The following is a 57,671-nucleotide window of genomic DNA, read 5'->3' on the forward strand; positions in this document are numbered from 1 at the left end:
GCCTTGGTGAGCCGTTACCTCACCAACTAGCTAATACGGCGCGGGTCCATCTATAAGTGACAGCAAGACCGTCTTTCACTATCGAACCATGCGGTTCGATATGTTATCCGGCATTAGCCCCGGTTTCCCGGAGTTATTCCAGTCTTATAGGTAGGTTACCCACGTGTTACTCACCCGTCCGCCGCTAACGTCAAAGGAGCAAGCTCCTCGTCAGTTCGCTCGACTTGCATGTATTAGGCACGCCGCCAGCGTTCATCCTGAGCCAGGATCAAACTCTCCATAAAAGAAGTAAGCTTGATATAGCTCGTTGATTGGTTCAGCCAATCACTCTAGAAAGTACGTTACGTACTCAAAATTATTGGAATTAACGTTGACATATTGTCATTCAGTTTTCAATGTTCGTAGTGTTTCTTTTTTAAACCGTTACAATAATCAATTATACTTGTTATGTTTTTTCATGTCAAGAAAAATTTTAAAGTTTTTAAATTAATTTGTGCTCGGTTCGTTGTTTCAACATTATATATTTTATAATGTTATTCAGAAACTTACAAGCGTTAATTTTACACTTTTAATATTTTGTTCAAAAATTTAAAGGTGTTTTAACGTTGTTAACGCGTCGTAACTTGACGACTTTTATATCTTACCAATCGTCCATTAAAACGTCAATAAAAAATCTAAAGAAATTTCGCTAAAAATCACTCTAGAGTGGAAATGTCACACTAAAAGTGGAATAGCGATTTAAGATTATCGATATTAACGTGCTTAATGCAATATTAAAAAAGCACCTAGTCGTTATTTTAAACGTTAACTAGATGCTTTAGCTATGATTAAGTTTTATCTTCTGCTTCTTTACATTCCCGACATATTCCATATATTTCCATACGATGATGCGTAATATTAAAATCTGTCACGTGTTGCGCAAGCTGTTCAATTTCATGTAAGGAAGGATAATGGAAATCTACAATTTTACCGCACTTTTCGCAGATCACATGATAATGGTTTTGCGTGTCAAAATCAAAACGACTAGAAGCATCCCCATACGTCAGCTCTTTTACAATACCCGTTTTCTTAAAAACTTTGAGGTTATTATAAATTGTTGCCACACTTATGTTAGGAAAATCAGGTGATAATGATTGATAAATTTCATCAGCAGTTGGATGTGATTTTGAACGAATCAAAAAGTTTAAAATTGCTTGTCTTTGAGGTGTAATACGAACCCCGGCTTCTCTTAATGAAGCGATAGAATCATTCAACTGATGTTCATAAGTTTCCATTTCTGCAGCCATTTGTCTCACCCGTCTTTCTACTTAATAATAATTCTTACTTAATATTAATATAATGCGAGTGATTTGTTAATGTCAATTATTTCGTTAATATCCTTTATTTAAGTCTACAACATTCTCAATTAGCCCTTCGTTATTGAGAACACTCTGTAAATTATTGATAAAGATATCTGTGGCTTTAGTTTTATTATATTGCGCATTTCCGGTAATGTGACTCGTCATCACTACATTGTCTAGTTCATACAAACCTGACTCATCTGTGAGTGGCTCATTTTCATAAACGTCTAAATAGGCTTTACGAATATTTTTTTCTTTTAAAGCTTGCACAAGGACATTTTCCTTTACAACTGTTCCCCTTCCTATATTGATAAAAAGTGTTCGTGTATTCATTTTGTCAAAATCACTTTTTTGTAAGAGGAATGTTGTCTCTTCAGTTTCGGGTAATACATTAACCACAATATTTGCTTTAGCATAAATTCCTGTTCTTTCACTTAATGGATACGTTTCATCAAAGCCTTCAACTGCGTGTCCATTTGTGTTTAAACCAAGTGTTTTCATACCAAACACTTGTGCAATTTGAGCGGCGCGTTTTGGAATGACGCCTGTTCCTAAAAATAAAATGGTTTCCCCAGCTATCGATGCTGTGGTTCTTTTATGATTATAGATTTTGGATAATTGCTCTTCATAAGTTTCCTTCATTTCTTTATAGTCATCTAAGATATATGCAAATAGAAATTCAGTCAGTTGCTGTGCATGAACGCCTTTCGCATTTGTAACTTGAATATTTCTTTTACGCAATGCATCAAAAGGTAATGTATTAACACCTGTCGCAAACCACATTAACCATTTTAAATTTTTCGCTTTATCAATAAATGACGCATCCACTTCTTTATGATAAGTCATTAATATGTCCATCTCTTTTAAGGAACTCTCTGGTAAATATGATGGATGTTTATAAAATTCAAAATCAACATTAGGAAAAGTTTCTTGCAAGCGTTGTTCTTGATCTCCTAAACGCATTAAACTTACAACACGCATTCTCATCACCCCTGAAGAATTGATTTTAGTTGATCCATTTGCGACTTCACTTTGACTTTTTCAATGACATCCATCACTTTACCTTCTTCATCAATAATGAATGTTGTGCGTACGATGCCCATTGTTTCTTTACCAAATGTCTTTTTCAGCTGATATACCCCTGTCGCTTTCGAAAGTTGATAATCTTCATCTACAAGTAAATCAAAATTGAGTTGATGTTTTTCGATAAAATTTTGATGTTTACGTTTTGAATCTCCGCTAATGCCATAGACTTTTACATCCAAATCATTAAAATACGAAAGATGATCTCTAAAATCGCAAGCTTCAGTTGTACAAGTCGGTGTGTTATCTCTAGGATAAAAATAAAGAATGGCCTTTTGACCTTTTAATGAAGATTTAGTGATGACTTCACCATTTTGATTTTCTAATTTAAAATCCGGAAATTGATCGCCATTTGTTAACATTTGACTCCCTCTTTCTTCATTTCTTTTATTTTATGATACGATATGAGATGAAAATATTAAATAAAAGAGGCTGATATTAGATGAATTTTTCTAAAAGCGAAAACTTGCAAAATCAATCTAACGAATATATTTTAGGCGGCGTGAATTCTCCATCACGTTCTTACAAAGCAGTGGGTGGCGGTGCACCTGTTGTTATGAAAAAAGGGCAAGGAGCCTATTTATATGATGTAGATGGGAATAAATATATCGACTATTTACAAGCTTATGGCCCTATTATTACTGGGCACGCACATCCTCATATCACTCAAGCCATTCAAGAACAAGCCGCATTAGGCGTATTATTTGGAACACCAACTGAACTTGAAATTGAATTCGCACGAAAACTGCGAGCAGCTATTCCATCTCTTGAAAAAATGCGTTTTGTTAATTCTGGAACAGAAGCTGTCATGACAACAATTCGTGTGGCACGTGCTTATACGAACAGAAATAAAATCATCAAATTTGCAGGCTGTTATCACGGGCATTCAGATTTAGTCCTTGTCGCTGCAGGTAGTGGCCCTTCACAACTTGGCTCACCAGATTCTGCAGGAGTTCCAAAAAGTGTAGCACAAGAAGTCATCACTGTACCTTTTAATAATATTGATGCGTTTAAAGAAGCGATGGCTCACTGGGGTGACCAAGTTGCAGGTGTGCTTGTTGAACCTATAGTAGGTAACTTTGGTATGGTTGAACCGCAACCTGGTTTTCTAGAAGCAGTCAATGAAATTACACATGAATACGGTGGCTTAGTGATTTATGATGAAGTCATTACTGCTTTCCGCTTCCATTATGGTGCAGCTCAAGATTTGCTAGGCGTATATCCTGATTTAACTGCCTTTGGTAAAATTGTGGGTGGCGGATTACCTATTGGTGGTTATGGCGGACGCCAGGATATTATGGAACAAGTTGCCCCGTTAGGCCCTGCCTATCAAGCCGGAACAATGGCAGGTAACCCCCTCTCTATGAAAGCAGGTATTGCTTTATTAGAAGTTTTAGAAAAAGAGGGTGTATATGAAAAATTAGATCAATTAGGTGCACGTCTTGAAGAAGGTCTCCAAGCTTCTATTGATAAATATCAAATTAAAGCTACAATTAATCGCGTGCGTGGCGCTTTAACGGTCTATTTTACCGACGAAAAAGTGACGCATTACGACCAAGCTGACCAATCAGACGGAGAACAATTTGCGAAATTCTTTAAATTGATGTTACAACAAGGCATTAACCTTGCTCCTTCAAAATATGAAGCGTGGTTCTTAACAACTGAACATACAGAAGAAGATATCGACCAAACATTGAAAGCTGCAGATTATGCATTTCAGCAATTAGCTAGCAAATAAAGCAAAAATATTATAATATCTATATATCAGAACGAGAGCAATTAAAAAAAGCTTACGTTTCAAAGGGCTGAGGCAAAGTAATGCCTTGGCCCTAAAATTTAAATGTAAGCTAAGTGAAAGACACTTTTTTAAAAAGACACTGCGGTGTTAGAATAAATATAACTCTCTCTCAAACTCTCAAGGTTCAACTATATATTTTATGAAGGAGTGCTTTATTTGAAATTAGGTGCGAGAATATTAAAAACAGGAATCGCCATTATACTTGCGATTTCTATCGCTTCCTTATTACCTTCTGATGCAGGGATGATTACTGTTGCCGGAATTGCTGCTGTAGTCGCCATGCAGCCGAGTGTATATCGTACTTTAAAAACCATCGTCGATCAATTTCAAGGCAATGTTATAGGTGCTATTTTAGCTATCGTTATGGTCTCCATCTTTGGTAAGAATATTATCATCATGGGGGCGACGGTGATATTACTCATTGCGATTTTATTTAAATTGAAAATTGAGCATGTGGCTACATTAGCGACTGTTACTGCACTTATTATTATGGGACAGCATAGTGGTTCATTTTATTGGTCTGCGTTTTACCGTTTTATCTTAGTCATGATTGGTGTTTTGAGCTCATTCATAGTGAATATGACATTTTTACCTCCAAAATTTGAAACTAAAATTTACTATAATTCACTCAATATTACAACGGATATTTTTAAATGGTTCAACTTAGTGCTTAATGACGTCACCGAGTTCAATTACGTCAAACAAGATTTAGAGAGTTTGCGCCAACGCGTTGTAAAACTAGAGCAATTGTTTGAGTTTTATAAAGAAGAACGCTCATTAACGAAAAAATATGCCCGTGCACAAACTCGTAAGAAAATTTTATTCAAAGAAATCGTACTCTCAACAAGAGATGCCTACGATGTACTTAAACGCATGAATCGTTATCAAAATGACATGCTTAATTTAAGTGAGTCTCTCTTTCTACAGATAAAATTAGAAGTCGATGAATTATCACAGTTTCATGAGCAGATTCTAATAAGTATCACCAAAAAAGCAAAATTTGATAATCCAGATTTTCAAAGTCGTATCACAAATCCCCTCAAAAAAGATTTATTAACCGCCTATCAAGAAGAATTTAAATCAAATTCTACAAACTCAACGGATATAAATACAAATGTGATACACATAATTGCCGCTTTAGAAGAATATCGATATAATCTTGAACATTTGAATCGTTTACGTATTAGCTACTTTAAATATCATTCAAACGATCCAGATATCGATATTATTAAAGAAGACTTTGATTTATAATTTGAAGATAAAAATACGGTAAGTGCGATGAATAGATATTTTAATCCATTTCTCTTAGCACTCACCGTATTTTTTTATTTATTGAATTAATTTAAGTTGATAATCCTGTATCGTTTGAATATCTCCTCTTTTGTGTTTCAATGTGACATGTTCTGGGCCAATTTCAGTAGGACTTGTGACTCCGACTGCCGCTGCAATATTAAATAACCCTTCATGTAAAGAAGTGACGTAATTGGCGACACGATATTCTTTTTCTTCTATCACGAGGGCCTTTTCCTTTTTAGGGTCTGTTGTTGCCACTCCCACAGGACAAGTGTTTTTATGACATTGGCGGCTCATGATACATCCCACACTAATCATCATTCCACGTGCAACGTTGACTAAATCAGCACCAAGTGCAAGGGCAATAGCAATTTTATCAGGGGTCACGAGTTTACCCGAAGCAAATATTTTAACTCTATCTCGGACACCATTTGCTTTTAAAATTCCATCCACGATAGGCAGTGCCGTAAATAAAGGTAACCCCACACCATCTTTTAGTTCCTGAAAAGTTGCTCCTGTGCCTCCTTCTCCTCCGTCCACTGTAATAAAGTCTGGAAAGAGGTTGAGTTCTACCATTGTTTTAACGAGCGTATTCACTTCATTCCGATTACCCACCACAATTTTAAAGCCAACTGGTTTTTGACTCAATTGTCTTAATTCGTTAACCCATTCTAATAAAGCTTTAGGATGGTCAATAAATTCGAACCGATTAGGTGAATTAATCGTCTCAAACGGTGTGACATTTCTAATTTTCGCGACTTCTTCAGTAACTTTATGCCCTTCAATATGACCCCCACGCGTTTTAGCGCCTTGGGCAAGTTTGATTTCAAACATTTTTATTCTAGGATTTTCTGCTTTTTTCAAAAACTCAGATTTACTAAAGCCCCCTTCTTTATTACGTACACCAAATAATCCAGGGCCAATTTGAAAAATGATATCAGCGTCCCCTTTTAGATGGTACGTACTCAATCCACCTTCACCCGTATTCATCCATGTTCCCGAATGACCCAATCCTTTTGAAAGTGCAGTAATTGCGTGACTCCCTAGTGCACCAAAGCTCATAGCAGATTGACCTACTAAGCGCTTCGCATAATACGGATGTTTTAAATCCGTTCCAAACTTAATATAATGCGACGGATGTAAGAAGTAAGGTTCAATATCTGAAGCTTGGATGCGTTCTTTTCTAGAAAATAGTGATTCTCTTTGAATGTCGTATACAAAAGTCGAAATAAGGTGTTTGTTATCTAGCGCAAGCTCAGAAAGTTGTGTTGGAAACATCGCATTATTGAGAAAAAAACCTTCATCGTAATTCAATTCAGATCCAAAACTTGTTTTGCGATCATTATATTTACCCGCAAGTACAATATGTTGATATTGATCTCTCGAAAAAGGTTGATCTTCATTATCATTTAAAAATAAATATTGTCGAAGTTCAGGTCCAATACTTTCCAAGAAATACCGTACTCTTGCCAATACTGGATAATTTCGCAAAACACTATGTTGTTTCTGTTTTCGGTCAAATATTAAAAACCCAATAATCGCAATGAGTGCAAATATGAGTAGACCCACAATGATGATGTTAACAATCAGTTGCAAAATCGTTAAAAATGTCATACAGATATCCCCTTTTTGAATAACTATACCCTTTGTTCACACTAAATATAAATATTTTCACTCCATTTAATTACTTTTTAAATGACTTTCAGAAATAAACACAAAAACACGATACATCATGAGAAATGGCCTTTCTCAAACGTATCGTGTTTCTTTAGGATTTTATAAGTTTTGGATATTGTAAAGGCGTTGATAAGCACCTTGTTGTGCCATTAATTCTTGATGGGCACCCATTTCAACAATTTCCCCATTTTCGATGACGACAATTTTATCTGCATGCGTTATTGTAGAAAGACGGTGCGCGACGATTAAAGTTGTTCGGTCTTTACTTAGAATATTCAATGCTTCTTGAATGATAGCTTCACTTTCCAAATCAAGTGCACTCGTTGCTTCATCTAAAATTAAAATTGGAGGATCGTTTAGGAAAATACGTGCGATTGAGAGACGTTGTTTTTGTCCACCTGACAATTTGACTCCACGTTCCCCAACTTCCGTATCATAGCCATGGGGTAATGCCATAATAAAATCATGAGCATTAGCCTTTTTAGCCGCTTCAATAACGTCACTATCTGAGGCATCGGGACGTCCTAACAAAATATTTTCCTTTACTGTATCAGAAAATAAAATGTTATCTTGTTGAACTAAACCAATTTGACGACGTAAATTTCCTGTTTCAAAGTCCTTAATATTATGTTGATCAATTAATATTTCACCTTTCGTAACATCATAAAATCGTGGAATCAAGCTAATTAATGTAGATTTACCTCCACCACTCATACCCACAAATGCCACTGTTTCACCGTGATGAATATTTAAGTTGATGTCTTTTAAAATGTCACGCTCATTTTGATTGTATTTAAACGAAACATGACAAATTTCAATATTACCTTGTTGTATCGGTATCGCTTTTGCCTGTTCAGTATTTTTAATATCATAGGGTTCATCAAATAATTGAAATACACGATCCATTGAGGCAAAACTTTGCGTCAACGTAGTGAATGAGGAAACGAGACGACGCAAAGGTCCATAAAGTTGTTCTAAATAGCTGACAAACGCAGCTAACGTTCCGACAGTGACAGAACCTGAAATAGCGAGGTACGCGCCAAATCCAATTACAATTAATGGCCCAATATCAGTCACTGTATTAATTGCTGAAAATGAATAGGCATTCCATCGCGTATGTTTAAATGCTTTTTGTAAAAAATTAGAATTACGTTTATCAAAATTTTTCGCTTCATTCTCTTCAATTGCAAAACTTTTAATCACGGACATCCCATTTACACGTTCATGTAAAAAGCCTTGGGTTTCCGCTAGCTTTTGTGAACGTTGACGGGTTAAGGCACGCAAACGTCCAAAGAAAAAGTAAACAGTTAAAATATAAAACGGTAAAATGACAATGGCTGCTACAGTCAGTTTCACATCTAAGAAAAACATCACGGATAACGCGATAATAATCGTAATACAATCTAGCCAAATATTCATTAAACCGGTCATAATAAAATCTTTTGTTTGCTCGACATCATTAATGACTCGTGAAATCACTTCACCCGCTTTATTATTAGCATAAAACCGTGCACTTAAAGCTTGTAAATGACTATATAACTTTTTACGAATATCATAAAGAATTTTATTACTTGTCCATTGCGCCATGTACTGTCTTAAAAATTCAATAGGCGGACGCACAATGATAAATATAAATGCGGCAATCCCCATAGCAAACAGCAAATGAGAATATTTGTCTGACATACTTAATGCGTCGTTATTAATGACGTCATCAATCACATATTTAATTAATAACGGTATCAATAATGGAATACCAAATTTTAATATTCCAACAATGATTGTCCCAAATATCAACCATTTATATGGCTTTACAAATTCTAAATAACGTCTTATCACGCACATATCCCCTTTCACAAAACATAAGACGAGTGAAATAGAGATAGTGAAGACATTGATATGCCGACTTTTTCTATTTCACTCGTAATATTTAGTGTTTCTATTATGTTGCATTCTAAGGTGAAGATTTTAATTAAATACTGTTTCTCAGCTTTTGAAATCTGTTTCGCCAAACTTTGATAAAATCTGGCGCAAATGGACCTTTTTTATGTTCTATCCATTGTTGTAAAATATCAACGTTTCTTCTTAAAATAACATCAATATCTTTAGGATAATTCATTTGATTCATATGTTGTTCATATTCATCCTCATCCAATAAATGATATTTGCCGTTTGGATACACTTTAATATCTAGATCATAATCGATATATTTTAAGGCTTCTTCATCACAAGCAAATGGTGATGACAAGTTACAATAGTAGTACACACCGTCTTCTCTGAACATACAAATGACATTAAACCAATACTCCGCATGAAAATAGACAATTGCTGGCTCACGCGTAATCCATGTTCGGCCATCACTTTCCGTGACCAATGTGTGATCATTGCCCCCAATAATGACATGATCTGTTCCTTTTAATATTGTTGTTTCAGACCAAACGCGATGGATATTGCCATCGTGCTTATAAGACTGTATTTTTATTGTGTCGCCTTCTTTAGGAATACATGATTTAACCACTTGTCTCACCCACTTCTATCAAACTCACTTTCACATTATATCACAATCTTTAAATGCTACTTACCATTCCGCTTACAATACTTTTCATAAATTTTATTCATCGACGCTGGTAAAGTAAATTGATCACGGTTTTTAGGTGATAACCATGCGGTATCTTCATAGGGCAATTTAAATTTTTCTAGATTTACACTTGCTCTATAGACTTCTAACACCCATGTGACATGTGTAAACTGTTGTTTCATCGTGTCTATTTTTTCATGATTCACTTCAAAAGTATCGCCATAAATTGCTTTTAACTCATCCAAACTTGTTGCTGACGGATGCTTTGGAAATTCCCACATATGAGTTAACAAATTGGCTGTTATTTGCTCAATAACATATTCTTGATGTTCATTTTCTATCAAATAGACATTATAAGTTTCTGTTTTTCTTTTTACCTTTTTTGTTTTCACAGGTAAGTCTAGCACAGTCCCTTTTCCATAACTTTCACAATGGGTTTGTACAGGACAAAATAAGCATAATGGGTTTTTCGGTGTACATATTAATGCCCCTAGCTCCATCATCGCTTGGTTAAAAGTCCCTGCTTCCGTTTCTACGTAGGGTCTTAAGGCCGCTTCAAATTTCGTTCTTGTCGTTTGTAATGCGATATCTGAATCATCATTGTTGAGTCGAGACCACACTCTAAAAACATTGCCATCGACTGTCGGCAAGGGATGGTTAAACGCAATACTCATAACAGCAGCTTGGGTATAAGGTCCCACTCCTTTCAATGTTTTAAACACTTCGGGCTGAACAGGGACTTGTCCCCCATAATTTTGAGCCACTTCTTTTGCGGCTGTGTGAAAATTGCGCGCTCGGCTATAATAGCCTAATCCCTCCCAATATTTTAAAACTTCATCATCGCTCGCATTTGCTAAAGCTTCAATTGTCGGGAAGCGTTCTATAAATTTTAAATAATAACTTCTCACTGTATTCACTTGTGTTTGTTGTAGCATTACTTCGCTCACCCAAATATAGTAAGGATTCGAAGTCTCACGCCAAGGCATTTGGCGCTGATTGATTTCAAACCAATTTATAAGATCACTTTTAAAACGCTCTGGATTATGCATAAAATTCTCCTTCAAGTGGTTGATTATTTTTGTTCAGTGTAAATATAGATTATACTATGTTTAAATAAGTAAGAAATGAGTGACGCTTATGGATACTGCGACGCATATCGCAATCGGTGTTGGGTTAACGGCCATTGCAACAACGGACCCTGCCTTAGGGCAAAACATTGCTGCAACTGCAACGGTTCTAATTGCTGGTTCGTTAATTCCTGATATTGATACAGTTTTAAAATTAAAAGATAATGCAACTTATATTTCTAATCATAGAGGCATTACACATTCTATTCCTTTCACACTATTTTGGCCATTGCTACTCACTTTGCTTGTGTTTAGTGTTTTTACCCATGTCGATCCTTTTCATGTATGGTTATGGGCACAGTTGGCTGTATTTTTACATGTCTTTGTAGATATTTTCAATTCATACGGCACCCAAGCGCTACGGCCTATTTCCAACAAATGGATTCAACTCAGTGTGATTAACACATTTGACCCTATCATCTTTTTTATTTTGATGATTGGTATTGTTATATGGGCTTTAGGCGTACATCCTTACATTGTTTTTGGCCCTATCCTTATTCTACTCATCATGTATTACATTTTACGTTTTATTATGCAGAGTTGGCTGAAAAAACAGGCGTTAAACCAAGTTGAACATCTAGGGACACCAATAAAAGTGTTTGTAGCCCCTACAATTCACTTTTTCCAATGGCGCATCGCTATTCAAACAGAAAAACATGATTATGTAGGTCGAAGTTATGGTCGAAATATTGTATTTAGCGATAAAGTCGAACGACAACCTTACCCAAGTGATGTCGTAATGCAATATGCACAATATGATTCTAACATACGTGCATTTTTGAATTTTTCATCTATTTATCGTTGGCATATTGAACATATTGATAATAAAACTACAGAGTTACGTTTTATTGATTTGCGTTATTTAAAAAATGACCACTATCAATTTGTAGCCATCGCACACCTTGATGAAAATATGAAAGTCATCCACTCCTATACTGGATGGGTCTTCACCGAAGAAAAACTAATGAAAAAACTCTATGCACACTAATGTATTATAAAAAAGCGGGGGTGAGACATAATTAATTTCATTTATTTGATTGTTCCATAAAGCCTTGCTTTTCTTGGAGCATTACAGAAATCTATTTGATTTCGTAGTAATGCCTGCCGGTGCATGAAGACGTTAGGAATGTAATGAGTTACGTCTTCAGTACAACTATGAACTTGCGTGAATAGGTGGTCCTTATTTAAAGTTGGGTAAAGCTTGAAAAGCGCATACGTAATCCAGTCAGCTACTGCCACTATTTTTATTGTAGTCAGCAAAAAATCTTAAAATGGATTTTCGGTTTCGGCTAGATGCCTCAGAAGTCTCGGCTTAGGAAACCATCAAATTTGCTATAATTATTCATCGCTCTAAAGTTATAAAATCTGCTTTACCAACTCAATTTTTATGAACTAAGTTGTATCAAAATAGCCATCAAAATTTATTCTTAGATAAATTTTGATGGCTTTCTAATTATTGGTAATCTTTATGTTCCAGCCCCGTTTTTGCATGCACTTGCGTTTGAATGTGTTCATTTGGTCTCAGTTGTGAAACATAGTCATTAAGCGCAAAATTGAGTACAGTCAATAAACCGATCCAACAAATAAAATAAAAATGATAACCAAGATGATTTAAAGCGTGAGAGCCAACAATTACAGATTGTTGAAACCCATTGACTAAATAGTACACCGGATTAAGCATAAGGAAATGTGATAAGCCACCATGAATCGTTCCTTTTATAAAAATAATAGGTAACAAACAAAAGACAATGAACACCAAAATGTAAAAAATCACATCTAATTTGGCATAAATGATACGAATAAGTCCTAACAAGTAGGATAAAAGTGCTATAAATATAAATGTCATAAATGTATAAAATAATACACCTACAATTAAAGTGTCCGCATTCACGGGCTTGACAATTCCTATAACAGTCATCAATAACAAAAGCACCAAACTATAAATACAACTTGAAATTAATATATGCAACATTGGACTACTATTAAAGTGACGTGTCACATAATAATCCCGAGGGAAATTTTTATAGTTGTTCCAAATCGCAATGAAGATAACTCCAAAAACGAAGAAACCAGCTAAGCGATACAGGATAGTCGCTTGCGTAATTTCAGGAAGTGCCATTGCAGTTAAAAGAACTTTTAACAATAAGATTATTGCGAGAAAAATCGCTACCATGAGCGTTAATTGCTTTTTTTGTTGAAATAAGCGATATTGACTGTGACGAACGTGTCGTGGAACATTTTTAAAGAATATAAACAATTGTTCTAACATAGTTTCACCTACAATTTAATATAAACCCATTGCTCATTTTGGAGATCTGCAATAAAGTAGCCGTCTTCAGATTTACCAATCCAATAGTTTCCATCAGGGTTAAATTTTTTCTTAAACGTTTCTGTTTTTACCATTGGAAATGAAAATCCTACCAATTGATTTCGATCGTTATACAACATGGATATCGGTTGTTGCGTAATTTGTTCAACAAATCGATTTTCTTTTTCTGGAACTAATGTGTTCTTTACTTTTTTATGAGGCAGGTGTATCTGTCCATTAAAATAATCGATTGACTCAACGTAATTCGATTTCATAAAAGGCTTAATCTGATCTCGTGACGTATTTTGATATAATGCGGCAGGATTTAAATATTTAAATTGTGATTTTGAGGCACTATACGTTTCTCCATCTACCACAATTTGATAGTTTGTTTTGTTTTCTCCTGTAATCGTCGCCACAGTATATCGTGGTAAAGTGATAGATTTTTGTTTGTTTTTGGCATTCAGTTTTGCTGAATTCTCCTCAACGATACCATAGGCTAATTTTTCGATATAAGGATCTTGATTATTTTTGGCAATCGTGTCTTCTGTCGTCACTTTTTTAGTTTGTAATTCTCCCATATTTGTAAAAATTAAAACAGCGCCTAATAGAATCCCCACAAAGAAAACAGCCAACCAAGTCCATATGCGTGCCAAAAATGCAGGAGGTTCTGCATGATGATACCGTTCTATTCTTTTAAAATTATAAGTCAGTTCAGGCATTCTTGAACGGTTCCGCTTCCAATCTTCGTCAAAATGTGCACGCTGTTCTTCGGATTTAAGAGAATTTCGGTCTTGTTCATGTGATTTAAATGCTGATAACACACGTTTTACAGGCCCTTCCTGTCTTAATTGACCATGAGAAATCCAAGCTAGATAATTGCTCACAGCTTGTATTTTTGCTAAATCGTTATCGATGGTCACCCAAGTTAATCCTTGTTCGATGTATTCATGCGCCATCTCAACCGCCTTATTCATAAAATCCTCATTCAGATAAGACAGAATGTGACTGAAGACAATAATTTCAGCTCGAGAAGCCCGTGCTAGACTGAATAAAAGCTGTGCATATTCTGCATCCGTTAAACTTTGAATCATTTCTTGAGATTGGGATTCTAAATGTGCAAATTTAATAATCTGCTCCACTTTGTGTACCGGTACTTCATATTCATATAAACGTATGACATCTTCAACGTAGGCTTTGACTGACATCGTTTCGACCGTTTTTTGGTTCATATTTGCATAAAACATTGATGCTGTTCGAACCATTCGACCTTTATCAGGTTTTACTGTTCCTGCTAAAATCTCTCCTACTAATGATTTTGAAGATTTTTCTTCACCAATAATGCCAAGTGATTCACCTTGATAAATATGTAATGTGATATTGTTCAATTCGATGTCTTCGGGTTGATAGCTAAAAGGCTTTAAGATATTTTGTTTTTTCTGATTACGATAATAATGTGTCACATTAATTATCTTTAGGACAATTGCACTCCCCATTGACTTAAAACCCCTTTATAATTGTAATAGTGATAATGGGATGCCTTCTTCTTGGTTGACACCCTCTCGATAGCCCCAAGCAAAAACACCTTTTAAATATTTTATTTTAAAATGCGCATTGGATCCATCGTTTAAAGTATATGTGGCCCCGATTTTGATGTCCTCTCGATTGACCAAATAACTTTCTGCAATAACAACTTTATTAGCATATACATCATATTCATTCATAATGCCATTCATTTCAGCTTTGCGCATTTTTTCTTTGTAGCTTTGTATTTCTTGATATATTTCGTGACGTTCCATCTCACTTAATCGTTTATGACTCATTTAAAATACCACTTTCTTCTAATTTTCTTTGGATTGCATCATATTGATAACCTTTTCGAGCCAATGCTTCTATTGTTTTCATTTTAAGCTGATAGCCCTCATACTTTTTGATATATTTATTATAGACTTTCTCTAAATCCCGTTGCAATAAATTGTCAATCCCCGCTGCATCTTCAGTAAAATCTAATTCCGATAATACCGCTTGGATATTATCAGAGGTGTATCCTTTTTGTAACAATCCTTGATGGACTTTTTGTTGCACTTTTTGCGAAGGACCTTTCTTTTTCTCTTTTAGTTTTGTAGCAACTTTTAATATTGCGTCAAAAGGCTGTTCTTCCTCGTAACGGGCGACATACTTTTGAATTAAAGGCGCTTCAATCCCTGCTTCAATTAATTTTTGTTTGAATATTTCCGACCCTTTATCAGTGGTAAGAATCATTGTATTTTTCAAACTTTCTGCGTAATCTTCATGGTTGATTAGATTCTGTGCTTTACAAAAATGAATCGCGTTAGCAATCACATCTTCAGGAAAATTTTGTTTGGATAGATATCGTTCAATTTCCTTACTACTTCTTTTTCGATAAGACAGATAATTCAAAGCTTGCTGAATCGCTTGTTGTTGATATTCTTGTTGTTTAATTTCTTCTAAAAATTGAGATGAAATGTCATCACCTTTTTTTAAATTTAATTTCACTAATGTATCATCTGATACACCAGTTTCAAATTGGTCATCCACGTAAATATTGAATCTTGTTGCATTATTTTTTTGAACTTCTATTTTCGTAATTTTACGCATATTTTCACCCCGCTCACATAAAAAACTGGAAGGTCTATTCGACTCCTCCCAGTTTCCTTTTTCTATATTATGCCATACTTTGTCCTTATCCACCAAGTTGTTGTAATGCTTCAGTATACTGACCTTCATTAATATAACCTTCTTGCTTCATTTTTTCTAACGTCATTTTAGTTCTGTTGATGAAGGAAGCTGACATGTTGTGAACATCATATACTGAAGGTGCGTTGACTTTACTAGCTAACATGGCACTTTGTAATACGGTAATTTGTGGTAAACTCTGGTTATTTTTGTTTGTTGTTGCCCCGAAATAATAATTAGCCGCAGACTCTATCGTATAGTTATTGTCTCCAAAATATATGTTATTCATATAATAACTTAATATTTTTTCTTTATCATAATCTTGCTCGACGCGTTTTGCAACAAACATTTCTTTTAGTTTTCGAGTAATGGTTTGTTGATTATCGTAATAGTAGTTTTTCACCAGTTGTTGGGTAATCGTACTTCCTCCTTGAAGACGATCACGATCTTTGAGTGAAGCGAATATCGCTCTTAAACTCCCTCTATAATCTACACCATTGTGACTATAAAACCTTCGATCCTCTAAAGCAATGAATGCCCCTTTCGTATAATCTGGCATCTGTGAAGCATCCACATACGTTGCTTTTTGTTCAATACTCGATAAATCTGAGACATTCGCTCTTTGCGATAAGATATACATGCCTCCAATAAACAATGCAAGTATAATAATAGCAATCATAATGACTAGTCGAAATATTTTACGTGACCGTTGTTTTCTTGGCGGATGCCCTACAGGTTGATAATACGTATTATAATAGGGTTCATTAGAAGGAGGTTCAGTATACTGTTTTTTTATTCGGTCGGTTCTTTTCATAAATGGGACCTACTTTCTCAAAATTACTATCTTATTGTGAGTGTATCAAGTCACACAAAATTAATCTATACATTTTGAACAAAATCAGTCCCTAGCATGAGTGCATGAATGTTAGAATATGGGGTATAAACTTTAGGATATTATTTAAAGGAAGGAAGAGTAATAATATGACAAAAATGAAAGCAAATATGGCGCTAATCAAGGCATTAGAAGCCTGGGATATTGATCATGTTTATGGTATTCCTGGTGATTCTATAGATGCTGTTGTAGATGGCTTAAAATCTGCAGAGCAACGTATCAAATTTGTACACGTACGTCATGAAGAAGTAGCCAGCCTTTCAGCTGCAGCATATACAAAATTAACAGGAAAAATTGGTGTAGCTTTAGGAATCGGTGGTCCTGGTGCGATTCATTTATTGAACGGTATGTATGATGCTAAAATGGACAACGTGCCTCAACTGATTTTATCTGGTCAAGCCAATAGTGATAAATTAGGGACTAAAGCCTTTCAAGAAGTCGATTTACCAAAATTATTTGAAGATGTCGCAGTTTACAATTATCAGTTAAAAGACAGTGATGCTTCTCGTATTTTTGATATTGTTGATGAAGCTATCCGTACGGCATATGCCCAAAAAGGGGTTGCTGTGTTAACACTGCCTAACAATATTTTAAACCAAAAAGTTGATGTCCAACTCCCTAGTCAAGTTGCCCCATTCCAACCACAGCTTCCAGACGCCCCTACTTCAGAGATTACAAAAGCTGCTGAGTTACTCAACCAAAGCAAAAAACCCGTTATTTTAGTGGGTGTAGGCGCACAACATGCGCAAGATGAAGTCAAAGCACTGATTGAAAAAGCAAAAATTCCAACAATGGTGACGTTACCAGCTAAAACCGTAGTTCCATATGATCATCCTTATTTATTAGGAAATATCGGAAAAATCGGTACAAAGCCTTCCTATCATGCGATGCAAAATGCAGACTTATTAATATTAGTCGGCACAAATTATCCTTACACAGATTATCTACCTCATAAAGACATACCAGCCATTCAAATCGATGTAGATCAACATGCCATTGGTCATCGTTTTAACATTGATGCACCGGTTATTGGAGACAGTAAAAAGAGCTTACATGCATTAACTGAAGCGATTCATCCTGTCACACAACGTGATTTCCTAGATGACATGTTAAAACGAAAAGAAACATGGGATCAATGGATGGAAGAAGATAAAAGAAATGAATCTGAGCCGATTCGCCCAGAACGTTTAATGGACGCGATTAATAAAGTGATTCATGAGGATACCGTCATTGCTGCTGACGTCGGAACGTCTACTGTTTGGTCAACACGTTATTTAAATTTGGGAATCCATAATAAATTCGTCATTTCTAGTTGGCTCGGTACGATGGGATGTGCATTACCTACAGCTATCGCTTCTAAAATTGCCTACCCAGGCCGACAAGTGATTGCTATTTCTGGTGATGGTGCGTTCGAAATGGTAATGCAAGATTTTGCGACAGCAGTTCAATACAATATGCCTATGGTGATTTTTGTTTTAAATAACCAAGAATTATCCTTTATTAAATACGAACAACAAGCTGCTGGTGAGTTAGAATACGGTATAGATTTCAGTGATATGGATTTTGCGAAATATGCTGAAATTTGTGGTGGTGTAGGCTATACACTAAAAGACGCTAAAGATATTGATGCGATTGTGCAAACAGCTGTTCAACAACATAAACCAACCATCGTTAATGTTTATGTGGATGTTAATGCAGCGCCGCTTCCAGGTCAAATCGTTCCTGAAGAAGCAAAAAATTATGCTAAATTCGCATATCGTAGTTTAACTGAAGAAGGTAAATTTGTTTTTAAAGAAATGCCTTCCCTTTCTACAGCAATTAAACGTTTCTTATAAAAATGAGGTCTGAAATGCATCAAATAGGCATTTCAGACCCTTTTTTTGTTTCGTTATGTATTCGTGGTAAGTTGATACATTTTTATCCTTTATAATTTAGGATTTCTTTCAACTTCATTATCGCTATATTTTTATTTATGCGCAAATTTCTAATAAAACACTACCTTAAAAACAGACAAAAAAGCTGCCAACAAAGGTTTCTACTTTGCTGGCAGCTTAAATCTATTATTGATTTAATAAATTTGTGATTTCTCTATTAAAGTCATCTAAGTCATCTGGAATTCGACTTGTAACGATGTTTTTATCTACAACGACTGATTCATCTTTAACAGTAGCTCCTGCGTTGCTTAAGTCTTTACGTACGTTAAGCACAGCTGTTAAAGTACGACCTTTTAATTCGTCTGTATCGATTAAGATTTGTGGACCATGACAGATTGCAAAAGTTGGTAAGTTTTCTTTTAAGAAATATTTTGCAAATGTTCCGAAGCGGCCTTCTTCATCTCCACGTAAATGGTCAGGAGAGAATCCACCTGGTAAAAGTAAACCATCATAATCTTCTGGTTTAGCATCAGCAATACCTACATCAGCTTTTGCTTTTTCACCATGTTTACCGACGATTTCTGAATTAGCTTCTGCGCCAATAATAACAACTTCATGTCCAGCGTTTTCAAGCGCTTCTTTAGGACTTGTTAATTCAATATCTTCAAATTCGTCAGCTAAAAGTACAGCTATTTTTTTTGCCATGAATATCACCTTTCTTTAATGAATGTCTAATTATTGTATAACCCCAAAAGATAACATTCAAACAAAAAACTTACTGACGCAATTGGTTCACTTTTGTTTCAAGTTGATCTAAAAGTGCAATCCACTCATCCACGTCTTTAATATCCACGTCATCTGGATTCACCTGTTCGATGTCTTCTAAAAATTGGGTTAAACGTTCTTTTACTTGATTCATTGTACGAGGCTCTTCCATAAGTATCCATTCTCCTTTATAATTGCATTTATCACTGTTATCATAACACGATTTTGATATTCCTCAATGATAAATATCAAATCAAACCTAGATATAGAGGAGTCTTATAATGATTCACACGACAAAAAAACCTATTTCTATACACAATGATCCTTGGGAAGCTTACAACGATATAACAGAACATGGGGAATTGACACTGAGTAATATTGAATTTACTACGACGAACTTATGTAATATGCGTTGTAGTCATTGTGCTGTAGGATATACACTTCAAACCACTGATCCTGTGCCTCTACCGATGACATTAATTACGCAACGATTAGATGAAGTTCCTCACCTTAGAACACTCTCTATTACAGGTGGAGAGCCTATGTTTTCGAAAAAATCGATTCGTGAAGTAGTAAAACCTTTACTCAAATATGCTTATGACAGAGGCATATATGTTCAAATGAATTCTAATTTAACACTGCCATTAGATCGTTATTTAGAAATTGCAGAATATATTGATGTCATGCACATCTCTCATAACTGGGGAACAATCGATACCTTTACAGAAGTTGGCTTTGGCGCAATGGATAAAAAACCACCCTTAAAAGCCCGTGAAAGATTATATGAACAAATGATTTCGAATTCACGCACTTTAAGTGAACAAGGGATGTTTGTTTCAGCTGAAACCATGTTAAATAAGAGTACGCAACCGTACCTTGAAAAAATACATCAAGAAGTCGTACATGATATGAAATGTCGCCGTCATGAAATTCATCCGATGTATCCTTCTGATTTTGCGAGTCAGCTCGAAGTTTTACCTTTAGCTGAGATTAAATCAACTATACATCATCTTTTAGATATACGGGATCCTCATACATGGATGCTCTTTGGGACACTACCGATATTTCCATGTATTAAAGATGAAACGGATCAACAACTTCGACAACGTTTAGTATCTACACCCAACGTTTCACTTAGAAATGATCCAGATGGACGAAGCCGTTTAAATGTAAATGTTTTCACTGGTAATGTCATTGTCACCGATTTTGGGGATGAAACGGGCACAATTTCTAATATTCAAACGGACAATCTGAATGAAGTTTTTCAAAAATGGCTAAAAACACCTTTAGCGCAATCTCTTAATTGTCACTGCCCTTCTGTGAAATGCTTAGGTCCCAATTTCTTAGTCAAAAATATGTACTATCCTGATGTTGATTTTAAATCTAAAGAGCAACGGATGCATTCCCTATTTCAATAAATAGAAAAAAACGCTAAGAGGTTAGAAGCAGTCAAAATGTGCGATTTCTAACCCTTAGCGTTATTTTTTATCCTTCTTCACGCTGTGCTTTAATATTTTCTAAAAAAGCAAGCGTATGTTTACTCTCATTTCGACGTTCTTTACGACGCTTCACGCGTACTTCTGCATTTTCATGAAACCATTTTTCAATTTCAGACTCTGGATAGACTTCTGGAACTTCCGTTGGTTTTCCTTCATCGTTTAAAGCGACAAATGTTAAGAAACTTAAAGCAGCTAGATGTTCTTCGTTATTATAGACGTCTTCTATATATATTTGAACACAGATTTCCATTGAAGATTTCCCAGAATACGTGACCATTGCAACATAGTTCATAATATCCCCATTTTTAATTGGGCGAATGAAATCTACGGAATCTGTAGAGGCAGTCACGACTTGTGTATTTGAATGCTTACAAGCACATATCGCAGCAACTTCATCAATATTCGCCATCATAGTACCTCCGAATAGCGTATTTAAATGATTAGTATCCTGCGGAAATACTTGTCGAGACTTAAATGTTTTAGCGTCTTTCATTGCTTTTCTTTTTTTGGTCATTTTAACACTCCTATTCACTTAAGCCCAATTTCCGTTTTCAAATAAAAGTTCTTCTTCGCCATTTTCGGTTACCCCATAAATCGTTAAATCTTCACTACCAATCATAAAATCTACGTGTGTCAGTGAATCATTTAATCCATGATTTTTTAATTCATCTTCTGACATCTGTGTGCCCCCTTTTAAATTAAATGCATAAGCTGCACCTAAGGCAAGATGACAAGAAGCATTTTCATCAAATAATGTATTATAGAAGATAGTTTTTCTATTAGAAATTGGGGAGTCAAATGGTACGAGGGCAACTTCTCCTAAACGTCTTGCCCCAGCGTCGGTTTCTAATAGCGATTTTAAAACAGCTTCCCCTTTCTCTGCATGAAAATCTACAACTTCTCCATTTTTAAAAGTTAATTTAAATCCATCAATAATTGTTCCATTATAACTTAATGGTAATTTATTTGTTACATATCCCTCAACACGGTTGGCTTCAGGTGCAGTAAATACCTCTTCAGTTGGAATATTTGCTACAAACGCTTGGCCATTGGGTGTATAACTTGTCGCATCCTCCCAAATATGACCTTGAGGTAAACCAATATGTAAATCTGTACCTTTCGATTTATAATGTAGGGCTGTGTAAGCTTTTTGATTGAGCATATCCGCTTTTTCTTTAAGTAATGCGGTATGTTTTTTCCAGTTTTCGATAGGGTCATTGCCGTCAACACGTACAATTTCTAAGACATCCTCTAAAAACTTTTCAAATGCAGCTTCAGCCTCTAATTCTGGATAGACACGCTGTGCCCAAGCTTTAGACGGATAGCTTGCAACTAACCATGGAAATTCATTTTTTTGTGACGCAATCATATAAGGTTTAAAAGCTTTACTACGTTGGGTTTGTGCAGCTTTAAGTTTATCATTGTCGATACCATTTAATAAGTCCGGATCTTCAGTGATTAATGCTAAACTACAAGCACCTCGTTCAACGTAGTCCATACGTTCGTCTACCTCATAAGGTTTTATTTCTTGGTTGAAAAATGTGACATCCTCATGTTCATAGCTTAGACGTGTCAATTCTGGATCAGCATATTTGACACGTACATCTGATGCACCAAGGCGATATGCCTCTTTGACAATAAGACGCGTAAATTCAACGGCTTCAACTGTAGAACGAATAAATACTGGTTGGCCTTTTTGAACATTTAAACCTACAGTGACAAGTAATTTCGCATACTGTTGCAGTTTTTCATTTAATGACACTCTCATTCTCCCCTTTAATTGTGAACTCGTTTACTTTGTTTGTCTTAATGCTCCTAAAGCTTCGGTAATACCGTTCATTTCACTTGGAGTGAAATCATTTTTAGACATCACAAATTCATGTATTTCTTGGATTTCTTCAAATTGGTTTTCGCTAAAATGTTCAGAATCAATAAGTCCTGGGTTGACTAAATTAAGTTGGTCTCTAATTTCTGTAATCATTGTTTCTATATTTTTTGACATGTTCTTCATCCTTTCATTTCTTATATTCTAGCAAAGTCATACAAATTTTGAAAAATTTTTGTCAAAAACACTTCAGGGTTGTTTAAAAAAAGGATAAAATGGGCATATAAACTAAGACATGGAGGTTTCAACATGACAACAGTCGCTTTTGTATGTCTCGGCAATATCTGTCGTTCCCCGATGGCTGAAGCAATTATGCGTCAACGCCTTCAAGAACGTGAAATCGACGGTATAGAAGTTTATTCGAGAGGCACAGGTCGCTGGAATTTAGGCGAACCCCCTCACGAAGGGACACAAAATATTTTAAATGAACACCAAATTCCATTCGATAATATGAAGAGTGAGTTGTTTACAGAAAATGACGATTTTGATTATATTATTGCAATGGATCAAAGTAATGTGGATAATATAAGACAAATCAATCCACAACTTAAAGGTCAACTATTTAAGTTGCTTGATTTTAGCGATATGGAGGAGACGGATGTTCCGGACCCATATTATACAAACAATTTCGAAGGGGTTTTTGACATGATACAATCATCATGCGATAACCTTATCGACTACATCTTAAAGGATATAAGAAAGGGGTAACACTATGCAAAACAAATTAATTCCAGGCGTTTTAATCGGAGCAGTCGTTGGAGGTGCTGTGGCACTTATCGACAAAAACACGCGTTCATCTGTAAAGAACCAAGTTCAAAACATTAAATCAGGTCAAACATCTGGACAAGGTTCAAAAGTATCTCAACTCACTGATGAATTTAAATATTGGAAAAACACAATTGAAGAAATTCGTCGTAACAACCCAGAATTAGAACGTTCTTTACGTGATGCTAAAGAAACTTTCCAACAACGTAAAAATAACCGTTAATGAGTCAATAAGAAGTAAGAAATTGAACATTTTAAAGCAATTTCGACGGGAGAAAATGAAAGTAACTTAACTTTCTCCCCTATTGAGATTGCTTTTTTTATACTAAATATTAGGGGAGCTACAATATGGATAATAAACATAAATCATCCGGAATTATTGATAAAGCAAAAGATAATTTCCAAAAAGATGATTCACATCAAAAAGAAAGTGAACCAAATCCAAATCGTCAAGGTGACGCCAAAGGAGATATTCATGAAGAACACCACTTTGTGAAGCCACAACCATTTCAATCTAAAGAAGCAAAAAAAGATAACCAAACTTTCTTTGTTTCGCGTATAAATAAGCCGGTAAAATACACAGACCGACCTAATTTTTTCTCATATTTAATTTATCGCATTGGTAAAGACGATGCCTCTGGCTTAGCGGCACAACTCGCCTATTATTTTATGCTATCACTTTTCCCAATGCTTATCTTTATTTTATCGCTTATACCGCTATTTAATATTGATCAAAAATCGATTATTAACCAAATCGAATCCAATGCACCTGCACAAGCCTCATCTATCATCACAAATATATTGACTGATGTGATGAGTAATGCGAATGGTGGCATCCTATCTTTCGGTTTGATTTTAGCACTTTGGACAGCGTCTAACGGTATGACAGCTTTAATGAACTCATTTAACGTGGCCTATGACGTTGAAGATAGTCGTAATTTCTTTGTATCAAAAGCCATGGCGATTTTCTTTACATTGCTTATCGGTATCACAATGCCTATTACGTTAGTGCTTTTTACGTTCGGCGAACAAATTGGAAATATTTTATTTGGTCCACTAGGATTGGATAGCGCTGTGAGATGGGTGTTTGGTTTACTACGTACTGTTCTACCGGTCCTCGCGATTTTTATTGTCTTTACTCTATTGTATATAATGGCACCTAATGTAAAAATAAAATTAAAATCAGTCATTCCAGGTGCCCTCGTTGCGACAATTGTTTGGATTTTAGGAACACTTGCTTTTGGATTCTATGTTTCAAACTTTGGTAACTACTCTAAAACATATGGTAGTATCGGTGGTGTCATCGTATTAATGCTATGGTTATACATCACTGGATTTATTCTTATTTTAGGGGCTGAAGTTAACGCTATCTTCCATCACCGTAAAGTGTCTAAAGGTAAAACACCTGAAGAAATCACTTATGACGAAATGGATGAACGTGGTGAAGAAGATTTAGCAGATGCCTATAACAATATGGGTAATGAAAAAGCACCTCGCAAAGATGCTAAAAACCAAAATAACACTTTTGATTATCAAAACCATCACCAATATGAAGGTTCTAAAACAGAAAAACGTATAAATGATGGAAAATCTCATCATATCAAAACAAAAAAATAAAGCCGTTCTCTTGAATAGCTTAGATGATGGAGGAACAAAATCATGACATTATTAGAAAATATTCTAGAGTTTAACAAATCCTTCGTTGAAAATAAGGAATATGAAGCTTATGAAACAAGTAAAAAGCCTTCTAAAAAAGCCGTACTCTTGACGTGTATGGATACACGCCTTCAAGATTTATCTACGAAAGCTCTAGGGTTCAATAATGGCGATTTGAAAGTCGTCAAAAATGCTGGTGCTACGATCACACATCCTTATGGTTCGACAATGCGTAGTCTCATTGTAGGTATCTATGCGCTTGGTGCTGAGGAAGTTATTATCATGGGCCATAAAGATTGTGGTATGGGTAACCTAAATGTCGATGATGTCATTGAAACCATGAAATCACGTGGGGTTAACAGTCAAGTCTTTGATATTTTAGGTCATTCTGGAATTGATGTTCCTAATTTCTTAAAAGGCTTTGATGATGTTTATGAAAATGTTCGTCAAAATATTCAAATGATATATGACCATCCGTTATTTGATCGTAAAGTCCCTGTTCACGGACTCGTTATCGATCCTCATACAGGTGAATTAGAACTCGTGCAAGATGGGTATCAACAAATTAAAAAATAATGACAAAACAGAGTTAGGGAAACGATTAAAGTTTCCCTCTCACACTTTAGAAACTATTTTTGTCGTAAGATGAGTGACTAAAGCTGTATCAAAATAGCCATCAAAATTTACTTAAAGATAAATTTTGATGGCTATTGCATTTTGAGGAAACATTATAGTGCCTCATCTATTAATTTGGAACGTAAGTGCTTTTTTGTCGTTCATTATTCTATGAGCCCATGTTGGAAAGCATATATCACTGCTTGTGTACGGTCTTGAACTTCAAGTTTACTTAAAATGTTACTAACATGTGTTTTAACGGTTTTAATCGTTATATGTGAAGCGCTCGCAATTTCTTGATTAGAATAGCCTTTTGAAATTAATAATAAAATTTCCATTTCTCTTTCGGTTAAAAGCTCGTAAAGTTCTGCACGTTGTCGCATACGATTCCTCATTTTAACGAGTACTTCTGCTTCAAAGACAGATTCCCCTTTAGATGTTTTGCGAATGGCTTCGGCAATGTCGCTGGCGCTTGTTGTTTTTAAAATATAACTGTCTACACCTGCATCTAATGCACGGTAGACTTCTTTATCCTCAATATAACTTGTAAGCATCACGACTTTGATTTTAGGTAAATCTTTCTTAATTTGCGTCGTCGCCTCTACTCCGTCCATATCCGTCATCACTAAATCCATTAAAATTAAATCAGGTTTTAATGCATGCGCTTTTTCGATGGCTTCTTTACCCGAAGCCCCTTCCCCAACAACTTCAATATCTGGCTGCGTAGATAAATAACTTGAGATACCAATTCTTACCATTTCGTGGTCATCTACAAATAAAACTTTAATTGTCATTATGCCCCTCCTTATCTAACGGTGCTTTCACTTCAATACGTGTACCTGAATCTGGTAACGATACGATATGGAACGTCGCACCGATTTCCATCGCACGTTCACGCATATTCTTCAAACCATAACTTTGTTCCATCTTATCATCAACGTTAAACCCTATACCGTCATCTTGTATACGTAGGAGTATGTAATCGTCACGCTGAAGTAATTCAACAGTCACCTCTGTGCCTTTAGAATGACGTAGGGTATTTGAAATTGCCTCTTGTGTAATTCTGAAAAGGTGATCTTCCATCCCTTTGGGAACGTCAAATTCCCCAATATCTTGAACTACATTTAATGGCACTTTACGTTGTAAATCTGATACCAAAGACTGTATCCCTTCACCTAAAGAACGATCTTTTAAGCCAATCGGTCTCAGATGCAAAAGTAATGCGCGCATTTCTAATTGCGAATCCTGTACCATTTTCTCTAAAGTGGGTATTTGTTGGCTCAGTGGAGGCTCAAGTGGTGTTTCCTTTATTGCTGATAACATCATACTTGCCGCAAATAGCTGTTGAGAGACACTATCATGCAATTCACGCGCCAACCGGTGCCGCTCATCTTCAATGATTTTCTGAACTTTTGAATCATTCATGTTATACGATTCGTTCGTTAAATTTTGTGTTTTAATGCGCATACGGTGAAGTTCTTGATTAAGCGGCACAAGTGCTTCATATAATTCTAATGTTTCGTGATAAAGTTCAATTTGTTGGTCATTTACGCCTACCGTCTCACCTTCAATTGAGCGTTCAATTTGCGCTTTCAACCAATCATTTTGTTGGTTATTTTTATAAGCGAGCACACTCCCAACGATTATACATAAAAAAATGGCTATTAAATTTAAAAACAAGAAAACAGGAACTCCAAAAATTTGTGTGTAAAACATTCCTTGAAAAAAGATGATATTTGTGAAGACATTATCAATAAAGAAAAAAGCGGTAAAGAGACTATACACTAAAATCAGCATTGAACCGATTGATCGTACATATTGATTCATCGATAAACCACCTCAACATCACCAATAAACGTGGAAACGAAGATATTTACTGTATATCGATCTGATTTTTCTGATGATTCTAATGTGACGTTGTTGTTTTCTAACTTTAAACGTTGCTCCTCAAAATTGATATTCCCATAAAAAGCAGCAACATTTAGCTTTACATTGTAATTTAATGGGACGACGACTTGTACTTTGCCAACAATATGTCTAATCACTATGTTGTTTTGTGATTTTAAGTTAGCTGCTTTCGTCATATCAATATAGACATCGCCCATCCCATGCTGAATTTGCAAATCTTCCCATTTGTAGACATACACAGGTGTTTTCTGTTCTCCGAACCACTTTTGTTTAATAAATGAAGGAGAGGCTTCTACTGCCTCAGATGTTGTCACTTTTAACGGTTTACGTTTATAAACGATGTAACGTACCGCTACGATGATCATAAAAATAAATAAAATCACAAGTGTGTATTTATTAGATAATAAAGTAAATAACACCATTAATGTTCCAATCCAAAAACATAAGAGCCCTCTCACTTTGTGGAAGTAAATGTAACCCACATACATTAAAATACTTCCTAATAACAACACAAACAAAAAACCAATTTTCTCAAAAAAGATGTAATAAAAATTGGCGATAATCATTAGAGCTGTAAAAATGATTAAGAGCTCAGTCGAAATATATTTTTGTGTCATATTTCCACCTTTCTAGTATGCAAGTTTTAATGTTAATAATAAATCACACTCTTGTTGCTTTTCTTTTTTTTCCGCGTTCAATTGAGTTAAATACCGTTCTAATCGTGCATACTCAGACTCGATTTCGTTTAACTTCACTTTCATTTTTGTGATTTCTTTACCATGAATTTTTTCTGGACATCTCATATGTTGTGCGTCTAATAAATCGATATATTTATTTTCTAATGCGACGGTCTCTCTGTCAATTAACAATTGTAATTGTGTCTTTTTTTGTTGAGTATACAATATCGTCTCATCAATATTTCTAATTTTTGTTGATAACATTGCTAAACAATCGCTCATTTCATAAACATATAAGCGATTAAAAAAACGTTCTAGATATTGTTGGACTTGTCTTAACATAGAATCACCTCATATTTCGATTCTATTATAAAATGGTTCCATGCCGTTTATAATAGGCTATGGAACCATCTTTTATTAAGACTTAAGTCCGAACGTTATTCTAATGTGCTTTTTGTCGTTAATAATGGCCCATCTTTAGTCACAATGACCGTGTGTTCTATTTGTGCGACATAACTTTTATCTTTTGTTTCAAATGCCCATTCATTTTTACCTTCTGTCACAAAAGACGCATTTGATGAAATAAATGGTTCTACTGCTAATACCATACCTTCTTTGAGTAATGTTTTATCTTGAGGTTCAAAATAATTCATTATATGTGCGGGTGCTTCATGTAAAGATTGACCTACCCCGTGTCCAGTCAGGTTTTTAATGACTTTCAAATCATTTTTACGCGCAGTCGCATGAACGGCTTTTCCGATTTGACTTAATTTTGCCCCAGGTTTTATTTTTGTCATTGCTGCATCAAAAGCTTCTTGAGCCGCATCACAAACTTTTTGTTTCATGGGTTCATCAGTTTCGCCAACCACAAATGAAATCCCCGTATCTGCATAATAACCATTTTTTAACGCTGAGACATCAATATTAACTAAATCGCCTTCTTTTATTACACGTTTTCCAGGAATACCATGAGCCACTTCCTCATTGACACTAATACATGTTTGACCTGGAAAATTTTCATCATGTATCGGAGCAGAAATTGCGCCCTCAGCTTCAAACATCTCTTTGGCGATATGGTCTAATTCTTTAGTTGTAATCCCTGGTACCGTTGCTTTTACCATTGTGTCCCTCACTTTGGCACAAATGGCTCCAATTTCTTTTAGTGCTTGTAATTCTTCATCTGTTTTTACAATCATGATTAATCCCGTTCCTTTTTAAAAATTCTTATTCTACTTTACTATATCATTAATTTTAATTATTTCCATTGTGATATCCTTAAACATTGCTTTTTCCTATTTTATCATTTTTTTAAGACGTTTCGAAAATGAAAATTTAGTCCATCTATTACACCTATTTCAACGTGACACCTCTCGAGAAATTATTTTAGATATATTATTCACCGTATTTTCTATAAAGACATAGTTATAACGCTTACCTCAATTTCTAATTCCCCTTAAAAAACCCGGTTCTTCAAATCCTGATAATTTGGTATACTTAAACTAACTTTTTAAACGGGAGCATGAAAAGATGAACGCAATACGCCTCAAAAACCTCATCGGTGCAAGAACAATCAAAACAGGCCTTGCTGCTTTTTTAACGGCGTTGTTTTGTTTGTGGTTAGATTTAAATCCAATTTTTGCGATATTATCCGCCGTTGTTACAATTGAACCCACTGTCAAAGCTTCGATTACTAAAGGATACAAACGTTTACCCGCCACTGTGATGGGCGCCTTTATCGCTGTGGTATGTACTTATATTTTCGGCGATAATTCTGCTTTTACATATGGGCTGACAGCTACCCTCACGATTTTATTATGTATACATTTCAATTTACACGTGGGTATTACTGTAGCGACACTGACTGCACTTGCAATGATACCCGATATTCATCAAGATTATGTTTTTAATTTTTTCTCACGCTTACTCACTGCTATTATAGGTTTAGGCACTGCGGGATTAGTTAATTTTATTGTTTTACCACCTAAATATTATACACAAATCGATACACTTATTGATCAGACTGAAAAGGAAATATATCGTTTATTTACACAAAGAATGAAAGAACTATTAATTGGGCAATTTCATTCTGAAAAAAGTGATCACGATGTTGAAAAATTACATCTTAATAATGCACGTATAGAAGAATTATTAGGTTATCAAAGAGATGAACTCAAATACCACAAATCAAAAAATCGCTCAGACGAGTGGTTAAGAATAAGAAAATTCACAAACCGTGCGCATGAAAACCGGCTACTCATTACACATTTATCCAATATTATCTATTTACCAGAAGATGATTTTATAATTTTTAACGATGAAGAAAAAAGAGCTATTATTGCGATTACGCAAAAAATTAGTCAGATTACAATAAAAGGCTTATTTGAGCCTGAACGTAAAGCGGCGACAACACTTAAAAACTCTGTAAAAGGCTTAAATGAATTTGATATCAATCAAGTTAAAAGTCATACCATTTACGAAATTTTGTTGATTTATCGAATCTTACTTTTAAGGTTTAAAAAAATACGAAAAAAAACCTAAAGAATTGGACAATACTTCTTTGCCCAATTCTTTAGGTTTATTTTTGCTCATTTTTACGGGCACGATCAATCAAGACTTGTTTTGCTAGTTCTTCTTCTGTGTTATCAAGATATTTCGGTTCAAATGGGATGCCCTTACGTTTGGCTGCCGCTTCTAATAAGTAATCTGTCATTTCATGATTTTTTGGTAATACCGGACCATGAAGGTACGTCCCTAGTAAATTCTTATAATGAATCCCTTCTTTTCGATCGGTCGCGTTATTACCATAACCATAAGTGACGTGACCCAGTGTGTCATAATTATGATAAGTGCGCCCCCCGTGATTTTCAAAACCAACGATAGTTCCAAATGTTTCACTTTCTATAACGACATCACCAGTTAAGCGCTCCGTTTGAGATTCGGTGTAAAAGTCTAAGATATTTAATCCTTCTAAAGTTTCACCATCAGGTGTAATATATTTTTCACCCAAAAATTGATATCCTCCGCAAATGGTTAACCCTGGCAAACCTTCTTCAATGGCTGCTTTAAGTTCAGTTTTAATTTTAGCTAACTCTTTAGTGGCCAAGGATTGCTCACGGTCACTACCCCCACCGATAAAGAAGATATCCGCTTTAGATAAATCAATGCCTTCAGTTTCATTGATATCTACTACGTTTAACTGAATTTGACGCTGTTTGGCGCGGTATTTTAAAGCCATGATATTACCGATGTCACTATAAAGATTTAGTTTGTCTGGCATAAAATGGAAAACGGTTAATTCATACATTTATTTCTCCTCCTTAAACGAACGGACTAATTGATCCAACATAGGGGTTAAAGAGGTATAGTTAGGGATTGCGACTGTAAAGCTATCAAAATCCATAGAGCGTGCCGTCGCTTTATAAATATCTTTTTCTAAAATAATTGGAACATTGATTTCTGCAAGTTTCAATCGTAATTGGAGCTCCTCAGCACGTGAGCCTGTAACGATAATCGTTTCAATATCTTGGGTTGCTAATTTTTCAAAGTCCGCATCATAAATCCAAGAAGTATCTCGCCCATCAGCCGCAAAATCATTCAAGCTCATTAAATAGACTTTTCTCTCTTGTAATTTTTCACCCATTGATATAGAAGCATTCATTCCAGCTGGATTTTTAGCTAAATTTATGAGTGCTTTTTTATGAGATCGTTCAAAATACTGCATACGTCCGTTATCTGATGTATAGGTTTCAAAACCTTTACGAATACTTTCGTCGTCTAAACCTAATTCTCTTAAAACAACATATGCGGCCAAAGCATTGTATGCGTTAAAATCTCCGGCAATTTTCATATTGAATGTCGCTTGTGGTGTTTGAAGTGTTAAAAATGGGTTTATTTCAAAATGTTGAATTTCGTATTTAGGAGACATACGATTAAAACCACATTCACAAGAATAATGCCCTAATTGATTGTAATGGATATAATCATATTTAAGTAATTTTCCACAGTTTGGACAATAACGGCTTTCATTCATCGTTGATTGTTCAAAAGGATAAGCATTTTTAGCCATACCATAATAAGTGACATGATCACTTGCCTTTTTCAAACGGCTTACAAAAGGATCGTCCGTATTTAAAATTAATGCAATCCCTTTATTCTCAATGGCTGAAATAATATTATTCACCATGATGTCAATTTCTCCAAAGCGGTCCATTTGATCACGAAAGAAATTCGTAAACACCATTTTCGTAGGTGTCATTTCTTTCAATACACGCGGAATTGAACCTTCATCGATTTCGATGATTGCCATTTTAGTCTCCGGACGAGATTGCACGATGAATGCAGAAGTAATCCCTGCAGCCATGTTCGCCCCTTCATTATTATGAATAATTGGAATGTGATTAGCTTTCAGTGTATGCCCAATCAGATTAGATGTCGTTGTTTTTCCATTAGTACCACTCACAAAAACAACCTCATCCACCTTTTCAGCTAACTTTCTTAAAATATTTTGATCAATTTTTCGGGCCACTTGACCAGGCAAGTCAGTCCCCTTTTTACCAACTGCACGACTTGCTTTACGTGCGAGTTTGGCCATCTGAATCGCTGTCCATTGTCTCATAACAATTCTCCTTCAATTTTCGCTTAGAATATTATACCATGCTCAACAGTAATACAAAATCAAAAGCATAACACAAATTTTATTCATTGCATAACTTTTATCCTATTGGGTAAAATGAAAGAGGACGAAGACATCTTTGGAGGGATATTATGCTAGATAAACAATTATTAGAAGCTTTAAATGACCAAATGAATCATGAATTTTTTGCTGCACATGCATATATGGCAATGGCTGCCTATTGTGATCACAATGCTTATGAAGGGTTTGCAAATTTTTACATTCAACAAGCGAAAGAAGAACGTTTCCACGGAAAGAAAATCTATGATTATATTAATGACCGTGGCGAAAAAGCTATTTTTTCTGCAATTCAAGCGCCTAAAGTGGAATTCAATTCTATTTTAGAGACTTTTGAAGATGGATTAAAACAAGAACAAGATGTAACAAAACGTTTTTACCATTTATCAGAAATTGCAAATGATAAAAAAGATTATGCGACGATTTCGTTTTTAAACTGGTTCTTAGATGAACAAGTTGAAGAAGAGTCTATGTTTGAAACACATATCGATTATTTAAAACGTATCGGTGATGATTGTAATACGCTTTACCTTTACGAAAAAGAACTTGCAAGTCGCTCTTTTAACGAAGGAGAATAATTTAAAACTGATAAAACGTCAACGTTCTGTCGTTGGCGTTTTATCGTTATTTATGCTAAGATATGTCATATTTTAGAGTAGAATTGAGGGGTTTTGTTGGCACATAATAGCTATGTTGCACTTGATTTTGAAACTGCGAATTATAAGCGGACAAGTGTTTGTTCGGTCGGTATGGTCAAAGTAGTCGACCATGAGCTCACTGAAACGTTTTATACGCTCGTTAATCCTAATGATTATTTTTCTGCAAAAAATATTGAGGTTCACGGAATACATCCAGAAGATGTACGTGAAGCACCGGATTTTAGTTACGTCTATCCTTATATGCTCCAATTCATCAATGACTTACCTGTGGTCGCACATAACGCTGCCTTCGATATGTCCGTCTTGCATGCAAGTTTAAAAGCCCACCAATTTGAAACACCTAATTTAACGTACTTTTGTTCATGTCAACTTTCCAGAAAAACTGTCGCTTCAAAAAGAAACGGTCTTAAACATATGATGGAACACTTCAACTTAGATTTCCATGGTCATCACGACGCTTTAAATGACGCAAAGGCATGTGCAATGATTACGTATCGCCTATTGAAACATTATCCAAGTCTCGACAATGTATTACGTATTTATGGGAAAAATTTACAAGATAAAGATCTACTATAAAAAGTCATAAATTGTCATATTGCGGTAAAATGCATCTTCAAGACCGCCGACTGTTACACCTATCAATCGGATGGGTGTATCTACTTCTTTTAATTCATAATATAAATCATAGGCCACCTGATAGATTTCCTCAGCTGTTTTTATCGGTGACAGTAAGCTTTTTTGTTTTGAAGTATTTTTAAATGCATCTGTTTTAATTTTTACGGTTACAGTGCGTGCAGATTGATTCAATTGATTTAAGCGTCGTTCAAGAATCTCACTTAATGCTTCCACCTTTTTTAAAATCTCTTCATCATCATTTGTATCTGTATTAAATGTTCGCTCTGCACCTACACTTTTTCTTATGCGCTCAGATTTCACTTCACGGTGATCTCTCCCTCTCACACGTTCATATAATTGGTGACCCTTTTTCCCAAATAAAAAGACAAGTTCTTGTTCACTTTTTTGGAATAAATCAGCGCCTGAATAAATTTGATTGGCATGCATTTTTTCTTTGGATGCTTTCCCTACGCCAGGAAAATCGCCAATGTCTAAGTCCATCAATATTTCATGCACATTATTATAGTCAATTACGGTCATACCGTTTGGTTTATTCATGCCACTTGCTAATTTCGCTAAAAATTTATTATAAGAAACCCCAGCACTAGAAGTGAGTTGTGTCTTATTAAAGATATCACGTCGAATAAATTGTGCGATTTGTGATGCAGATAAATCCGCTCGCACTAAATCAGTAATGTCAAGATACGCTTCATCTAAAGATAATGGTTCTACTATCTCTGTATAGCCTTTGAATATCTCCATAATTTGTTTTGATACTTCACGATAAACCTCAAATCGAGGCTGCATGTAAAATCCGTCAGGACAAAGTTGGTGCGCGCGCGCCATTGGCATTGCCGAGCGAACACCAAAAGCTCTTGCTTCATAAGATGCTGTCGATACAACCCCACGACCACTCGCTTTTCCACCCACAATGACAGGTTTTCCTTTTAAATGCGGGTGATCTCTCACTTCCACTTGCGCAAAGAAAAAATCCATATCGATATGAATAATACGTCTTTCTGGCATCTTAACACCTCCCACTCTATTAAACGTCTTCGGCATTTCACTTTTTAACCCTTTTATATTGAAGTTCTTTTATTATTATAGAGAATTTAACTCGAGTATAGGATCAAAATGACTTCATTTAAAAATTATCACTTTAGACAATAAGAAGAGACTTGAACATGTCTCGTCCAAGCCCCTTTTTATGGTTCCATGTATATTCATTTGCCTAGGTCCCTTTAATTTACCGTTGACCTCGTTAAAACGGTTTCATTTCGACGTATCACTTCGTAATGTTAATCCAATATCAGTCATTTCAATCGTTTGCACATTTTTGTTACTCACGGCTAAAAAAGAGAGATATAAGGCTAGCGTTGAATAACCCATATGAAAAGCAAACACGAATATGATATATGTATTCGTCATATTAATAAAAGAGATAAAAAGCAACATATTAATCACAATAATTGGCAGCAGCATAATTGTTGTAAATGTCATTCGACTCATTTGAATATTTGGCAAATATTGAATTAGAATTCCCGATTTAAATTGTATTTTTGGTTTTGAGGATTTATATAATAATTTAAATAATATAGCACGTAAACATTCATGAATAATAATTAAAATACATAAACCACATAAACCTACGATAACATTCGCAAAAATGTTTTTTTCGTTTAACACCGTTAATGCCATAGACCACTTGTAACTCAAAACGATGAAGACAAGTGAAACAATAAATTCTGATAATAATAGGCGTTTTAACACCTTCGAATTATCAAATAAATCTAACGTGTACAAAAAATCACCCTCTTACGCATAAGGCTTGGCTTTATTATAGCGAATTTTTAGTATTTAAAGTAGTGCGTAGGCATCATCTTTTAGTCTGAGAGGAAGATTTAATGTCCAGTATATTACTATTTGTAGGGATTTGAATCGTACCTGTTTTTGCAAAATCACCCCATACTTTTTTCATTGTTTGACCTGACGAGACAATCTTTTCTTCAGACAATTGAGCATATAACGGTGATTTCATATAGGGCGCAACATCAAATAATAATGCAAGTTCCGAACTATGCCCTGCAGCAAAAAAGTAATCACGGGTTAGCCAATTAAATTGATAAAAATAGGCATTTCCTTTATTCTTCTTGTATGCTTTATAAAAAGCATAAGAAGGCTTTGCATAAATGATTTGGGTCAATCCATAAACAACACCTGAAATGAACCATTTGAATATAGGCATTTCACTTAATTTGCGATAAAAGTTATTCATGTAAATAAATACATTAACCTCGCGTTTCGTGTGACCAATCAGTAAATCATAGTGTTTCGCACGTTGTTTGAGTATTTGTGGAATTTCTTTTTCTTTAGGTAATGGATAAATCCCATAATTTGGCCCAAAAGGCATCAATTTAGTTAAACCTTTCCCCTTATTATGTGATGTAAGCTGAGTTTGTAGTGCCTTTATTTGCGCAATATCTGCATCCAATGCTAAATTTTTAAGATGATCTAGCATATAACGTGTCATCGGGTCTCTCCCTTTCATTAAACCAAGAGGTGCACTTTGAATAATCGCCCGATGGAATAAGTGTTCAGTGCCTTCAGCGAGCATAAGTGCACGAACAGATTCACCCCCTGCAGATTGACCGAAAATTGTAATATTCGATGGGTCTCCCCCAAAATCTTCTATATGAGACTGAATCCACTTTAACGCTTCAATTTGATCTAGTAGTCCTAAATTGGCTAATTCACCTTGTTGATTACGTAAAAAACCTAACACACCGAGGCGATAACTTAAATTAACGACAATCACATTCTCTTGTATCACTAACGGTGATGGGTCATATTCAGGATTTTCCCCACTGCCATTAACAAATGAGCCCCCGTGTATCCAAACCATCACAGGGAGTAATTGTTGTTTTTCTTTTGGACGAGTGATGGATAAATAATGAGGAAATTCCGTTTGTTGAATCGTATCATACTCCGTGCCTAAGTAAAAAGATTCAAATTGAGAATGGCTTTGCCATGCAATCGGCGCATGTTGTGTTGCGTCTATTTCTTCTGTTTCATAATGATAAGGTTGCGGCGCTTCATAACGTGCCGCATAGGCGTAGCGAATTCCTAGAAATTTTTGTGTTTTAGCATTTTCAAGGCCTTTCACCTTCCCCATGCGCGTTTGAATCAAAACATGCTGTTTATCCATCCTATCCCTCCTTATTAGATATCTTTACGTTTTAACAAAGCGACAGTTTCAACATGTGTTGTATGTGGGAACATGTCCACGGGTGTAACCTTAACCAATTCGTAGTGCTCTAATAATAACTGCACATCTCTCAGTTGTGTGCTCGGATTACACGAGACGTAAACAATTTTTTGGGGTTGCAATTGTTTAAGTGTTTCAATAAAGGTGCTATCACACCCTTTTCTTGGGGGATCTACTGTGACAACATCAGGTTGAATCCCTTGTTTTTGCCATTCTAAAATGACGTCCTCCGCTGCACCGGCAACAAATGTGGTATTGCGTAATCCATTCAATTCGGCGTTTGTTTTTGCATCCTCAATGGCTTCAGGAACGACTTCAACCCCATAGACATGTTGGGCGTTTGGCGCCATCGCTAACGCAATTGTGCCTATTCCACAATAGGCATCCAAGACGACCTCATTTCCAGTTAATCCTGCCTCCCTTACAGCAATATCGTATAGTTTTTGCGTTTGAGGGACATTAATTTGATAGAAAGATTGATCATTAATTTTAAATGTTAAATCCCCTTGTGTATCCTTAATCGTCGAGTTACCGTAAACAGTTTTACTTTGTTTACCCATAATAACATTGGAATGTGCTTGATTTATATTGATTTTTATACTTTTAATTTGAGGAAATGCACCTGTTAAATTTTGAATAATCTCCTTTTGATGCGGCAGTGATGTCCCGTTTAACACAAAAACAACCATGATTTCATTGGTATAGAAGCCTTTTCTTAACACAATGTGACGTACGAGTCCTGATTGTTGTCGTTCATCATATGGAGGAATGTGATAGTGATTGAGTAATTGACGTACTGCATTCATGATTTCATTATGTGCTTCATATTGAATTAAGCACTTGTCCATATTTATAATGTCATGACTTCGTTGGCGATAATAGCCCATTTCAACGTAATCTGTTTGGCCGCCAACTGGGATTTGTGATTTATTTCGATAAAACCAAGGATTGTCCATCCCCACTGTATTCTCTATAGCTACGTTTGGCATTTTGCCTTTTCGATGAAAGAGATTGACTACTTGATTTCGCTTCATTTCTAATTGCGCCGTATAATTTAAATGTTGAAGCTGACATCCTCCACATTTAGCATAATACTCACATGGAGGTACTTCACGTGCGTCACTCTCTTTATATATTTCAATTAATTTGCCAATGGCAAAATTCTTTTTTACTTTTATAATTTTATATTGGATACGTTCCCCTATTAAAGCGTGAGGAACAAAAATAGGATAAGCGTTTACTTTGATGACGCCATGCCCTTCATGTGTTAAGTCCATGACTTCGCCTTCTAATACTTGATTTTTTTGAACAACTGTCATTAAAATCCCCCCTTTTCCATGCCTTAAAATTTTTCAAAATTGTAGGGAGTCGATTAGCAAATTCAGATAGAGTTGCTAATCTTCTCCCTATTATTCAGATTGTTTTGGTTTGTCTATTAATAAGTCATTTTCTTCTTGTGATTGAGAAAAAACTTCGATATGACGTACTAAATTTAAAAAGTTAGCAGGCAATTGGCCACCATATTCTCCATCTACATTTAATGCCATATCACTATAAGATGAAATATTTACAGATTGCGCCTTATAGTAATGTACCTTAGGATGATGAATATGTTCCCCTCGAGAAGCTAAAGTCATAATATGGCCCATTTCAGCCAAATTTGATTTTTCAACGATGAGCAACGTAAAGTTCCCATCGTCAAGTTTAGCATCTGGAACAAGTTTTTCGAATCCTGCCATTGAGTTCGTTAAACCTAATAAAAATAACATGATTTCGCCTTCAAATACTTGATCATCATATTCGATGCGTACATCTACTGCATGCATTTGAGGCAACATTTCAAATCCTTTGACATAGTACGCAAATGATCCAATCATTGATTTGAGTTTACTTGGCGCTTCATATGAAACTTCCGTCGGTTTACCGCCACCTGCTAAATTGATAAAATACCGACTATTCATTTTTCCAATGTCGACTTGTACAGTTTTACCTTGGATAATAACATCCACTGCTTCCATAATATCATTAGGTAAATGGAGTGCGCGTCCAAAGTCATTCACCGTCCCCATTGGAATCAGACCGAGTTTAGGACGGTTGGGTTTTTCTGCAATCCCATTCACCACCTCATTGAGTGTCCCGTCTCCGCCTGCCACAATCAGAAGATCGTAATTACGATCAATGGCGCGGGCCGCCTCTTCTGTCGCATCTCCAATTTTTTGCGTTGCATAAGCACTTGTTTCATAACCGGCTTGTTCTAATTTGATTAAAACATCTGGTAATGCTTTTTTAAACAACTCTTTCCCAGACGTCGGATTATAAATAATTCTCGCACGTTTTCTCATATAGATCCCTCAATTTTTGTATACTCACATTTATATTATAGGAACTTGACTCGTATTAAAAGTTATTTACATTATGTATTACTTCTGATGCGCATGTTTAATTCAGAGGTTAACCTTGTCTCAACCTATCTCTCAATAGATGAACTAAATGCTAATACTGCGCGTCATCATTCAATGGATTCATAAATCATTATCTCAATATAACATTGAAGGAGGTGTGACAAAAATGTCTCACCCCCTCAATGTTAGTCCTAATCCATCATTACTGATACGGGATTAGCGATAATAAATTAGGCTTTGTCTAATTCTTCTTTTAATAATTTATTCGCAAGTTGAGGGTTGGCTTGGCCTTTTGAAAGTTTCATGATTTGACCTACTAAAAAGCCCATCGCTTTGCCCTTACCATTTTTATAATCTTCTACAGATTGTGGGTTTTGCTCAATGGCTTGACGGACAAATTCTAAAATGGCACTTTCATCAGAAATTTGTACGAGCCCTTTGTCTTTCATGATTTGTTTCGCATCCCCACCATTTTTCGCTAATTCAGGGAAAACTTTCTTCGCAATTTTACTGCTCATTGTACCATCTTCAATTAACTTAATCATTCCTGCTAAGTTTTCAGGCGTTAAACCTGTGTCTTGTAGCTCGATTTGATTTTTGTTCAAGTATTCGTTAACGCCACCCATTAACCAGTTCGATGTCATCTTAACATCTGCGCCTTCAGAGACAGCAGCCTCAAAGAAGTCAGACATTTCTTTAGTTAAAGTTAAAACATGGGCATCATATTCTGGGAGACCGTACTCTTTTACATATTTCTCTTTACGTGCATCTGGTAATTCCGGAATAGTTTGACGGACACGCGCTTTCCATTCCTCATCGATATATAATGGAACGATGTCTGGCTCTGGGAAGTAACGATAATCATCTGAGGCTTCTTTAACACGCATTAAAATGGTTTTCCCTGTAGATTCATCAAAACGGCGTGTCTCTTGTAGAATTTCTCCACCATTTAGCAATTCTTCTGCTTGGCGTTTGACCTCATATTCTAAACCTTTTCTGACATTATTAAATGAGTTTAAGTTTTTCAATTCAGCTTTTGTACCGAATTCTTTTTGACCATAGGGACGTAATGAAATATTGGCATCACAACGGAGTGAACCTTCTTCCATTTTCCCGTCTGAAACGCCAGTATATTGAATAATTGCGCGTAATTTTTCTAAATAAGCATAAGCTTCTTCAGGTGAGCGCATATCAGGTTCTGATACAATTTCAACTAATGGTGTTCCTTGTCGGTTTAAGTCAACGAGAGAATAGCCATCTTTATGCGTAGATTTCCCAGCATCTTCTTCCATGTGAAGACGTGTAATACCGATACGTTTCGTTTCACCATTCACTTCGATATCAATATATCCATGCTCACCAATAGGTTGATCAAGTTGCGAAATTTGATACGCTTTTGGATTATCTGGATAGAAGTAGTTTTTACGGTCAAATTTTGACTCTGTCGCAATTTCCATATTTAAAGCCATCGCTGCACGCATAGACCAGTCTACAGCACGGCGGTTCACAGTCGGTAATACTCCAGGGTAACCTAAATCAATTACAGTTGTATTCGTATTAGGCTCTGCACCATATGCAACAGGTGCGCTAGAGAACATTTTCGAATCAGTTTTCAATTCTACGTGGACTTCTAGTCCAATAACGGTTTCAAAATGCATTTACTGCCACTCCTTATAATTTTTGATAATGATCATGTAAATTGAATTGCGTTTCAAATTGATATGCCATACGATATAACGTTTTTTCATCAAATGGTTTACCAATTAATTGTAAACCGATTGGTCGACCATTTTCTGCTAATCCACATGGAATAGAAATACCTGGTAATCCTGCTAAGTTGACCGGTGTTGTTAATAAATCGTTTGCATACATTGTTAAAGGATCATTAATTTCTGAACCTAAATCAAAAGCAACAGTTGGAGTTGTCGGTCCAAGAACTACATCATAGTCTTCAAATACATTTTCAAAATCGTTTTTAATTAATGTTCTTACTTTTTGTGCTTTTTTATAGTAAGCATCATAATAACCAGAACTTAATACGTATGTACCTAAGAAGATACGACGTTTAACCTCTTCACCAAATCCTTCGCTACGTGATAGTTTGTAAAGTTCTTCTAAATTGTTCGCTTCTTTTGAATGATAACCATAACGAATACCATCAAAACGCGCTAAGTTTGAAGACGCTTCTGCAGAGGAGATTACATAATATGATGGAATACCATAGGCTGTACGTAGAAGTGACACTTCTTCAACAATTGCACCTAAAGATTTAAATGTTTCAACAGCTTTAAGTACAGATTGTTTAATTTCCTCATCTACACCTTCACCGATATATTCTTTAGGGAGTGCGATTTTCATATCTTTGATGTCTTTACCAATATCTGCAGTAAAATCAGTATCCACACCTGGTGCACTTGTGGAATCCATTTCATCTTCGCCACTGATGGCTTCTAATACAATCGCGTTATCTTTAACATTACGCGTTAATGGTCCAATTTGGTCTAGTGATGATGCGAAAGCAACAAGACCAAAACGGGACACACGACCATACGTCGGTTTTAAACCTACTACACCACAGTAAGCAGCGGGTTGACGAATTGAGCCACCCGTATCTGTACCAAGTGTAAATGGCACTAATCCAGCGGCTACAGCAGCAGCTGAACCACCTGAAGAACCTCCAGGAACAGCAGCATGGTCAAATGGATTTACAGTCTTTTTGAAATAAGACGTTTCTGTTGAGCCACCCATCGCAAACTCATCTAGATTGACTTTCCCAATTAAAATTCCATTTTCCGCATGGAGTTTTTTCATTACTGTAGATTCATAAATAGGGACGAAACCTTCTAACATTTTACTTGCACATGTCGTTTCAAGTCCCTCAGTAATAATGTTATCTTTGATTCCCATTGGAATACCAAACAATTTGCCTTCAATTTCACCAGCAGCTTGTTTTTTATCAAGTTCTTCGGCTTTTTTAATTGCATTTTCTTTGTCTAATGCCAAAAATGATTTGATTTGCGGATCAGTTTCTTCAATCGCATCATAAATGTCTTTTACAATTTCTGAAGGCTTAATTTTATTTTCTTTAATTAATTTTTGTAAATTCTCAACTGATTCATAACGGATGCTCATTTTATGCGTCCTCCCCATTCATCACTGCTGGGACTTTAAACTGTCCTGCTTCTACTTCTTTTGCATTTGCTAATGCTTTTTCTTGTGGTAACCCTTTTGTAGCTACATCATCTCTTAAAACATTTTGCAAATCTAAAACGTGATTTGTAGGTCTTACATTTTCTGTATCTACTGAATCAATTTGATGACAAAAATTCAACACACCTGCGAGGGTTTCTTGCATAGATTTAGATTCTTCATCTGTAACATTCAAACGTGCAAGATTCGCAATATGTGCCACTTGTTCCTGTGTAATTTCAGTCATGTTTATTTAGCCTCCTTAAAAATACTCTTTTATCTTAAAATTGTACCAAATTTCATGGTAAAAATCTAAGTTTTTTCTGTCCATATTCGGTTTACAAATGGTTTAAACCTCTGAAATGGATAGACTTGGGTTCTTAGCATAGCTATATCACTCAATATCTTAATTAAATTTTTTGAAACAATGCAATGACTATTGGAAGTGAATCTTAAGTTCAGTCATACTCTCATCCACAATCCCTTTTTCATTGTTCTATGTCTATTAAACATAATCTCTAAAAAAATCTTCTCTCTTCATTACACGTTTTCATGTCTTATTTAAAATCTATATCCCCTACATGTTACACATCTATATAAAATTGGAAAAACCATACATTAATATGATGATTTTTTGCATAAAAATGTATCAAACATTAAATCCTTTCTTCTATTGTTCTTATTTTCTTACATCTATTTGCAGTTACCATCTCGATTATAAAATATTTTGATGTACTTTATAGAAAATTCAAATAAATTCACACTTTTCTTCCAGAGATATTTCTGTATAATTAATTAATGTAACAAAAAAGGGGGATAATTATGTATATTTTTGGGTCTACATTATCGAGTCAAGTCAATCCAGATTGGCAAACATACATCATGATTGCCTTATATTTCATTATATTGCTAGGTATTGGCTATTATGGCTACAAACAAGCAACCAGTAATTTGAGTGAATATATGTTAGGCGGTCGAAATATTGGACCATGGGTTACTGCACTTTCAGCCGGGGCATCCGACATGAGTGGTTGGATGATTATGGGGTTGCCGGGTGAAGTCTACTCCACAGGTCTTTCTGCCGCGTGGCTCTCTATCGGTTTAACGCTCGGTGCATGGATTAACTATTTACTTGTTGCACCTAGATTACGACTTCACACAGAAATTGCGGGTGATGCGATAACATTACCTGATTTTTTCAAAAACCGATTAGATGATAAATCAAATCTCATCAAGATTATCTCTGGTGGTATCATTGTTGTTTTCTTTACTTTATATACACATGCCGGCTTTGTATCCGGAGGTAAATTATTTGATAGTGCTTTTGGTCTAGATTACCGTTTAGGATTATTGTTAGTTGCGGTCATTGTTATTGCTTATACTTTCTTTGGTGGTTATTTAGCAGTATCCATTACTGACTTTTTCCAAGGTGTTATTATGCTTATCGCAATGATTATGGTACCGATCGTCGTTATGTTAAAACTAAATGGACTAGACACTTTCCATACCGTTGCTGAATTAAAACCTACAAATTTAGATCTTTTTAAAGGGACGACAGTGATTGGTATTATTTCATTTTTTGCATGGGGATTGGGATATTTTGGACAACCCCATATTTTAGTCCGCTTTATGTCGATTAAATCTATCAAATTATTTCCGTTTACGAGACGTATAGGAATTACATGGATGGCAGTAGGACTGATTGGTGCTGTCTTAGTGGGATTATTAGGTATCGCGTTTGTTCCTGCTCAAGGCGTAGAAATTAAAGATCCAGAGACACTTTTCGTATTAATGGGACAAATATTATTTCATCCCCTTGTAGGTGGTTTCTTGTTAGCTGCCATTTTAGCGGCTATTATGAGTACTATTTCATCACAATTACTTGTTACTTCAAGTTCGCTAACAGAAGATTTTTATAAACTGATTCGTGGTGATAAAGCAAATACCGAAAAACACGAAAAAGAGTTTGTATTAGTGGGCCGTTTATCTGTTATATTAGTAGCGATTGTCGCGATTGCTATTGCATGGTCACCTAATGATACAATCTTAAATTTAGTGGGTAATGCTTGGGCTGGTTTCGGCGCTTCCTTTGGTCCTCTCGTGATATTGACGCTTTATTGGAAAGGTCTTACACGTACAGGTGCCATCAGTGGAATGGTTGCAGGTGCGTTAACAGTTATTTTATGGATCGTATTTGCACATCCACTCGGTGAAAAATATGAGTTCTTCACTTTATATGAAATCGTACCAGGCTTTATTGTAAGTTTACTCGTCACATTAATTGTGTCTAAGTTCACGAAGAAACCAGATACGTATGTGATTGATGAAATGAACGAAGTGAAACGACGTTTAAAATTAAATGAATAATCTATAAATAGAAAGCCATCAAAATTTATCTAAGACTAAATTTTGATGGCTATATTTATATTCACTGTAAGTTTACGCTAATATCTGAAAAAGAAACGCTTAATTGTTATATATATGAACTTTCGGCTCTTTATCGTCTTTGGTTTTAGTAATTAAAGCACGTGACTCATTACCATCTTTAATATGAATTTCATATTCTTCAACATCACCAAAATCTTTTTCAGCAAGCTGTGTCACATACTGTGTAATACCTATTAATTCGGCTTTACCATAATAATCAATCGGCAAATCAACTGTGAGGGATTGTAACTTTTTATCTTTAAATTTGGCTTTACCTACAGCTTGAGTAAAATTAGTAAAATAAGATTGTAAACTATGATTAAAATCACGGAAGTTAGAATTAAATTGTTCATTTAAGTCCGCCGCTTCACCTGATGGAACAAGTACAGTTTGTTCGTTCACCGTATTCCACTCTTTTAATGCTTCTCCATTTTCTTCAGAGGTCGCATAACTGACAAATGCGCCAGGTGTAATTTGATCTTTTCCGGATTGCATATAAATCGCAAAAGTAATCGGAATATCTTTTAATTTTTCATTTTCTCGAAGACGTGACAACATTTCTTCTGCCATTTCTTGACCTTGTTTTTCAACTTTTTTCTTATCTAAGTCAACGCTAAAAGTCTCACCGTACTTTTCTTTTTGATAGTAATACACTTGATTCATTGCGAGACCAATCGTCATCCCTTTTAATTTTTTACCACTTGTATCTCCATTATCGTAAAAGTTTTGTTCTAATATATTAGAAAGCACTTGCGGTGAATTTTTAGCAATTTTTTCTTCATCAGTTTCGCCATGAACAGAAGGGTTAAGGCCTAAATTTTCGGTTGCTTTACGCTCTTCTTTCTCTTTATCGCTCATTTCATCAAGTTCACTTTTTGTTAACTTAGGCTCTAAATAGGCTTGAATGGTTTTCTTATCTAAAAATTGTCCATCTTGATATAAGTAATCATCTGTAGGAAACACTTGTTTACTTATATTTAATAAACCCGTTTCAAAATCTTCACCGTTATACGTATTGGCCATATTTTCTTGTGTCAGCCCCCGTGCTTGACTCTCTTTAAATGGCAAAATTGTTCGGTAATTGTCTCCTTGCACATTTTTGTCGGTTGCGATTTGTTTCACATCGTTTTGAGTGGATGTATTTTCTTTCGACGATGATGGTTCATTATCGTCTGGGCCACATCCTACGAGTACAAGTGAAAGTCCTACAATAACTAAAGTTCTTTTCTTCATAGGCTATCTCCTTATTCACCGATTTCTTTTTGCTTATTTACAAATTCTTGTTCATTCCAAATCGTCGTTCCTAATGAGGTTGCTTTTGTTAATTTTGAGCCGGCGTCTTTCCCTGCTATCACGAGGTCTGTTGACTTAGTGACGCTACTTGTTACTTTAGCGCCTTGACGTTGCAACCATTCAGAGGCTTCATTACGCGTCATTTGTTCTAACTTACCCGTTAATACTATTGTTTTGCCTTGAAACTCAGGATGACCTTCAATTTGAGAAGTTTTTTGACCCGTATAGTTCATATTGACTTGTTGTGTTTTCAATTTATCGATTAACGTACGAATGTCTTCATTGCCCATATATGTGACAAATGATTGGGCAAGTTTTTCACCAACATCATATATCTCAACAAGCTCATTTTCTGTGACTTGCATGAGACGATCTATCGTTTCATATTTTTCAGCAAGTACCCGACTCGCTTTAACACCTAAATGACGGATTCCTAGTCCAAATAACAAATGTTCTAAAGATTGTGATTTGGCATTTTCAATAGCTTGCATAAGGTTATCGACTTTTTTCTCACCCATACGCTCAAGAGGTAATAAATCCTCTTTTTTTAAATAAAAAATGTCAGCCACATCTTTAATCAATTCGTGATAATACAATTGCTCAATAATTTTAGTACCTAATCCATCGATATTCATTGCTTGTCTTGAGACAAAATGTTTGAGTCCCTCTATGAGTTGAGCTTGGCACTTTGGATTGATACAACGAAGGGCAACTTCACCTTCGATTCGTACTAACTCATGACCACAACTTGGACAGTGTGTCGGCATATGATACTTTTCTGTATTTTCCGGACGACGATCTAATATCACGCGCACGACTTCAGGAATAATGTCGCCTGCTTTTTTAACAACGACCTCATCCCCAATGCGAATATCACGTTCATGTATTAAATCTTCATTATGTAATGAAGCTCTTGAAACAGTGGTTCCTGCGACATGCACGGGTTCTAAGACAGCGGTTGGCGTGACGACTCCTGTCCGACCAATACTCAGTTCAATATCGAGTAATGTCGTGACCACTTCTTCAGCAGGAAACTTATACGCAATGGCCCATCTCGGCGATTTTTGCGTAAATCCCATTTCTTCTTGATGCTCAATTGCATTGACTTTAATTACAATACCATCGATATCATAACTTAATGCATCACGTGACGTTGTCCAATGTGCAATATAGTCAAGTACATCATCGATTGTTTTGGCGATGATGCGTTCCGGATTGGTTTTAAAACCAAGTTCATCAAGCTCTGTGAGTGCTTCACTTTGTGATGTGGCATCAAGCTCAGTAAAATCATTAATACTATACAAAAAGATGTCTAACTTTCTCGCTGCCGCAAGTTTTGAATCAAGTTGGCGTAAAGATCCTGCTGCAGCATTTCGAGGATTAGCAAAAGGGGCTTCCCCTTTCTTTTCCTTCTCCTCATTGAGTTTCATGAATGATTTTCTTGGCATGTAGGCTTCCCCACGAACTTCAAATGATATCGGTTGTTTGAGGGTTAATGGAATCGCATGAATCGTTTTTAAGTTTTCTGTTATATCTTCTCCAGTTGTGCCGTCACCACGTGTTAACCCTTGAACTAGGCGCCCATTCTCATATTTTAAGGAAACCGCGAGACCATCTATTTTAAGCTCACACATGTACGACACTTCACCTACTGCTTCGCGTACGCGTTGGTCAAAACGACGTAAATCATCTTCATTAAATGCATTAGAGAGACTAAGCATAGGTGTTTCATGACGTACTTTTTCAAAAGAGGATTGTGCTTCTCCACCTACACGTACGGTAGGTGAATCAGCAGTTTTAAGTTCCGGATGTTGTGTTTCGATATCGATAAGTTCATGTAAAAGCTTGTCATATTCACTATCAGGAACACTTGGATTGTCCTTTACATGGTATTCGTAATTATATTGATGTAAAAGTTCATGCAAAACTTTTACGCGTTTAGACAAATCCGACATCTATTCGTCCTCCTTCTTTTCAATAGGGGCAAATTGGGCTAATAAACGTTTAGGCCCTTGTGATTTAAATATAATGTCCAGCTCAACTGAACCATTTTTTTCGTTCACATTTGAGACCATACCCTCTCCCCAAGTTTTATGTGTAACTTTGTCTCCAACTTTCCACTCAGATGAAGTCGTTTTGTTATTCACCACTGTTCGTTTGCTAAAACCTCTCTTCGGCGTTTGACGTTTCTGTCCAATTGACGTTGGTTTTTGACGTTCAGGCAGTTCAAGTAAATCTTCTGGAATCTCATTTAAAAATCTTGATTTAGGATTGGATTGTTGACGTCCAAACAATGTACGTGAGGACGCATGGGTTAAATAGAGTTCTTCTTCCGCACGTGTAATGGCCACATAACTAATACGGCGCTCTTCTTCCATTTCGTGGTCATCATCGCTCTTAATGGCACGAACATGTGGAAAAATAGATTCTTCCATACCAATAATAAATACAACTGGATATTCTAATCCTTTAGCTGAGTGCATTGTCATCAATGTGACGCCATCTTCGAGATTCGCTTCATCAACATCAGCCACAAGAGATAAATCTGTTAAAAAGTTAATCAAAGATTGTTCTTCTATTGGAGTGTTTTTTTCGTAATCTTTAGGGACTGACATAAATTCATCAATGTTTTCTAATCGACTACGCGCTTCTAAAGTCTGTTCACGTTCGAGCATTTCGCGATATCCAGATTTCTCTAAAACTTCGTCCACAATCTCACTAATTTCTAAAAACTCTTGTTCTTTCATTAAATGATTAATTAATTGATAAAATTCTGCAGCCGCTTGGGTTACTTTTTTTGATAGTCCTATAAAGTCTATTTCAGCGAGTGCTTCGAACATACTAATATCATTATTTGCTGCATAAGTTGCAATTTTATCCACTGATGAAGGTCCAATGCCACGTTTAGGAACATTGATAATGCGTTGGAGACTAATATCATCCGCACTATTCGCAATTAAGCGTAAATAACTTAAAAGATCTTTGATTTCTTTACGATCATAGAACTTTTGTCCTCCAACCATCACATACGGAACATTGGATTTTAAAAATGTTTCTTCAAGAACACGGGATTGCGCGTTTGTACGGTATAAAACCGCAATATCTTTCAACTTTCTACCTTTTTTCTGCTGTTTAAATATTTCTCGTACAACGTATTCTGACTCATCTCGTTCACTAAATGCTTCGTAATATTTTATCTTTTCACCACTGTCATTTGCTGTCCACAAGCCTTTAGGTTTTCGTTCCGTGTTATTTCGAATAACTTCGTTCGCGGCATTTAAAATGGTCTTAGTTGAACGATAATTTTGTTCTAAAAAGATTGTTTTAGCGTTCGGGTAGTCCTCTTCAAAAGATAATATATTTTGAATATCTGCCCCGCGCCATCCATAAATCGATTGATCGGAATCTCCGACCACGCACAGATTTTTAAATTTTTGTGCCATAAGATTTACAAGTGTATATTGTGCTTTATTGGTATCTTGATACTCATCCACATGTATGTATTGAAATTTGTTTTGGTAATAATCTAATACCTCTGGCACACGTTCAAAAAGTTTAATTGTTGTCATAATTAAATCGTCAAAATCGAGCGCTTGATTTCGCAACAATTGTTTTTGATACCCCTCATACACTTTAGCGACCATTTGTGTATAAAAATCATGTGCTTCTGTAAGTGCATCTTCTGGTGTTTTCAATTCATTTTTCAAGTTACTAATCGCACCAATAAACATGCGGGGTTCATAGCGTTTAGGATCAATATTTTCTCGTTTTAAAACATCTTTAATGACCGATTTTTGATCTGTAGGATCAATGATGGTAAAATTACGTTCAATTCCTATACGGTCAGCATCGCGTCGAAGAATTCTTACACACATAGAGTGAAAAGTCGACATCCAAATAACTTCTGCTTCTTCCCCTACTAATGCTTGCACACGTTCTTTCATTTCTCTCGCCGCTTTATTCGTAAACGTTATGGCTAAAATATGATAAGGAGAAACCTCTTTTTCATCTAATAAATACGCAATGCGATGAGTGAGCACACGCGTTTTACCAGATCCTGCGCCCGCCATAATTAAAAGCGGCCCCTCAGTCGTACGTACCGCTTCACTTTGTTCCGTATTCATATGTTTCACTAATGGATTCATTATGTTCTCTCCTTTATTTTAGTCGTTTGAATTGCTTTTTTAATATCTTCATAGATTAAATTGCCGACGACAATCGTATCAGCAATTTCCGCAAATTGAATGGCGTGCGCTAAACTGTCAATGCCACCACCATAAAACAATTGTGTTGTGGTAAGGTATGATTGCGCTGCTCGCACGACTTCAGGGTCCCCTAATTGTCCGCTATACTCCAAGTAAAATACCGGAAATCGATACATTTCATTCGCCATTTGTGCATAAGCTTCAATATCTTCTGTTGAAAGTTCTGTATGCGCATGTGTATGTTGTGCCACTTTACTATTAGGATTTAAAACCACATACCCTTCAAATACCATTTCTTCAAAATGAATCATATGACCGTAGGCTTTTAAGGCTTCATGTAATAAGCCATTATGAAATTTTACCTCCTTACTGTTCATAACAGTAGGGACAAAATAAAAATCAAAACCAGGAACTGTACTCTCTATATTAGAAATTTCAAGTGCGAGTGGTAACGGATAACGCCTTACGCGACTCATTAAATGCAAGACATTATCTTCTGTTACATTATCAGTTCCTCCTATGATAATTGCATCTGTATTGGACATACATAGCTTTTCCAAATCTGCATCTGAAATGGGTTTAGCTGGATCTAATTTAAAGACATGACGCCATTCTTTTATATCATACATTACCGAATACTCCTTTAAATATCATGACCTATATTATACCATTTTTAAAGTGGATATTCTAAGGTTCACCCATGTAATTTGAATATAATGAAACATAAAAAACAAGCGTAAATAGAGCACCTTCATGCTCAACTCTACGCTTGCTAAAAACTTATTGTATTATTGTTTCGTTTCAATATCCATACGTTCTAAAATCATCGTATATGCATCGTTTCCCCATTGTAATGAACGCTTAACGCGAGATATCGTTGCAGTGGAGGCACCTGATTCCGCCTCAATTGTAGCATAGGTGTATCCTTGTTTGATCATCTTTGCTACTTGTAAACGTTGTGATAGTGATTGAAGTTCATTCACCGTACACAAATCATCAAAAAATTGATAACATTCCTCGCGTGTTTCTAATGTTAATATTGCATCAAATAACTCATTTAATGCTTGTCCACGTAACTTTTCAATTTGCATGGTATACAACCCCTATATTTTTATGTTTAAGGATATTTTAACGAATTAATACATTAAAGTGTAGTATTTTATGCTAAACCTACTCTTTCAAATATTGTATCAACTTGATTTAAGTGATGTCTAGGGTCAAAACATGCATTTAGCTCTTCTTCCGATAATTTTTCAGTAATTTTTGTATCACTTTCAACAAGTTCTCTAAAAGGTGTTTTCGATGCCCAAGATTCCATTGCTTTCGGTTGGACAAGGTCATAAGCTTCCTCACGAACCATTCCCTTATCGATGAGCGCAAGTAACACACGTTGAGAATAAATCAAACCGAATGTTTTATTCATATTTTCAGTCATGTTTTCTTCGTATACCGTTAAGCGGTCGACGATATTTGTAAAACGATTTAGCGCATAATCTAATGCAATTGTCACGTCAGGTAACATGATTCTCTCGGCTGACGAATGTGAAATATCACGTTCATGCCATAAAGCGACATTTTCGTAGGCTGTCGTAATATAACCACGAATTACACGCGCAATACCTGTAATATTTTCCGAACCGATAGGATTACGTTTGTGCGGCATCGCTGAGGAGCCTTTTTGACCTTTAGCAAACGCCTCTTCTACTTCACGTGTTTCTGTTTTTTGTAAATTTCTAATTTCCACAGCAAACTTTTCTAGTGAAGTGGCAATTAAGCTCAATGTCGCAATATAGTATGCATGACGGTCTCTTTGAAGCGTTTGTGTTGAAATTGGCGCTATACCAATACCAAGATGTTTACATACATATGCTTCAATTTCTGGTGGGATATTTGCGAAAGTACCTACCGCGCCACTCATTTTACCGACTTCGATTTCTTCGCGTACACGTTTGAAGCGTTCAAAATTACGTTTCATTTCAGCATACCAAAGTGCCATTTTCAAACCAAAAGTAGTTGGTTCAGCATGGACGCCATGTGTACGCCCCATCATAAGCGTATATTTGTATTGTTGCGCTTTATTCGCAAGCACTTCAATAAAGCGTTCTAAATCTTTTTCAATTATTGCATTTGCTTGTTTAACTTGATAACTTAATGCAGTATCTACGACATCTGTGGAGGTTAAACCGTAATGCACCCATTTACGTTCTTCGCCTAAAGTTTCAGAAACTTGTCTTGTAAACGCAACGACATCATGACGCGTTTCTAATTCAATTTCTTTTGCACGATCAACATCTACTTTTGCATTTGCACGAATTTTTTTTACATCTTCTTTAGGGATATAACCTAGTTCACTCCATGCTTCACAAGCTAAGATCTCAACTTCTAACCATGCTTCATATCGATTTTGGTCTGTCCAAATATTTGACATTTCTTGTCTTGAATAACGTTCAATCATTATAGAATCTCCTAACTTTTATTGAATATGCTTACTCTTTATTACTTGTTCCTATTTAATCACATTATAGCAAACAAGTAATGTATGTACATTATCTATATAAACAGATAAATCGTTCGGAATCAATGCAAAAATTTAGAATTACGCAAATTTCTCTATCATTACAAGTGTATAAATACGAACGTTTATAAATATAACATGCTTAATATTCGTAAAAAGGCGTTGCCAATGACTTTCATCATGACAACGCCTTTTCTTCTGCGCTTACAATGGATTTATTTTCTTGCCTGTAAAGATAATATCTTGTTTTAGCACTTCAACACGTCCATCTTCTTGTTCTACAAATACAGGTTTTTCAAATCGTTTGATTGGAACATAGCCTTGTTGTTTCATGCGGTTAAGACAATCTTGTATAGTTTCGCCGTCCTCAACTTTAAATTTCATCTGTATCATACGCCTTTACTTTTTTACTGCGCACACCTTTTACCCAGAACCCACCGTGAATATTACGGGGTTCATAAGCGATGATAAATGCTTTTGGATCAAGCGCTTTAATCGTGTCCATCAGCTTTAATTCATAACGTTTTGGCGTTAATATTTGCATCACCAGTCGATCTCCATCACGACCATGAGCCGCAAAGTGGGTGACGCCATATCCTAAATCTCTTAATTGTCTCGGAATATCTAATTCATAATCTGCAGTCGTTACATTAACAACAGAGTACCCTAATGCTAGTTTTTCTTCGATTTTCATACCTACGATAATCCCTATAGAAAATCCGAATGCATAAGCGATGACGTTTTGTATTTGATCTAAACCAGACATCACCATTCCAAGACCAATGACGTACACAAGCACTTCTACAAAGCTTAATGCAGCTGCATAATATCTGTAGCCTTTTAATGTTAAGATAAGACGCATTGTTAATGCAGTCACGTACGCAACATTAATTAAAAATATCGCTAACACCATTAACAATGGATTATCATTGATTACACTCATATTGAACCTCACTTCATCAAAATTTAGCTCATTGTATCAAGAATAGATTAAATTGTCATTAAAAACTTTTATTTTGGCCATGTGAATCGTGTATAAGCCAGTTCTCTTTTATGTGCATTTTTGATAAATAAGGCTTCAATTTTTTCAGATGCTGTAGATGAGATAGTTTTACCTTCTAAATAATCATCGATTTCATCATAAGTGACGCCTAATGCCACTTCATCTGGTAATTGGGGTTGATTATCTTCTAAATCTGCAGTCGGAATTTTTTTGTATAATTGCTGAGGTGCATCGAGATATTTTAATAATGCACGTCCTTGACGTTTATTTAAGCCAAATATAGGTGCAATATCTGCAGCGCCATCTCCATATTTTGTATAAAAACCTGTAACATTTTCTGCGGAATGGTCTGTTCCGAGTACAATACCACTCAAATTCGCTGCGATAGAAAACTGCACTTTCATTCTTTCACGTGCTTTTTCATTGCCTTTTTGAAAATCCGTTAACGCTATACCTGCCTCTTTTAATGAAGCGACACTTTGATCTACCGCCGCTTTTATATTGACTGTAATTGTTTGATCAGGCTGAATAAATTTTAGGGCTTCTTCTACCTCATCAGCATCACGTTGAACACCATAAGGTAATTTCACAGCGATAAATTGATAGTGCTTATCTCCATTTTCATTTAATTCGTTCACTGCCATTTGAGCTAATTTACCGACTAATGTTGAATCTTGCCCTCCAGAAATCCCTAATACGAGGGTTTGAATAAATGAATGAGAAGTGACATACGATTTAATAAAATATTTGATCTCCTCAATCGTTTCTTTTACATCGATTTCAGGTTGAACTTTCATTTCATTGACGATAATTTCCTGCATATTATTCATGTTCTTCCTCCATCTCTTTAACATGTTCGGCAACTTCAAAGATGCGTCGTTGTTTATTTTCCCAACATAACGTACTTAAATCAACCGGATATTCTTCAGGATTAAGATAACGTTTATTTTCTTCCCATAATAGCTCTAAATTATCTTGTAAAAATCGTTGAGAGGCCGCTTCATTTGGTAATTCATAGACGCATTTCCCATTGATAAATATATCTTGATGTAAGTCAATCGCTTTAAAGTTTTTAATATACTTCATCTTATAAGTATGGATAGGATGGAACATTTTAAGTTTTTTCTCATCTTGAGGATTTTCATTTTCTAAAGCAATATAATCTCCTTCTGATTTATTTGTCTTCGTATTTATAATTCGGTACACACGCTTTTTCCCAGGTGTCGTCACTTTTTCTGCATTGTTTGAAAGTTTAATACGGTCAACAAGTTCTCCGTTTTCATCTTCAACTGCAACCATTTTATAAACTGCTCCAAGTGCGGGTTGTTGATAGGCTGTAATTAATTTAGTACCCACACCCCAACTATCGACTGCTGCTCCTTGGGCTTTCAAACTTGAAATCGTTTCTTCATCAAGGTCATTTGAAGCAATAATCTTAGCGTCTGGAAAACCAGCTTCATCAAGCATTTTACGTGCTTCTTTTGATAAATAGGCAATGTCCCCTGAATCTAATCTAATACCAATAAAATTAATTTGATCACCCAATTCTTTAGCTACTCGAATCGCATTCGGCACGCCAGATTTGAGTGTATGGAATGTGTCAACTAGGAAGACGCAATTTTTATGTCGTTCTGCATATTTTTTAAATGCAATATACTCATCACCATAAGTTTGCACAAACGCATGGGCATGTGTTCCAGAAACTGGAATATTAAATAGTTTGCCCGCTCTCACATTACTTGTTGAATCAAACCCACCAATAATCGCTGCACGAGCCCCCCATACGGCAGCATCTAATTCGTGGGCACGACGTGTACCAAATTCCATTAAAGTATCCTGAGGCGCGACTTGTTTGATGCGACTTGCTTTTGTCGTAATCAGCGTTTGGAAATTGATAATATTCAACAAAGCAGTTTCAACTAATTGAGCTTGAATGAGTGGCGCTTCTACACGCATTAATGGCTCATTGCCAAAGCATAATTCTCCTTCTTGCATGGCACGAATATGTCCCGTAAATTTGAGTTGTTTTAAATAATCTAAAAAGTCCTTTTGGTACCCAATATCTTTTAAATATGCGATATCAGTGTCAGTAAAATGAAAATTCTCAATGAAAGCAATGGCTCTTTTCAAGCCATTAAATACAGCATATCCGCTTTCAAATGGCATTTTCCTGAAATATAAATCAAAGACGGCTGTACGTTCATGTATACCATCGTTCCAATAGGATTCTGCCATGTTTATTTGATATAAATCATTATGCAACATTAAACTATCATCATTATATTGATACATATTATTTCTCCTCATCCTTCAAAGGTATATCTCTATGATATAACACTTTTAGGTCGTGTTTTCCATCATTTATTTAGAACATCGACAAAAATATGACAATTCGCACAAATTTTCAATAGATATTTCATTTATACATTATAATCTATATTGAGGTGGTACGATGTTAAAAGAAGCAATATCCTTTATAACGCAATATTACGAAGAAACAAATCAACAACCCCATCAACTGGAACACCGTTTAAATGAAGTGAAACAAGAAATCAAAGAAAAAGGCTTTTACAGACATACAACTGAGGAATTGACCTATGGGGCAAGGCTAGCATGGCGAAACTCTAACCGTTGTATAGGAAGACTGTTTTGGGAAAACTTAAAAGTTCAAGATGCGCGTGACATACAAGATGAATCCTCTTTTTTAAACGCCATTACACACCACATCGAAGCGGCAACAAATGACGGCAAAATTGTGCCATACATTACAATTTTCGGCTCTATCTTTGACTCGACACCTAAGATATATAACAATCAACTTATTCGCTATGCAGGTTATGAAACTAAAGGAGATCCTTCAGAAAGAAAAGTAACACAACTTGCAGAACATTTAGGTTGGCGTAGTAATCAAACTGATTTTGATATTTTACCCCTTATTTATCAACTACCTGGAGATAAAATCAAATATTACGAT

General features: G+C 35.6%; 56 protein-coding genes and 1 rRNA gene (1 of these 57 running past the window's edge). 14 read left to right on the plus strand and 43 right to left on the minus strand.

Annotated elements, in window-relative coordinates:
• The 4 genes from G8Y84_RS08615 to bcp form a co-directional block, all read right to left on the minus strand.
• A 16S ribosomal RNA gene (locus G8Y84_RS08615) occupies window positions 1-284 on the minus strand; the annotation flags it as partial.
• Between the two features lie 543 nt (window positions 285-827).
• A complete protein-coding gene (perR, locus tag G8Y84_RS08620; RefSeq protein WP_037575843.1) occupies window positions 828-1,286 on the minus strand; it encodes a peroxide-responsive transcriptional repressor PerR in 459 nt (152 codons plus the stop codon).
• An 84-nt stretch (window positions 1,287-1,370) separates the two neighbouring features.
• Window positions 1,371-2,321: a phosphoglycerate dehydrogenase gene (locus tag G8Y84_RS08625; protein WP_037575840.1), complete on the minus strand. Its 951-nt coding sequence runs from the start codon at window positions 2,319-2,321 to the stop codon at window positions 1,371-1,373.
• Window positions 2,322-2,326: 5 nt separating this feature from the next.
• A complete protein-coding gene (bcp, locus tag G8Y84_RS08630; RefSeq protein ID WP_037575837.1) occupies window positions 2,327-2,785 on the minus strand; it encodes a thioredoxin-dependent thiol peroxidase in 459 nt (152 codons plus the stop codon).
• An 80-nt stretch (window positions 2,786-2,865) separates the two neighbouring features.
• On the opposite strand from bcp, the gene G8Y84_RS08635 reads away from it, so the two are divergent.
• Entirely contained in the window at window positions 2,866-4,161 is a 1,296-nt protein-coding gene (locus G8Y84_RS08635) for a glutamate-1-semialdehyde 2,1-aminomutase (RefSeq protein ID WP_107372130.1), read from the plus strand.
• A gap of 216 nt (window positions 4,162-4,377) precedes the next feature.
• On the plus strand, window positions 4,378-5,472 hold the full coding sequence (locus G8Y84_RS08640; RefSeq protein ID WP_037575825.1) for an FUSC family protein: 1,095 nt from the start codon (window positions 4,378-4,380) through the stop codon (window positions 5,470-5,472).
• Between the two features lie 78 nt (window positions 5,473-5,550).
• Here the strand turns inward: G8Y84_RS08640 and G8Y84_RS08645 are convergent, their stop codons facing one another.
• The 4 genes from G8Y84_RS08645 to mutY all read right to left on the minus strand — a co-directional run bounded on the left by G8Y84_RS08645 (window position 5,551) and on the right by mutY (window position 10,815).
• On the minus strand, window positions 5,551-7,128 hold the full coding sequence (locus tag G8Y84_RS08645; protein ID WP_119513344.1) for an FMN-binding glutamate synthase family protein: 1,578 nt from the start codon (window positions 7,126-7,128) through the stop codon (window positions 5,551-5,553).
• A 162-nt stretch (window positions 7,129-7,290) separates the two neighbouring features.
• The gene (locus G8Y84_RS08650) at window positions 7,291-9,027 is read right to left on the minus strand and encodes an ABC transporter ATP-binding protein (RefSeq protein ID WP_107372132.1); all 1,737 of its coding nucleotides are present in this window, start codon (window positions 9,025-9,027) and stop codon (window positions 7,291-7,293) included.
• A gap of 133 nt (window positions 9,028-9,160) precedes the next feature.
• A complete protein-coding gene (gene ntdP / locus G8Y84_RS08655) occupies window positions 9,161-9,706 on the minus strand; it encodes a nucleoside tri-diphosphate phosphatase (RefSeq protein WP_037575819.1) in 546 nt (181 codons plus the stop codon).
• 56 nt (window positions 9,707-9,762) lie between these two features.
• Window positions 9,763-10,815, minus strand: coding sequence for an A/G-specific adenine glycosylase (gene mutY, locus G8Y84_RS08660; protein WP_105963451.1), 1,053 nt, complete (start codon window positions 10,813-10,815; stop codon window positions 9,763-9,765).
• 88 nt (window positions 10,816-10,903) lie between these two features.
• Here mutY and G8Y84_RS08665 point away from each other — a divergent pair, with 88 nt between their 5' ends.
• On the plus strand, window positions 10,904-11,881 hold the full coding sequence (locus G8Y84_RS08665; RefSeq protein WP_107368089.1) for a metal-dependent hydrolase: 978 nt from the start codon (window positions 10,904-10,906) through the stop codon (window positions 11,879-11,881).
• A gap of 465 nt (window positions 11,882-12,346) precedes the next feature.
• On the opposite strand, the gene G8Y84_RS08670 is transcribed toward G8Y84_RS08665, so the two are convergent.
• The 5 genes from G8Y84_RS08670 to sgtB all read right to left on the minus strand — a co-directional run bounded on the left by G8Y84_RS08670 (window position 12,347) and on the right by sgtB (window position 16,712).
• Entirely contained in the window at window positions 12,347-13,162 is an 816-nt protein-coding gene (locus G8Y84_RS08670) for a teichoic acid translocation permease (RefSeq protein ID WP_051604990.1), read from the minus strand.
• 8 nt (window positions 13,163-13,170) lie between these two features.
• Window positions 13,171-14,697 carry an ABC transporter ATP-binding protein gene (locus tag G8Y84_RS08675; protein ID WP_105963448.1) on the minus strand — a complete coding sequence of 509 codons (1,527 nt, stop codon included), beginning with the start codon at window positions 14,695-14,697 and terminating at the stop codon, window positions 13,171-13,173.
• Between the two features lie 15 nt (window positions 14,698-14,712).
• Window positions 14,713-15,024, minus strand: a complete 312-nt coding sequence (locus tag G8Y84_RS08680; protein ID WP_037575810.1) for a YfhH family protein — start codon at window positions 15,022-15,024, stop codon at window positions 14,713-14,715.
• A complete protein-coding gene (gene recX, locus G8Y84_RS08685; RefSeq protein ID WP_037575808.1) occupies window positions 15,014-15,820 on the minus strand; it encodes a recombination regulator RecX in 807 nt (268 codons plus the stop codon). The genes G8Y84_RS08680 and recX overlap by 11 nt, the downstream gene beginning before the upstream one ends.
• A gap of 85 nt (window positions 15,821-15,905) precedes the next feature.
• A complete protein-coding gene (gene sgtB, locus G8Y84_RS08690) occupies window positions 15,906-16,712 on the minus strand; it encodes a monofunctional peptidoglycan glycosyltransferase SgtB (protein WP_037575806.1) in 807 nt (268 codons plus the stop codon).
• 167 nt (window positions 16,713-16,879) lie between these two features.
• Here sgtB and G8Y84_RS08695 point away from each other — a divergent pair, with 167 nt between their 5' ends.
• Window positions 16,880-18,625 carry a pyruvate oxidase gene (locus G8Y84_RS08695; RefSeq protein WP_105963444.1) on the plus strand — a complete coding sequence of 582 codons (1,746 nt, stop codon included), beginning with the start codon at window positions 16,880-16,882 and terminating at the stop codon, window positions 18,623-18,625.
• A gap of 225 nt (window positions 18,626-18,850) precedes the next feature.
• Here G8Y84_RS08695 and G8Y84_RS08700 read toward each other — a convergent pair whose 3' ends face one another.
• Both G8Y84_RS08700 and G8Y84_RS08705 read right to left on the minus strand, forming a co-directional pair.
• Window positions 18,851-19,369, minus strand: a complete 519-nt coding sequence (locus tag G8Y84_RS08700; RefSeq protein ID WP_037575802.1) for a type 1 glutamine amidotransferase domain-containing protein — start codon at window positions 19,367-19,369, stop codon at window positions 18,851-18,853.
• 70 nt (window positions 19,370-19,439) lie between these two features.
• The gene (locus tag G8Y84_RS08705) at window positions 19,440-19,601 is read right to left on the minus strand and encodes an SE1561 family protein (RefSeq protein ID WP_165806293.1); all 162 of its coding nucleotides are present in this window, start codon (window positions 19,599-19,601) and stop codon (window positions 19,440-19,442) included.
• A 109-nt stretch (window positions 19,602-19,710) separates the two neighbouring features.
• Here G8Y84_RS08705 and yfkAB point away from each other — a divergent pair, with 109 nt between their 5' ends.
• The gene (gene yfkAB, locus G8Y84_RS08710) at window positions 19,711-20,847 is read left to right on the plus strand and encodes a radical SAM/CxCxxxxC motif protein YfkAB (RefSeq protein ID WP_165806294.1); all 1,137 of its coding nucleotides are present in this window, start codon (window positions 19,711-19,713) and stop codon (window positions 20,845-20,847) included.
• Window positions 20,848-20,914: 67 nt separating this feature from the next.
• Here yfkAB and G8Y84_RS08715 read toward each other — a convergent pair whose 3' ends face one another.
• From G8Y84_RS08715 to G8Y84_RS08725, 3 genes are read right to left on the minus strand one after another with little or no spacing between them, the layout of a single operon-like run.
• Window positions 20,915-21,442: an acyl-CoA thioesterase gene (locus G8Y84_RS08715; protein WP_103159018.1), complete on the minus strand. Its 528-nt coding sequence runs from the start codon at window positions 21,440-21,442 to the stop codon at window positions 20,915-20,917.
• Window positions 21,443-21,460: 18 nt separating this feature from the next.
• On the minus strand, window positions 21,461-22,690 hold the full coding sequence (locus G8Y84_RS08720) for an aminopeptidase (protein WP_229717316.1): 1,230 nt from the start codon (window positions 22,688-22,690) through the stop codon (window positions 21,461-21,463).
• A gap of 30 nt (window positions 22,691-22,720) precedes the next feature.
• Window positions 22,721-22,930, minus strand: coding sequence for a DUF1128 domain-containing protein (locus tag G8Y84_RS08725; protein WP_105963442.1), 210 nt, complete (start codon window positions 22,928-22,930; stop codon window positions 22,721-22,723).
• A gap of 132 nt (window positions 22,931-23,062) precedes the next feature.
• On the opposite strand from G8Y84_RS08725, the gene G8Y84_RS08730 reads away from it, so the two are divergent.
• The 4 genes from G8Y84_RS08730 to G8Y84_RS08745 all read left to right on the plus strand — a co-directional run bounded on the left by G8Y84_RS08730 (window position 23,063) and on the right by G8Y84_RS08745 (window position 25,810).
• On the plus strand, window positions 23,063-23,521 hold the full coding sequence (locus G8Y84_RS08730; protein WP_037575792.1) for a low molecular weight protein-tyrosine-phosphatase: 459 nt from the start codon (window positions 23,063-23,065) through the stop codon (window positions 23,519-23,521).
• Window positions 23,522-23,525: 4 nt separating this feature from the next.
• Window positions 23,526-23,801 carry a YtxH domain-containing protein gene (locus G8Y84_RS08735; RefSeq protein ID WP_037575789.1) on the plus strand — a complete coding sequence of 92 codons (276 nt, stop codon included), beginning with the start codon at window positions 23,526-23,528 and terminating at the stop codon, window positions 23,799-23,801.
• Window positions 23,802-23,926: 125 nt separating this feature from the next.
• Window positions 23,927-25,195 (plus strand): YihY/virulence factor BrkB family protein, encoded by a 1,269-nt coding sequence (locus tag G8Y84_RS08740; protein WP_165806295.1) that lies wholly within the window; start codon window positions 23,927-23,929, stop codon window positions 25,193-25,195.
• Window positions 25,196-25,237: 42 nt separating this feature from the next.
• The gene (locus tag G8Y84_RS08745) at window positions 25,238-25,810 is read left to right on the plus strand and encodes a beta-class carbonic anhydrase (protein ID WP_103159021.1); all 573 of its coding nucleotides are present in this window, start codon (window positions 25,238-25,240) and stop codon (window positions 25,808-25,810) included.
• 203 nt (window positions 25,811-26,013) lie between these two features.
• On the opposite strand, the gene vraR is transcribed toward G8Y84_RS08745, so the two are convergent.
• The 5 genes from vraR to map form a co-directional block, all read right to left on the minus strand.
• Entirely contained in the window at window positions 26,014-26,643 is a 630-nt protein-coding gene (gene vraR, locus G8Y84_RS08750) for a response regulator transcription factor VraR (protein ID WP_037575783.1), read from the minus strand.
• On the minus strand, window positions 26,633-27,676 hold the full coding sequence (locus G8Y84_RS08755; RefSeq protein WP_037575781.1) for a sensor histidine kinase: 1,044 nt from the start codon (window positions 27,674-27,676) through the stop codon (window positions 26,633-26,635). The genes vraR and G8Y84_RS08755 overlap by 11 nt, the downstream gene beginning before the upstream one ends.
• Window positions 27,673-28,374: a cell wall-active antibiotics response protein VraT gene (gene vraT, locus G8Y84_RS08760; protein WP_037575779.1), complete on the minus strand. Its 702-nt coding sequence runs from the start codon at window positions 28,372-28,374 to the stop codon at window positions 27,673-27,675. Before vraT ends, G8Y84_RS08755 begins: the two co-directional genes overlap by 4 nt.
• Before the next feature lie 12 nt (window positions 28,375-28,386).
• On the minus strand, window positions 28,387-28,776 hold the full coding sequence (locus G8Y84_RS08765) for a hypothetical protein (protein WP_037575778.1): 390 nt from the start codon (window positions 28,774-28,776) through the stop codon (window positions 28,387-28,389).
• 95 nt (window positions 28,777-28,871) lie between these two features.
• Window positions 28,872-29,630 carry a type I methionyl aminopeptidase gene (gene map, locus G8Y84_RS08770; protein ID WP_037575776.1) on the minus strand — a complete coding sequence of 253 codons (759 nt, stop codon included), beginning with the start codon at window positions 29,628-29,630 and terminating at the stop codon, window positions 28,872-28,874.
• 331 nt (window positions 29,631-29,961) lie between these two features.
• Here map and G8Y84_RS08775 point away from each other — a divergent pair, with 331 nt between their 5' ends.
• Complete coding sequence (locus G8Y84_RS08775; protein WP_103159022.1) at window positions 29,962-30,972, plus strand: FUSC family protein; 1,011 nt, start codon at window positions 29,962-29,964, stop codon at window positions 30,970-30,972.
• Window positions 30,973-31,009: 37 nt separating this feature from the next.
• Here G8Y84_RS08775 and gatD read toward each other — a convergent pair whose 3' ends face one another.
• A complete protein-coding gene (gatD, locus tag G8Y84_RS08780; RefSeq protein WP_103159023.1) occupies window positions 31,010-31,738 on the minus strand; it encodes a lipid II isoglutaminyl synthase subunit GatD in 729 nt (242 codons plus the stop codon).
• Window positions 31,739-33,049, minus strand: a complete 1,311-nt coding sequence (gene murT, locus G8Y84_RS08785; protein WP_165806296.1) for a lipid II isoglutaminyl synthase subunit MurT — start codon at window positions 33,047-33,049, stop codon at window positions 31,739-31,741.
• A gap of 149 nt (window positions 33,050-33,198) precedes the next feature.
• On the opposite strand from murT, the gene G8Y84_RS08790 reads away from it, so the two are divergent.
• Together G8Y84_RS08790 and G8Y84_RS08795 are read left to right on the plus strand one after the other, a co-directional pair.
• Window positions 33,199-33,702, plus strand: a complete 504-nt coding sequence (locus tag G8Y84_RS08790; RefSeq protein WP_037575770.1) for a ferritin — start codon at window positions 33,199-33,201, stop codon at window positions 33,700-33,702.
• Window positions 33,703-33,798: 96 nt separating this feature from the next.
• Window positions 33,799-34,359, plus strand: a complete 561-nt coding sequence (locus G8Y84_RS08795) for a 3'-5' exonuclease (RefSeq protein ID WP_037575768.1) — start codon at window positions 33,799-33,801, stop codon at window positions 34,357-34,359.
• On the opposite strand, the gene dinB is transcribed toward G8Y84_RS08795, so the two are convergent.
• The 8 genes from dinB to gatC all read right to left on the minus strand — a co-directional run bounded on the left by dinB (window position 34,354) and on the right by gatC (window position 43,501).
• On the minus strand, window positions 34,354-35,424 hold the full coding sequence (dinB, locus tag G8Y84_RS08800) for a DNA polymerase IV (RefSeq protein WP_037575767.1): 1,071 nt from the start codon (window positions 35,422-35,424) through the stop codon (window positions 34,354-34,356). The two genes, G8Y84_RS08795 and dinB, sit on opposite strands and share 6 nt — an antisense overlap.
• Window positions 35,425-35,670: 246 nt before the next feature.
• A complete protein-coding gene (locus G8Y84_RS08805; RefSeq protein WP_037575766.1) occupies window positions 35,671-36,201 on the minus strand; it encodes a DUF3267 domain-containing protein in 531 nt (176 codons plus the stop codon).
• Window positions 36,202-36,274: 73 nt separating this feature from the next.
• Window positions 36,275-37,603 carry a carboxylesterase family protein gene (locus tag G8Y84_RS08810; protein ID WP_103159025.1) on the minus strand — a complete coding sequence of 443 codons (1,329 nt, stop codon included), beginning with the start codon at window positions 37,601-37,603 and terminating at the stop codon, window positions 36,275-36,277.
• Window positions 37,604-37,617: 14 nt separating this feature from the next.
• Window positions 37,618-38,982 carry a 23S rRNA (uracil(1939)-C(5))-methyltransferase RlmD gene (gene rlmD / locus G8Y84_RS08815; protein ID WP_165806297.1) on the minus strand — a complete coding sequence of 455 codons (1,365 nt, stop codon included), beginning with the start codon at window positions 38,980-38,982 and terminating at the stop codon, window positions 37,618-37,620.
• Window positions 38,983-39,072: 90 nt separating this feature from the next.
• Window positions 39,073-40,005, minus strand: a complete 933-nt coding sequence (locus G8Y84_RS08820) for a diacylglycerol kinase (protein WP_103159027.1) — start codon at window positions 40,003-40,005, stop codon at window positions 39,073-39,075.
• A 290-nt stretch (window positions 40,006-40,295) separates the two neighbouring features.
• On the minus strand, window positions 40,296-41,723 hold the full coding sequence (gene gatB, locus G8Y84_RS08825; RefSeq protein ID WP_037575761.1) for an Asp-tRNA(Asn)/Glu-tRNA(Gln) amidotransferase subunit GatB: 1,428 nt from the start codon (window positions 41,721-41,723) through the stop codon (window positions 40,296-40,298).
• Between the two features lie 13 nt (window positions 41,724-41,736).
• On the minus strand, window positions 41,737-43,197 hold the full coding sequence (gene gatA, locus G8Y84_RS08830) for an Asp-tRNA(Asn)/Glu-tRNA(Gln) amidotransferase subunit GatA (RefSeq protein WP_037575760.1): 1,461 nt from the start codon (window positions 43,195-43,197) through the stop codon (window positions 41,737-41,739).
• 1 nt (window position 43,198) lies between these two features.
• Complete coding sequence (gene gatC / locus G8Y84_RS08835) at window positions 43,199-43,501, minus strand: Asp-tRNA(Asn)/Glu-tRNA(Gln) amidotransferase subunit GatC (protein WP_037575759.1); 303 nt, start codon at window positions 43,499-43,501, stop codon at window positions 43,199-43,201.
• 575 nt (window positions 43,502-44,076) lie between these two features.
• On the opposite strand from gatC, the gene putP reads away from it, so the two are divergent.
• Complete coding sequence (gene putP / locus G8Y84_RS08840) at window positions 44,077-45,621, plus strand: sodium/proline symporter PutP (protein WP_103159495.1); 1,545 nt, start codon at window positions 44,077-44,079, stop codon at window positions 45,619-45,621.
• A gap of 99 nt (window positions 45,622-45,720) precedes the next feature.
• Here the strand turns inward: putP and G8Y84_RS08845 are convergent, their stop codons facing one another.
• The 10 genes from G8Y84_RS08845 to G8Y84_RS08890 form a co-directional block, all read right to left on the minus strand.
• Entirely contained in the window at window positions 45,721-46,914 is a 1,194-nt protein-coding gene (locus G8Y84_RS08845) for a CamS family sex pheromone protein (protein WP_037575752.1), read from the minus strand.
• 11 nt (window positions 46,915-46,925) lie between these two features.
• On the minus strand, window positions 46,926-48,929 hold the full coding sequence (gene ligA / locus G8Y84_RS08850) for an NAD-dependent DNA ligase LigA (protein WP_103159496.1): 2,004 nt from the start codon (window positions 48,927-48,929) through the stop codon (window positions 46,926-46,928).
• Entirely contained in the window at window positions 48,930-51,119 is a 2,190-nt protein-coding gene (pcrA, locus tag G8Y84_RS08855; RefSeq protein ID WP_103159497.1) for a DNA helicase PcrA, read from the minus strand. It abuts the gene before it with no gap.
• Window positions 51,119-51,808 carry a heptaprenylglyceryl phosphate synthase gene (gene pcrB, locus G8Y84_RS08860; protein WP_037575743.1) on the minus strand — a complete coding sequence of 230 codons (690 nt, stop codon included), beginning with the start codon at window positions 51,806-51,808 and terminating at the stop codon, window positions 51,119-51,121. The genes pcrA and pcrB overlap by 1 nt, the downstream gene beginning before the upstream one ends.
• A gap of 159 nt (window positions 51,809-51,967) precedes the next feature.
• A complete protein-coding gene (locus tag G8Y84_RS08865; RefSeq protein WP_037575741.1) occupies window positions 51,968-52,270 on the minus strand; it encodes a YerC/YecD family TrpR-related protein in 303 nt (100 codons plus the stop codon).
• A 68-nt stretch (window positions 52,271-52,338) separates the two neighbouring features.
• The gene (purB, locus tag G8Y84_RS08870; RefSeq protein WP_103159498.1) at window positions 52,339-53,634 is read right to left on the minus strand and encodes an adenylosuccinate lyase; all 1,296 of its coding nucleotides are present in this window, start codon (window positions 53,632-53,634) and stop codon (window positions 52,339-52,341) included.
• Between the two features lie 264 nt (window positions 53,635-53,898).
• Window positions 53,899-54,078 (minus strand): NETI motif-containing protein, encoded by a 180-nt coding sequence (locus G8Y84_RS08875; RefSeq protein WP_037575736.1) that lies wholly within the window; start codon window positions 54,076-54,078, stop codon window positions 53,899-53,901.
• Window positions 54,068-54,637, minus strand: coding sequence for a DUF2179 domain-containing protein (locus tag G8Y84_RS08880; protein WP_037575734.1), 570 nt, complete (start codon window positions 54,635-54,637; stop codon window positions 54,068-54,070). The genes G8Y84_RS08875 and G8Y84_RS08880 overlap by 11 nt, the downstream gene beginning before the upstream one ends.
• Window positions 54,638-54,705: 68 nt before the next feature.
• Entirely contained in the window at window positions 54,706-55,527 is an 822-nt protein-coding gene (nadE, locus tag G8Y84_RS08885; protein ID WP_105996934.1) for an ammonia-dependent NAD(+) synthetase, read from the minus strand.
• Entirely contained in the window at window positions 55,520-56,989 is a 1,470-nt protein-coding gene (locus G8Y84_RS08890; RefSeq protein WP_037575729.1) for a nicotinate phosphoribosyltransferase, read from the minus strand. The genes nadE and G8Y84_RS08890 overlap by 8 nt, the downstream gene beginning before the upstream one ends.
• A 160-nt stretch (window positions 56,990-57,149) precedes the next feature.
• On the opposite strand from G8Y84_RS08890, the gene G8Y84_RS08895 reads away from it, so the two are divergent.
• Window positions 57,150-57,671, plus strand: the start of a protein-coding gene (locus tag G8Y84_RS08895) for a nitric oxide synthase oxygenase (RefSeq protein ID WP_107368101.1). Its footprint extends 549 nt past the window's final position; 522 of the gene's 1,071 nt are visible here — the first part of the coding sequence; its start codon is at window positions 57,150-57,152; the stop codon falls past the right edge of the window.

It is taken from the genome of Staphylococcus sp. 11511212 (assembly GCF_011394755.1).
Classification (GTDB): domain Bacteria; phylum Bacillota; class Bacilli; order Staphylococcales; family Staphylococcaceae; genus Staphylococcus; species Staphylococcus chromogenes.

What these genes read in the sequence shown, in the direction of transcription:
- perR (WP_037575843.1), bottom strand. Translation starts at nt 1,286, where the DNA reads ATGGCTGCAGAAATGGAAACTTATGAACATCAGTTGAATGATTCTATC.
- G8Y84_RS08625 (WP_037575840.1), bottom strand. Translation starts at nt 2,321, where the DNA reads ATGCGTGTTGTAAGTTTAATGCGTTTAGGAGATCAAGAACAACGCTTG.
- bcp (WP_037575837.1), bottom strand. Translation starts at nt 2,785, where the DNA reads ATGTTAACAAATGGCGATCAATTTCCGGATTTTAAATTAGAAAATCAA.
- G8Y84_RS08635 (WP_107372130.1), top strand. Translation starts at nt 2,866, where the DNA reads ATGAATTTTTCTAAAAGCGAAAACTTGCAAAATCAATCTAACGAATAT.
- G8Y84_RS08645 (WP_119513344.1), bottom strand. Translation starts at nt 7,128, where the DNA reads ATGACATTTTTAACGATTTTGCAACTGATTGTTAACATCATCATTGTG.
- mutY (WP_105963451.1), bottom strand. Translation starts at nt 10,815, where the DNA reads ATGCATAATCCAGAGCGTTTTAAAAGTGATCTTATAAATTGGTTTGAA.
- G8Y84_RS08665 (WP_107368089.1), top strand. Translation starts at nt 10,904, where the DNA reads ATGGATACTGCGACGCATATCGCAATCGGTGTTGGGTTAACGGCCATT.
- G8Y84_RS08670 (WP_051604990.1), bottom strand. Translation starts at nt 13,162, where the DNA reads ATGTTAGAACAATTGTTTATATTCTTTAAAAATGTTCCACGACACGTT.
- G8Y84_RS08675 (WP_105963448.1), bottom strand. Translation starts at nt 14,697, where the DNA reads ATGGGGAGTGCAATTGTCCTAAAGATAATTAATGTGACACATTATTAT.
- G8Y84_RS08680 (WP_037575810.1), bottom strand. Translation starts at nt 15,024, where the DNA reads ATGAGTCATAAACGATTAAGTGAGATGGAACGTCACGAAATATATCAA.
- recX (WP_037575808.1), bottom strand. Translation starts at nt 15,820, where the DNA reads ATGCGTAAAATTACGAAAATAGAAGTTCAAAAAAATAATGCAACAAGA.
- sgtB (WP_037575806.1), bottom strand. Translation starts at nt 16,712, where the DNA reads ATGAAAAGAACCGACCGAATAAAAAAACAGTATACTGAACCTCCTTCT.
- G8Y84_RS08695 (WP_105963444.1), top strand. Translation starts at nt 16,880, where the DNA reads ATGACAAAAATGAAAGCAAATATGGCGCTAATCAAGGCATTAGAAGCC.
- G8Y84_RS08700 (WP_037575802.1), bottom strand. Translation starts at nt 19,369, where the DNA reads ATGGCAAAAAAAATAGCTGTACTTTTAGCTGACGAATTTGAAGATATT.
- G8Y84_RS08705 (WP_165806293.1), bottom strand. Translation starts at nt 19,601, where the DNA reads ATGGAAGAGCCTCGTACAATGAATCAAGTAAAAGAACGTTTAACCCAA.
- yfkAB (WP_165806294.1), top strand. Translation starts at nt 19,711, where the DNA reads ATGATTCACACGACAAAAAAACCTATTTCTATACACAATGATCCTTGG.
- G8Y84_RS08715 (WP_103159018.1), bottom strand. Translation starts at nt 21,442, where the DNA reads ATGACCAAAAAAAGAAAAGCAATGAAAGACGCTAAAACATTTAAGTCT.
- G8Y84_RS08725 (WP_105963442.1), bottom strand. Translation starts at nt 22,930, where the DNA reads ATGTCAAAAAATATAGAAACAATGATTACAGAAATTAGAGACCAACTT.
- G8Y84_RS08730 (WP_037575792.1), top strand. Translation starts at nt 23,063, where the DNA reads ATGACAACAGTCGCTTTTGTATGTCTCGGCAATATCTGTCGTTCCCCG.
- G8Y84_RS08735 (WP_037575789.1), top strand. Translation starts at nt 23,526, where the DNA reads ATGCAAAACAAATTAATTCCAGGCGTTTTAATCGGAGCAGTCGTTGGA.
- G8Y84_RS08740 (WP_165806295.1), top strand. Translation starts at nt 23,927, where the DNA reads ATGGATAATAAACATAAATCATCCGGAATTATTGATAAAGCAAAAGAT.
- G8Y84_RS08745 (WP_103159021.1), top strand. Translation starts at nt 25,238, where the DNA reads ATGACATTATTAGAAAATATTCTAGAGTTTAACAAATCCTTCGTTGAA.
- vraR (WP_037575783.1), bottom strand. Translation starts at nt 26,643, where the DNA reads ATGACAATTAAAGTTTTATTTGTAGATGACCACGAAATGGTAAGAATT.
- G8Y84_RS08755 (WP_037575781.1), bottom strand. Translation starts at nt 27,676, where the DNA reads ATGAATCAATATGTACGATCAATCGGTTCAATGCTGATTTTAGTGTAT.
- vraT (WP_037575779.1), bottom strand. Translation starts at nt 28,374, where the DNA reads ATGACACAAAAATATATTTCGACTGAGCTCTTAATCATTTTTACAGCT.
- G8Y84_RS08765 (WP_037575778.1), bottom strand. Translation starts at nt 28,776, where the DNA reads ATGTTAAGACAAGTCCAACAATATCTAGAACGTTTTTTTAATCGCTTA.
- map (WP_037575776.1), bottom strand. Translation starts at nt 29,630, where the DNA reads ATGATTGTAAAAACAGATGAAGAATTACAAGCACTAAAAGAAATTGGA.
- G8Y84_RS08775 (WP_103159022.1), top strand. Translation starts at nt 29,962, where the DNA reads ATGAACGCAATACGCCTCAAAAACCTCATCGGTGCAAGAACAATCAAA.
- gatD (WP_103159023.1), bottom strand. Translation starts at nt 31,738, where the DNA reads ATGTATGAATTAACCGTTTTCCATTTTATGCCAGACAAACTAAATCTT.
- murT (WP_165806296.1), bottom strand. Translation starts at nt 33,049, where the DNA reads ATGAGACAATGGACAGCGATTCAGATGGCCAAACTCGCACGTAAAGCA.
- G8Y84_RS08790 (WP_037575770.1), top strand. Translation starts at nt 33,199, where the DNA reads ATGCTAGATAAACAATTATTAGAAGCTTTAAATGACCAAATGAATCAT.
- dinB (WP_037575767.1), bottom strand. Translation starts at nt 35,424, where the DNA reads ATGCCAGAAAGACGTATTATTCATATCGATATGGATTTTTTCTTTGCG.
- G8Y84_RS08810 (WP_103159025.1), bottom strand. Translation starts at nt 37,603, where the DNA reads ATGGATAAACAGCATGTTTTGATTCAAACGCGCATGGGGAAGGTGAAA.
- rlmD (WP_165806297.1), bottom strand. Translation starts at nt 38,982, where the DNA reads ATGACAGTTGTTCAAAAAAATCAAGTATTAGAAGGCGAAGTCATGGAC.
- G8Y84_RS08820 (WP_103159027.1), bottom strand. Translation starts at nt 40,005, where the DNA reads ATGAGAAAACGTGCGAGAATTATTTATAATCCGACGTCTGGGAAAGAG.
- gatB (WP_037575761.1), bottom strand. Translation starts at nt 41,723, where the DNA reads ATGCATTTTGAAACCGTTATTGGACTAGAAGTCCACGTAGAATTGAAA.
- gatA (WP_037575760.1), bottom strand. Translation starts at nt 43,197, where the DNA reads ATGAGCATCCGTTATGAATCAGTTGAGAATTTACAAAAATTAATTAAA.
- gatC (WP_037575759.1), bottom strand. Translation starts at nt 43,501, where the DNA reads ATGACTGAAATTACACAGGAACAAGTGGCACATATTGCGAATCTTGCA.
- putP (WP_103159495.1), top strand. Translation starts at nt 44,077, where the DNA reads ATGTATATTTTTGGGTCTACATTATCGAGTCAAGTCAATCCAGATTGG.
- G8Y84_RS08845 (WP_037575752.1), bottom strand. Translation starts at nt 46,914, where the DNA reads ATGAAGAAAAGAACTTTAGTTATTGTAGGACTTTCACTTGTACTCGTA.
- ligA (WP_103159496.1), bottom strand. Translation starts at nt 48,929, where the DNA reads ATGTCGGATTTGTCTAAACGCGTAAAAGTTTTGCATGAACTTTTACAT.
- pcrA (WP_103159497.1), bottom strand. Translation starts at nt 51,119, where the DNA reads ATGAATCCATTAGTGAAACATATGAATACGGAACAAAGTGAAGCGGTA.
- pcrB (WP_037575743.1), bottom strand. Translation starts at nt 51,808, where the DNA reads ATGTATGATATAAAAGAATGGCGTCATGTCTTTAAATTAGATCCAGCT.
- G8Y84_RS08865 (WP_037575741.1), bottom strand. Translation starts at nt 52,270, where the DNA reads ATGCAAATTGAAAAGTTACGTGGACAAGCATTAAATGAGTTATTTGAT.
- purB (WP_103159498.1), bottom strand. Translation starts at nt 53,634, where the DNA reads ATGATTGAACGTTATTCAAGACAAGAAATGTCAAATATTTGGACAGAC.
- G8Y84_RS08875 (WP_037575736.1), bottom strand. Translation starts at nt 54,078, where the DNA reads ATGAAATTTAAAGTTGAGGACGGCGAAACTATACAAGATTGTCTTAAC.
- G8Y84_RS08880 (WP_037575734.1), bottom strand. Translation starts at nt 54,637, where the DNA reads ATGAGTGTAATCAATGATAATCCATTGTTAATGGTGTTAGCGATATTT.
- nadE (WP_105996934.1), bottom strand. Translation starts at nt 55,527, where the DNA reads ATGAATAATATGCAGGAAATTATCGTCAATGAAATGAAAGTTCAACCT.
- G8Y84_RS08890 (WP_037575729.1), bottom strand. Translation starts at nt 56,989, where the DNA reads ATGTATCAATATAATGATGATAGTTTAATGTTGCATAATGATTTATAT.